The sequence below is a fragment of the Nonomuraea sp. NPDC047897 genome, assembly GCF_043204415.1.
Lineage (GTDB): Bacteria > Actinomycetota > Actinomycetes > Streptosporangiales > Streptosporangiaceae > Nonomuraea.
In genome coordinates, this window is sequence record NZ_JBIDCC010000025.1 from 1 (window position 1) to 53,743 (window position 53,743).

The 53,743-nt window shown below is 70.1% G+C and carries 60 protein-coding genes and 1 pseudogene (1 of these 61 cut by a window edge); 22 read left to right on the forward strand and 39 right to left on the reverse strand.

The annotated features are described in order from the left end of the window. Window positions 1-58: 58 nt before the first annotated feature. From ACGF0J_RS36175 to ACGF0J_RS36190, 4 genes are all read right to left on the reverse strand, one after another. Window positions 59-622, reverse strand: coding sequence for a hypothetical protein (locus ACGF0J_RS36175; RefSeq protein ID WP_393153480.1), 564 nt, complete (start codon window positions 620-622; stop codon window positions 59-61). Continuing rightward, a complete protein-coding gene (locus ACGF0J_RS36180; protein WP_393153482.1) occupies window positions 622-963 on the reverse strand; it encodes a WhiB family transcriptional regulator in 342 nt (113 codons plus the stop codon). The genes ACGF0J_RS36175 and ACGF0J_RS36180 overlap by 1 nt, the downstream gene beginning before the upstream one ends. Before the next feature lie 83 nt (window positions 964-1,046). After that, window positions 1,047-1,223 (reverse strand): hypothetical protein, encoded by a 177-nt coding sequence (locus ACGF0J_RS36185; RefSeq protein ID WP_393153484.1) that lies wholly within the window; start codon window positions 1,221-1,223, stop codon window positions 1,047-1,049. A gap of 120 nt (window positions 1,224-1,343) precedes the next feature. After that, window positions 1,344-1,499: a hypothetical protein gene (locus ACGF0J_RS36190; protein WP_162795808.1), complete on the reverse strand. Its 156-nt coding sequence runs from the start codon at window positions 1,497-1,499 to the stop codon at window positions 1,344-1,346. A 341-nt stretch (window positions 1,500-1,840) separates the two neighbouring features. Here ACGF0J_RS36190 and ACGF0J_RS36195 point away from each other — a divergent pair, with 341 nt between their 5' ends. From ACGF0J_RS36195 to ACGF0J_RS36210, 4 genes are all read left to right on the forward strand, one after another. Then, on the forward strand, window positions 1,841-2,188 hold the full coding sequence (locus ACGF0J_RS36195; RefSeq protein WP_393153486.1) for a GntR family transcriptional regulator: 348 nt from the start codon (window positions 1,841-1,843) through the stop codon (window positions 2,186-2,188). 234 nt (window positions 2,189-2,422) lie between these two features. Continuing rightward, window positions 2,423-4,060 carry a hypothetical protein gene (locus tag ACGF0J_RS36200; protein ID WP_393153488.1) on the forward strand — a complete coding sequence of 546 codons (1,638 nt, stop codon included), beginning with the start codon at window positions 2,423-2,425 and terminating at the stop codon, window positions 4,058-4,060. 60 nt (window positions 4,061-4,120) lie between these two features. Continuing rightward, window positions 4,121-5,128: an asparaginase gene (locus ACGF0J_RS36205; protein ID WP_393153490.1), complete on the forward strand. Its 1,008-nt coding sequence runs from the start codon at window positions 4,121-4,123 to the stop codon at window positions 5,126-5,128. Window positions 5,129-5,150: 22 nt separating this feature from the next. Next, window positions 5,151-5,612 carry a PPC domain-containing DNA-binding protein gene (locus ACGF0J_RS36210; protein ID WP_393153492.1) on the forward strand — a complete coding sequence of 154 codons (462 nt, stop codon included), beginning with the start codon at window positions 5,151-5,153 and terminating at the stop codon, window positions 5,610-5,612. Here the strand turns inward: ACGF0J_RS36210 and ACGF0J_RS36215 are convergent. Then, window positions 5,592-7,109 carry a hypothetical protein gene (locus ACGF0J_RS36215; protein WP_393153622.1) on the reverse strand — a complete coding sequence of 506 codons (1,518 nt, stop codon included), beginning with the start codon at window positions 7,107-7,109 and terminating at the stop codon, window positions 5,592-5,594. The two genes, ACGF0J_RS36210 and ACGF0J_RS36215, sit on opposite strands and share 21 nt — an antisense overlap. Window positions 7,110-7,358: 249 nt before the next feature. Then, window positions 7,359-8,090, reverse strand: a pseudogene (locus ACGF0J_RS36220) (SIR2 family protein); the annotation flags it as partial. Window positions 8,091-9,431: 1,341 nt separating this feature from the next. Between ACGF0J_RS36220 and ACGF0J_RS36225 the strand changes: the two are divergent. Beyond that, entirely contained in the window at window positions 9,432-9,920 is a 489-nt protein-coding gene (locus ACGF0J_RS36225; RefSeq protein ID WP_393153494.1) for a hypothetical protein, read from the forward strand. 4 nt (window positions 9,921-9,924) lie between these two features. Here ACGF0J_RS36225 and ACGF0J_RS36230 read toward each other — a convergent pair whose 3' ends face one another. Continuing rightward, window positions 9,925-10,134 (reverse strand): hypothetical protein, encoded by a 210-nt coding sequence (locus ACGF0J_RS36230; protein WP_393153496.1) that lies wholly within the window; start codon window positions 10,132-10,134, stop codon window positions 9,925-9,927. A gap of 581 nt (window positions 10,135-10,715) precedes the next feature. Between ACGF0J_RS36230 and ACGF0J_RS36235 the strand changes: the two genes are divergently transcribed. Together ACGF0J_RS36235 and ACGF0J_RS36240 are read left to right on the forward strand one after the other, a co-directional pair. Continuing rightward, window positions 10,716-10,868: a hypothetical protein gene (locus ACGF0J_RS36235; RefSeq protein WP_393153498.1), complete on the forward strand. Its 153-nt coding sequence runs from the start codon at window positions 10,716-10,718 to the stop codon at window positions 10,866-10,868. Between the two features lie 52 nt (window positions 10,869-10,920). Then, window positions 10,921-11,157 carry a hypothetical protein gene (locus ACGF0J_RS36240; protein WP_393153500.1) on the forward strand — a complete coding sequence of 79 codons (237 nt, stop codon included), beginning with the start codon at window positions 10,921-10,923 and terminating at the stop codon, window positions 11,155-11,157. A 565-nt stretch (window positions 11,158-11,722) separates the two neighbouring features. On the opposite strand, the gene ACGF0J_RS36245 is transcribed toward ACGF0J_RS36240, so the two are convergent. The 6 genes from ACGF0J_RS36245 to rpmG form a co-directional block, all read right to left on the reverse strand. Then, window positions 11,723-12,649 carry a hypothetical protein gene (locus ACGF0J_RS36245; RefSeq protein ID WP_393153502.1) on the reverse strand — a complete coding sequence of 309 codons (927 nt, stop codon included), beginning with the start codon at window positions 12,647-12,649 and terminating at the stop codon, window positions 11,723-11,725. A 457-nt stretch (window positions 12,650-13,106) separates the two neighbouring features. After that, on the reverse strand, window positions 13,107-13,274 hold the full coding sequence (gene rpmF / locus ACGF0J_RS36250; protein ID WP_393153504.1) for a 50S ribosomal protein L32: 168 nt from the start codon (window positions 13,272-13,274) through the stop codon (window positions 13,107-13,109). Between the two features lie 2 nt (window positions 13,275-13,276). Beyond that, complete coding sequence (gene rpsN, locus ACGF0J_RS36255) at window positions 13,277-13,576, reverse strand: 30S ribosomal protein S14 (RefSeq protein WP_393153506.1); 300 nt, start codon at window positions 13,574-13,576, stop codon at window positions 13,277-13,279. Next, the gene (rpmB, locus tag ACGF0J_RS36260) at window positions 13,576-13,812 is read right to left on the reverse strand and encodes a 50S ribosomal protein L28 (RefSeq protein ID WP_393153508.1); all 237 of its coding nucleotides are present in this window, start codon (window positions 13,810-13,812) and stop codon (window positions 13,576-13,578) included. The genes rpsN and rpmB overlap by 1 nt, the downstream gene beginning before the upstream one ends. Continuing rightward, window positions 13,812-14,057, reverse strand: coding sequence for a type B 50S ribosomal protein L31 (locus ACGF0J_RS36265; RefSeq protein WP_393153510.1), 246 nt, complete (start codon window positions 14,055-14,057; stop codon window positions 13,812-13,814). The genes rpmB and ACGF0J_RS36265 overlap by 1 nt, the downstream gene beginning before the upstream one ends. Then, complete coding sequence (gene rpmG, locus ACGF0J_RS36270) at window positions 14,054-14,218, reverse strand: 50S ribosomal protein L33 (protein ID WP_393153512.1); 165 nt, start codon at window positions 14,216-14,218, stop codon at window positions 14,054-14,056. The genes ACGF0J_RS36265 and rpmG overlap by 4 nt, the downstream gene beginning before the upstream one ends. 73 nt (window positions 14,219-14,291) lie before the next feature. Between rpmG and ACGF0J_RS36275 the strand changes: the two genes are divergently transcribed. The 6 genes from ACGF0J_RS36275 to ACGF0J_RS36300 all read left to right on the forward strand — a co-directional run bounded on the left by ACGF0J_RS36275 (window position 14,292) and on the right by ACGF0J_RS36300 (window position 19,436). Beyond that, on the forward strand, window positions 14,292-15,413 hold the full coding sequence (locus tag ACGF0J_RS36275) for a CobW family GTP-binding protein (protein WP_393153514.1): 1,122 nt from the start codon (window positions 14,292-14,294) through the stop codon (window positions 15,411-15,413). After that, a complete protein-coding gene (rpsR, locus tag ACGF0J_RS36280) occupies window positions 15,410-15,637 on the forward strand; it encodes a 30S ribosomal protein S18 (RefSeq protein WP_393153515.1) in 228 nt (75 codons plus the stop codon). Before ACGF0J_RS36275 ends, rpsR begins: the two co-directional genes overlap by 4 nt. Before the next feature lie 127 nt (window positions 15,638-15,764). After that, window positions 15,765-16,313, forward strand: coding sequence for a hypothetical protein (locus tag ACGF0J_RS36285; protein ID WP_393153517.1), 549 nt, complete (start codon window positions 15,765-15,767; stop codon window positions 16,311-16,313). Between the two features lie 62 nt (window positions 16,314-16,375). Beyond that, on the forward strand, window positions 16,376-17,131 hold the full coding sequence (locus tag ACGF0J_RS36290; protein ID WP_393153519.1) for a YcnI family protein: 756 nt from the start codon (window positions 16,376-16,378) through the stop codon (window positions 17,129-17,131). Then, a complete protein-coding gene (locus ACGF0J_RS36295; RefSeq protein WP_393153521.1) occupies window positions 17,128-18,822 on the forward strand; it encodes a copper resistance protein CopC in 1,695 nt (564 codons plus the stop codon). The genes ACGF0J_RS36290 and ACGF0J_RS36295 overlap by 4 nt, the downstream gene beginning before the upstream one ends. Next, window positions 18,819-19,436 (forward strand): DUF1775 domain-containing protein, encoded by a 618-nt coding sequence (locus tag ACGF0J_RS36300; protein ID WP_393153522.1) that lies wholly within the window; start codon window positions 18,819-18,821, stop codon window positions 19,434-19,436. The genes ACGF0J_RS36295 and ACGF0J_RS36300 overlap by 4 nt, the downstream gene beginning before the upstream one ends. Here ACGF0J_RS36300 and ACGF0J_RS36305 read toward each other — a convergent pair. From ACGF0J_RS36305 to ACGF0J_RS36315, 3 genes are all read right to left on the reverse strand, one after another. Beyond that, on the reverse strand, window positions 19,378-19,884 hold the full coding sequence (locus ACGF0J_RS36305) for a hypothetical protein (RefSeq protein WP_393153524.1): 507 nt from the start codon (window positions 19,882-19,884) through the stop codon (window positions 19,378-19,380). The genes ACGF0J_RS36300 and ACGF0J_RS36305 overlap by 59 nt on opposite strands. A 145-nt stretch (window positions 19,885-20,029) precedes the next feature. Further along, on the reverse strand, window positions 20,030-20,893 hold the full coding sequence (locus tag ACGF0J_RS36310; RefSeq protein ID WP_393153526.1) for an exodeoxyribonuclease III: 864 nt from the start codon (window positions 20,891-20,893) through the stop codon (window positions 20,030-20,032). A gap of 55 nt (window positions 20,894-20,948) precedes the next feature. Further along, complete coding sequence (locus ACGF0J_RS36315; protein WP_393153528.1) at window positions 20,949-21,335, reverse strand: VOC family protein; 387 nt, start codon at window positions 21,333-21,335, stop codon at window positions 20,949-20,951. Between the two features lie 128 nt (window positions 21,336-21,463). Between ACGF0J_RS36315 and ACGF0J_RS36320 the strand changes: the two genes are divergently transcribed. Further along, window positions 21,464-23,059, forward strand: a complete 1,596-nt coding sequence (locus ACGF0J_RS36320; protein ID WP_393153530.1) for an AAA family ATPase — start codon at window positions 21,464-21,466, stop codon at window positions 23,057-23,059. An 18-nt stretch (window positions 23,060-23,077) separates the two neighbouring features. Here the strand turns inward: ACGF0J_RS36320 and ACGF0J_RS36325 are convergent, their stop codons facing one another. Then, window positions 23,078-23,953 (reverse strand): LLM class flavin-dependent oxidoreductase, encoded by an 876-nt coding sequence (locus ACGF0J_RS36325; protein ID WP_393153532.1) that lies wholly within the window; start codon window positions 23,951-23,953, stop codon window positions 23,078-23,080. Window positions 23,954-24,038: 85 nt separating this feature from the next. On the opposite strand from ACGF0J_RS36325, the gene ACGF0J_RS36330 reads away from it, so the two are divergent. Continuing rightward, window positions 24,039-24,515, forward strand: a complete 477-nt coding sequence (locus ACGF0J_RS36330; RefSeq protein ID WP_393153534.1) for an SRPBCC domain-containing protein — start codon at window positions 24,039-24,041, stop codon at window positions 24,513-24,515. Between the two features lie 5 nt (window positions 24,516-24,520). Here ACGF0J_RS36330 and ACGF0J_RS36335 read toward each other — a convergent pair whose 3' ends face one another. The 7 genes from ACGF0J_RS36335 to ACGF0J_RS36365 all read right to left on the reverse strand — a co-directional run bounded on the left by ACGF0J_RS36335 (window position 24,521) and on the right by ACGF0J_RS36365 (window position 30,303). After that, on the reverse strand, window positions 24,521-24,892 hold the full coding sequence (locus ACGF0J_RS36335) for an ArsR/SmtB family transcription factor (RefSeq protein ID WP_393153536.1): 372 nt from the start codon (window positions 24,890-24,892) through the stop codon (window positions 24,521-24,523). A gap of 129 nt (window positions 24,893-25,021) precedes the next feature. Beyond that, window positions 25,022-26,221: a cytochrome P450 gene (locus ACGF0J_RS36340; protein WP_393153538.1), complete on the reverse strand. Its 1,200-nt coding sequence runs from the start codon at window positions 26,219-26,221 to the stop codon at window positions 25,022-25,024. Beyond that, window positions 26,221-27,285: a methyltransferase gene (locus ACGF0J_RS36345; protein WP_393153540.1), complete on the reverse strand. Its 1,065-nt coding sequence runs from the start codon at window positions 27,283-27,285 to the stop codon at window positions 26,221-26,223. Before ACGF0J_RS36345 ends, ACGF0J_RS36340 begins: the two co-directional genes overlap by 1 nt. A gap of 38 nt (window positions 27,286-27,323) precedes the next feature. Continuing rightward, window positions 27,324-28,340 (reverse strand): aromatic ring-hydroxylating dioxygenase subunit alpha, encoded by a 1,017-nt coding sequence (locus ACGF0J_RS36350; RefSeq protein WP_393153542.1) that lies wholly within the window; start codon window positions 28,338-28,340, stop codon window positions 27,324-27,326. 46 nt (window positions 28,341-28,386) lie between these two features. Continuing rightward, the gene (locus tag ACGF0J_RS36355) at window positions 28,387-29,283 is read right to left on the reverse strand and encodes a helix-turn-helix domain-containing protein (RefSeq protein WP_393153544.1); all 897 of its coding nucleotides are present in this window, start codon (window positions 29,281-29,283) and stop codon (window positions 28,387-28,389) included. A 70-nt stretch (window positions 29,284-29,353) separates the two neighbouring features. Then, entirely contained in the window at window positions 29,354-29,842 is a 489-nt protein-coding gene (locus ACGF0J_RS36360) for an ester cyclase (protein ID WP_393153546.1), read from the reverse strand. 17 nt (window positions 29,843-29,859) lie between these two features. Next, window positions 29,860-30,303: an ester cyclase gene (locus ACGF0J_RS36365; protein ID WP_393153548.1), complete on the reverse strand. Its 444-nt coding sequence runs from the start codon at window positions 30,301-30,303 to the stop codon at window positions 29,860-29,862. 240 nt (window positions 30,304-30,543) lie between these two features. On the opposite strand from ACGF0J_RS36365, the gene ACGF0J_RS36370 reads away from it, so the two are divergent. Beyond that, window positions 30,544-31,479 (forward strand): aromatic ring-hydroxylating dioxygenase subunit alpha, encoded by a 936-nt coding sequence (locus ACGF0J_RS36370; protein WP_393153550.1) that lies wholly within the window; start codon window positions 30,544-30,546, stop codon window positions 31,477-31,479. A gap of 91 nt (window positions 31,480-31,570) precedes the next feature. On the opposite strand, the gene ACGF0J_RS36375 is transcribed toward ACGF0J_RS36370, so the two are convergent. From ACGF0J_RS36375 to ACGF0J_RS36385, 3 genes are all read right to left on the reverse strand, one after another. Further along, window positions 31,571-32,140 (reverse strand): DUF5655 domain-containing protein, encoded by a 570-nt coding sequence (locus ACGF0J_RS36375; RefSeq protein WP_393153552.1) that lies wholly within the window; start codon window positions 32,138-32,140, stop codon window positions 31,571-31,573. 37 nt (window positions 32,141-32,177) lie between these two features. Further along, complete coding sequence (locus ACGF0J_RS36380) at window positions 32,178-33,767, reverse strand: MFS transporter (RefSeq protein WP_393153554.1); 1,590 nt, start codon at window positions 33,765-33,767, stop codon at window positions 32,178-32,180. Between the two features lie 115 nt (window positions 33,768-33,882). Further along, window positions 33,883-34,251, reverse strand: a complete 369-nt coding sequence (locus tag ACGF0J_RS36385) for a VOC family protein (RefSeq protein ID WP_393153556.1) — start codon at window positions 34,249-34,251, stop codon at window positions 33,883-33,885. 137 nt (window positions 34,252-34,388) lie between these two features. On the opposite strand from ACGF0J_RS36385, the gene ACGF0J_RS36390 reads away from it, so the two are divergent. Further along, window positions 34,389-35,669, forward strand: a complete 1,281-nt coding sequence (locus ACGF0J_RS36390; protein WP_393153558.1) for an FAD-dependent monooxygenase — start codon at window positions 34,389-34,391, stop codon at window positions 35,667-35,669. Window positions 35,670-35,730: 61 nt separating this feature from the next. Here the strand turns inward: ACGF0J_RS36390 and ACGF0J_RS36395 are convergent, their stop codons facing one another. The 8 genes from ACGF0J_RS36395 to ACGF0J_RS36430 form a co-directional block, all read right to left on the reverse strand. Next, window positions 35,731-36,321: a hypothetical protein gene (locus tag ACGF0J_RS36395; RefSeq protein WP_393153560.1), complete on the reverse strand. Its 591-nt coding sequence runs from the start codon at window positions 36,319-36,321 to the stop codon at window positions 35,731-35,733. 27 nt (window positions 36,322-36,348) lie between these two features. Continuing rightward, window positions 36,349-37,800: an alpha/beta fold hydrolase gene (locus tag ACGF0J_RS36400; protein WP_393153562.1), complete on the reverse strand. Its 1,452-nt coding sequence runs from the start codon at window positions 37,798-37,800 to the stop codon at window positions 36,349-36,351. An 11-nt stretch (window positions 37,801-37,811) separates the two neighbouring features. Next, complete coding sequence (locus ACGF0J_RS36405) at window positions 37,812-39,269, reverse strand: alpha/beta fold hydrolase (RefSeq protein WP_393153564.1); 1,458 nt, start codon at window positions 39,267-39,269, stop codon at window positions 37,812-37,814. Next, window positions 39,266-40,357, reverse strand: a complete 1,092-nt coding sequence (locus tag ACGF0J_RS36410) for a class I SAM-dependent methyltransferase (RefSeq protein WP_393153566.1) — start codon at window positions 40,355-40,357, stop codon at window positions 39,266-39,268. Before ACGF0J_RS36410 ends, ACGF0J_RS36405 begins: the two co-directional genes overlap by 4 nt. A 192-nt stretch (window positions 40,358-40,549) precedes the next feature. Continuing rightward, window positions 40,550-41,809 carry a cytochrome P450 gene (locus tag ACGF0J_RS36415; protein WP_393153568.1) on the reverse strand — a complete coding sequence of 420 codons (1,260 nt, stop codon included), beginning with the start codon at window positions 41,807-41,809 and terminating at the stop codon, window positions 40,550-40,552. A gap of 52 nt (window positions 41,810-41,861) precedes the next feature. After that, on the reverse strand, window positions 41,862-42,878 hold the full coding sequence (locus tag ACGF0J_RS36420) for an SRPBCC domain-containing protein (protein WP_393153570.1): 1,017 nt from the start codon (window positions 42,876-42,878) through the stop codon (window positions 41,862-41,864). A gap of 48 nt (window positions 42,879-42,926) precedes the next feature. Next, complete coding sequence (locus tag ACGF0J_RS36425) at window positions 42,927-43,571, reverse strand: DUF6073 family protein (protein WP_393153572.1); 645 nt, start codon at window positions 43,569-43,571, stop codon at window positions 42,927-42,929. Between the two features lie 49 nt (window positions 43,572-43,620). Further along, the gene (locus ACGF0J_RS36430) at window positions 43,621-44,928 is read right to left on the reverse strand and encodes a HEAT repeat domain-containing protein (RefSeq protein ID WP_393153574.1); all 1,308 of its coding nucleotides are present in this window, start codon (window positions 44,926-44,928) and stop codon (window positions 43,621-43,623) included. 268 nt (window positions 44,929-45,196) lie between these two features. Here ACGF0J_RS36430 and ACGF0J_RS36435 point away from each other — a divergent pair, with 268 nt between their 5' ends. Beyond that, window positions 45,197-46,408, forward strand: coding sequence for a KR domain-containing protein (locus ACGF0J_RS36435; protein WP_393153576.1), 1,212 nt, complete (start codon window positions 45,197-45,199; stop codon window positions 46,406-46,408). Continuing rightward, the gene (locus tag ACGF0J_RS36440) at window positions 46,405-47,265 is read left to right on the forward strand and encodes a hypothetical protein (protein WP_393153578.1); all 861 of its coding nucleotides are present in this window, start codon (window positions 46,405-46,407) and stop codon (window positions 47,263-47,265) included. The genes ACGF0J_RS36435 and ACGF0J_RS36440 overlap by 4 nt, the downstream gene beginning before the upstream one ends. A gap of 20 nt (window positions 47,266-47,285) precedes the next feature. On the opposite strand, the gene ACGF0J_RS36445 is transcribed toward ACGF0J_RS36440, so the two are convergent. Further along, entirely contained in the window at window positions 47,286-49,691 is a 2,406-nt protein-coding gene (locus ACGF0J_RS36445) for an AarF/UbiB family protein (RefSeq protein ID WP_393153580.1), read from the reverse strand. 232 nt (window positions 49,692-49,923) lie between these two features. Here ACGF0J_RS36445 and ACGF0J_RS36450 point away from each other — a divergent pair, with 232 nt between their 5' ends. The 3 genes from ACGF0J_RS36450 (at window position 49,924) to ACGF0J_RS36460 (ending at window position 52,285) form a co-directional block, all read left to right on the forward strand. Continuing rightward, the gene (locus ACGF0J_RS36450) at window positions 49,924-50,286 is read left to right on the forward strand and encodes an SRPBCC domain-containing protein (protein WP_393153582.1); all 363 of its coding nucleotides are present in this window, start codon (window positions 49,924-49,926) and stop codon (window positions 50,284-50,286) included. Beyond that, entirely contained in the window at window positions 50,283-51,515 is a 1,233-nt protein-coding gene (locus ACGF0J_RS36455) for an AarF/UbiB family protein (protein WP_393153584.1), read from the forward strand. Before ACGF0J_RS36450 ends, ACGF0J_RS36455 begins: the two co-directional genes overlap by 4 nt. A gap of 74 nt (window positions 51,516-51,589) precedes the next feature. Further along, complete coding sequence (locus tag ACGF0J_RS36460; protein WP_393153586.1) at window positions 51,590-52,285, forward strand: winged helix-turn-helix transcriptional regulator; 696 nt, start codon at window positions 51,590-51,592, stop codon at window positions 52,283-52,285. A gap of 41 nt (window positions 52,286-52,326) precedes the next feature. On the opposite strand, the gene ACGF0J_RS36465 is transcribed toward ACGF0J_RS36460, so the two are convergent. The 3 genes in view from ACGF0J_RS36465 to ACGF0J_RS36475 are tightly spaced (at most 36 nt apart) and all read right to left on the reverse strand, a layout consistent with a single transcriptional unit that may run on beyond the window. After that, window positions 52,327-53,259, reverse strand: coding sequence for a hypothetical protein (locus ACGF0J_RS36465; protein WP_393153588.1), 933 nt, complete (start codon window positions 53,257-53,259; stop codon window positions 52,327-52,329). Window positions 53,260-53,293: 34 nt separating this feature from the next. Next, window positions 53,294-53,674, reverse strand: a complete 381-nt coding sequence (locus ACGF0J_RS36470) for a VOC family protein (protein WP_393153590.1) — start codon at window positions 53,672-53,674, stop codon at window positions 53,294-53,296. Window positions 53,675-53,710: 36 nt separating this feature from the next. Then, a protein-coding gene (locus tag ACGF0J_RS36475) for a cytochrome P450 (protein WP_393153592.1) crosses the window boundary here: on the reverse strand, window positions 53,711-53,743 show its 3' end. Its footprint extends 1,182 nt past the window's final position; the window shows 33 of its 1,215 coding nt (coding positions 1,183-1,215); its start codon lies off the right edge, out of view; it ends in the stop codon at window positions 53,711-53,713.

Sequence of the window (53,743 nt, forward strand, 5' to 3'; positions counted from 1 at the left end):
ACGAGCGCCGCGCCGACCACTTCGCGTCCTTCGTCGCCATCGCCGCAGCGCTCATTTGCTACCGCCGACTCGCCAAATGAGACGACGTCTTAAGCTCGTACCGGCTGAGCAGGTGGGTGGCGAAGTAGCGGACCGTGTCGGCAAGGATGGGCGCGCCGAGGGTGCCCAACCACCAGTCGGGTTCGGTGTCCTCAGGCATGTTCATGGCCTGCCGCAGGTCAGCGAACGTGCCCATGCGGATCCGAGTCGGCACGCCGTAGGCGGCTTCTAGGTCGGCGGTCAAGCCGTCGCGATCGTGGTATCCCCGGATGTCCAGGAAAGTGCCGGCGGGGGTGATGACGCCCACGTGCGTCCATTCCCAGGTACCCTCACGCCACCGTTCGACCAGGCCGTATGACCAACCGGTGGCCTCCTTCTGGGCGGCGGCCAGCAGCCAGCAGTAGCCCCACGCGAAGAACTCGTCAGCGTCATCGTTGATCACGCCCGGGTGTAGCACTAGGCGGGTGAGACCGTGCCGCATGGTCGGGTGGGACGGTAAGAACTCCACTCCCACCTGATCGAACGGGCGGCCGGCGGCGACCTCTTCGAGATGCGGGAAGCGAGTGGCGCACCGAATGCTCATCACGCCACCGCCGACGTGCCGATGAGCATCGCGTCCAGGCGGACGCTCAACAGCGCCAGCTCGCGCGCCGTGCGGCCAGCCCACACGCCGTAGGTGGGGCGGACCTGCATGCTGTACAGCTCGCACCACGCGCGTACCGGGCAGGTCGCGCACACCTCGCGCGCCACGTCCTCACGGGCGGCGCGCTGGTCGGCGGGCTCAATCCCGCCGGCTGGGCCGGTGTGCAGCTCGGGGTCGTAGACACACTCGGCGGGCGGCGGCTCCTGGTCGATGCGCCAGGCTGCCGCCCACTGGTCGGACGACATGCGCGATGGGTGGATCGGGCGGTTTCGCAGAAGCATGATGGTGCTACTCCTTCGGGAGTCGAGAGGGGGGCGGCTCCTTGTCTTGGCCGATCAGGGCCGCCCCCGGCGGGGCGAGGTGGTCACTTGCTCACAGAGCGAATGAACTCGGCGAACTGTTGCGCCCCGTCCGTGATCGTCTGGAAGGCCCATTTGAAGGCCACGGCCGCGCCGTGCGGATCGGTGAAGATGTAGATGACGGTGCCGATCACGAACAGCGTCGGAAGGAACCGAGTGATGCTCTTGGCGGGCTGAATCATGGGGAAACTCCCTGGTCGTGTGGTGGAACCGGCAGAGCGGCCGGGAGAGCCCCGACAGGGAGTCGAACCCTGCCTACGACCATCGGGGCGGAAGAGGTAAGCCGGGCAGGCCGAGCCTGGTCAGCCGGGGGCCACCTCGACATAGACACGGACACTGGGTTGAGCAGGGGCCGAAGGGCATAGCCCTTTGATCGCGGTAATGCTGAACGTCTCGCGCAGGGTCAGCACGGCGTCGGCGACTTCGGCAGGCGTTCCGGTCAGGCGGATGGACAGCATGAAGCACTCCTTTGGGTGGCGACAGAGGCAAGAGTTGAGGGGTGGAAGTGCCCCGGCCGGGAGTCGAACCCCGCCTACGACCATCAGGGCGAACCAAGCAATGAGATGGGCGTGCAAGGCCGAACGCCCTGCACAGGCCGCCTTTTCGCGGGAGGCGGTGGCCCTTCGTCGTCACTATTGAGTTCTCAAACGATCAAGCGCTCCAGCCCGTCGGCGCGCGGCCTATGGCCGCCTTCCCATGTCTTCCAGCTGTGCTGATACGTGCCAACTTAGCTAGTACTGTGCTAGCACGCAATAGGGCGCTACAGGACACTTACGCTTTCGGCGGGTACGCTGGTCAGGTGACGATTAGCGACAACGACCCCCGCCCCCCGTACCTCCAGCTAGCGGACGCTCTGCGGCAAAGCATCGAGTCGGGCGACCGTGTGCCAGGCAGTCGCTTGCCGTCGATCCGTGACCTTGCGCGGGACTACGGCATTTCAGCTCAGACCGTCCAGAACGCTCTCCGCGAGTTGCGGACTGAGGGACTGGTGGTCTCCCAGCAAGGTCGGGCTTTCTTCGTTCGGGATCCGAGCAAGGAAGGTGGTCCCGAGCCCGCCCTCTCGGCGCGCGTGTCGATCCTGGAGGCGACCGTGAAAGATCTCGCCAACAGGCTCGCGAAGCTTGAGCAACAGCCTCAGGATCAGTGAGGACGCTCCTGCGGCTACATTGAGCAGCGTGTCAGTGTCATCTCCACCTCCCTTCCTCCTGCGGTGGTGCGGCGTGTCCTGCGCCACATCAAGGAGACCGCCGAAGGCCAAGGCATATCGATGGCGTCTCGCACGGCACTGAAATGGCAAACCGTCTAGCGACGGCGGCAGCGAACAGTTACGGTTGCCGTACTCCGTGCAAAGTCCATAAAGGCGCTGGCGGAAGGCGTGGCGGTGACCACCAAGACCAGGGTCAAGACGCCCAACCACGTGCTTCGCCGCATCCGCGAAGAGGAGCGGCGCGAATCGCGTGAGGAGTTCGCACGTGCACTGGTTGCCATTGCTGACACGATCGGTGAGCATGGCCTTGCCTGTGATGCGCGCCTGGTCGCGCGCTGGGAGGATGGCGAAGTCGGGAGACCACGTCCCGCGTATCAGCGCGCTTTGGAGGCGGTGACCGGCAGGAGCTTCGATCAGTTGGGATTCCGGTCCCGAAATGCCATCGAAGTGCCATCGCAAGATGCGCTTGCCCCCGAGAGACTGTCGTTCTATGCGGACGAGGAGGGGCAAGTGTGGGCAAGCGTTGACCGGAGGACGTTTCTCGTGGGGGGCAGTGCAAGCGCATTGCTCGCACAACTAGGAACGGACTTGCCCCTCATCGGCGGGTTGAATGATCTGTACGGCTTCGCCGGCCACGCCAAGGTGAGATGGCCTGATCTGAAACTCTCGCGACCGACGCCGGACTTCGGTGTCGATCTCACGGCACTACTTCCTGACGGCCGCGCCATGGAGGGCGCAGTTTTGCGCATGCAGTTCCATGCGGGCAGCACATCAGAGGGGCGCGTCATGGCGAGACTGACGAATGCCCCCCGGTGGGCGGAGTTCTCGCGTGCGACAAGTCGCGGGCTCCTGGTTGCGGCCGTCCAATCGGCCGACGAGTCGCGGTTCTTCGCGATGGATGCTCGGGAGGCGCGACGGCGGCTCGCACAATCTCCTGACAGCGACACTATCGCCATCCCCGGCGCCTACGAGCTGGACGACTTTACGTACGGCCTGCTGTGGGCGGCGGCCAGCCTTGACGATGGTCTCCAGGCAGACGATCAGGAGCTTGCTATCTCCCGGGAGGAGCTTGCGCAGTACGAGGCGCTCACCTCATCAGCAGTAAGCCGTGAGGCGGCTCCGGATCTCGGACGGGTTTCCCACGCTTGGCTCGGGTCCGACTTCTGTGCTCGGCATATCCTGCGCAACCTGACCAACCTGCCCGAAATCCCCATCTTCTGGACTCGTGAGCAGCGTGGTGAGGAGGCATGCACATGGTTGCTGTTCGACCACAAGTACGCCTATCTGCGTGGGGTTCGTTCTGCTACCGGAGATCAGGCATCGGTGCGGATGTTCTGCATCCCACACAGGGCCGTCCAGGATTCGCCACGCCATGAGCGCGTTTTGCTCTTCGTGTCCATCGCGTTGATGGAAGCCACGGGGATTCATATCAAGGTCTGCGATGATCCCGCATACTCCAGTGTCGAGGGTTTCGTCCTCGGTGGCGAGCAAGCGATCATTGCTAACTGGGTCCGCGGCGCGGGCATGTGGCACGTGGACACTACCCAACGTGTCTCCATCCTCCGTGAGTTCCGTGAGGCCACCGGCCAGGTTGGCGCGCATTCCGTCATCGAAGCTAACAGCCCTGCGGAGCGGCTTCGCGCTCTGGCCGCGTATCTCGAACTGGACTGGGCGTGGCTCGTTACCCGATGCCGGTCGCTCGCTCACGTTGGTACGGCCGGGCTGCTGCGTCCTCGTAGCCGATTGATCTCGGTTGCCGGCATCGACGCGGCATGCGCTTTTGTCAACGACATGGGCCAGAGCGTCGCGTGACTGGACCTGGCCACGTACTCCAACCTGTAGAAAGGCGCTCTTATGACTGCCCCTGCCCGCGTGGCCGTGTTCTCCCTGGGCGGCACCATCGCCATGGTTCCCGGAGCCAACGGGGTTGTGCCCACATTGACCGCCAAGGAGTTGCTTACGGCTGTTCCTGGGCTCGACAACATCGCCGTTGAGCTTGACGTGCGCACCTTCCGGCAACTCCCTGGCGCATCGCTCTCCTTTGCCGACCTCACCGAGCTTGCCGAAGCGATGGAGGGCGCGGTGCGCAACGGCGTGGATGGCGTTGTGGTCACTCAGGGGACCGACACCATCGAGGAGACCGCCTACGTGCTGGACCTCTTGTGGAGGAATGAGGCTCCGGTGGTGGTTACGGGAGCGATGCGGAACCCGTCCATGGCTGGCGCAGATGGCCCCGCCAACCTGCTGGCCGCGATTCGCACAGCAGCAAGTCGTACGGCGCGTGACTTGGGTTGCTTGGTCGTTTTCAATGACCAGATTCACGCAGCGCGCTGGCTCCGAAAGACCCACACCAGCAGTCCGGCGGCGTTCGTTTCGCCGAATCACGGGCCGATTGGCCACGTGGTCGAGGGCCACGTGGACATTCCGTTGCGTATGGAGAGAGGGCCAGTCCTGACGTCTGAGACGTGGCGCACGGTCAAGGTCGGTCTGTTCACCGTCGCGCTCGGCGACGATGGAGAGCTTGTATCAGCCATGGGCAAAGAGGTTGATGGTCTGGTTGTCGGCGCTTTCGGTGTCGGGCATGTTCCCGCGGGCATGGTGCCGGCACTGGCCAAGCTCGCGTCGGTCAAGCCCGTCGTGTTGGCCTCGCGGACGGGCGCCGGCCCTGTTCACGAGCGAACGTATGGCTTCGAGGGGTCCGAGTCCGATCTGCTGGCGCGCGGATTGATTCCGGCGGGTTACCTTGACCCCCTGAAGGCGCGCGTTCTTCTCCACCTGCTTCTCGCGTCAGGGGTGGGCGCCGGGTCAGTCAGGAAGACGTTTGCGGCGGTCGGGGGCCGTGGATGGGTTCCTGGCAATTCGATGGATGAGCACATTTGACCTTTAAAAGAATCGAGAGCGCATGCAAGCCCGTGAGCTGACGACCGGACGTACTTTCGGAGTCACCTTCAACCACGGTGACGACTTCATGACGGCACTGGCGAAGTTCTGCCGTGAACACGGCATTCGCCAGGGCTATATCCCCATGTTCATCGCGGGCTTTGCCGAAGCTGAGATCGTGGGCACTTGCGAGAAACTTGAAAACCCCGAAGCTCCAGTGTGGACTAAGGTCCACCTGACCAACGCGGAAGCCATGGGATGCGGCACCATAGCGGCAGCTCCCGAGAAAGGCGGCGTCCTGCCTCACATCCATGTCGCCCTCGGGCTCAAGGAGCGGTCGGCGGTTGGCCACACGAGTCACCTACTGTCAGCTCGGGTGCAATTCCTAACTGAGATGCTCGTGGTCGAAGTCCTCTCACCGTCCATGACGCGGCCTCGGAATCCGGAACTGTACGACGTGCCGCTATTGACCTTCGAGGAATGACGTATCGGGGGTAGGATTAGTGGGTTGGTCAACAGTGGGGGCAGAGGGAGCGGGAGCAAGCTCCAGCCAGCGGCGCTGAAAATCCGCGAGCGCCTGATGCCCCTTGGCATGCTGGAACGACTCAGACGACTGTGCGGCCGTCCACCATGCTTGCCACTCCACCCTCAAGGCATTGGGCAGATCAGCGCCGGAGTGCCGCCAACGGCGCCCATAGCCGATTGCACCGTCAAAGAACGTGACGTAGGGATGCTCCGAATCAGGGGCTGCACGTTCGCGCGCCCTTTCCAGATCCTTTACCGCTTCCCAGAATTCTACGTTTTCCGTGGACTTGAGAGGACCCCTACCCCTCTTGATCGGACGTAGCCGCACGGTAGCCAAAGTATTTAGCGTATATGCGTCTTCGTACCGGTCAACCGCAATCAATGCATATTGCATCGCCCGGTCGTCCACTTGCTCCTCGCTGGCGGCAAGAGCGCGCTGTTCCCAAAATCGAGCGTTCCAGCCGTAGATACCTTCCAGTTCAGCATACCAACCCTCAATTCGTTCCCTACCAATCAAACCAGCCAGCACATTATGGTCCATCAGATGTCGAACAATGCGATGGTAAATCGAACGACGCCTTATCGCTTCCCTAGTGACGAACGGCGCAAGTGCAGTTGCTAGCGCGATAGTCGGCCCATAGAGCTCCCGATGGGCAAGGACCCCGCCCAGCAGAAGCTCACCGTAAAGTCGGTGGCGGGGCCGCAGGAATCCTCTCCGAATGTAGCAAATGGAATAGAGCGATTGGTCTACTTCCATTCGCTTCTCAAGGGCCCTGCCGGACAAGTGTACCGCTTCCGCAGCCACACCCAGAGGCAAACTGTTCCCACCAGCAGCGACAATGGCAGCAAGCACAAAGGCACTCTTAACAGCGGGATCCGCTAGCGCTCTATAGTCATGAGAGACTCGCTCCTGAAACCCCGTTCCCAAGACGAGGTTCGCCAATGTTTGCGATAGCACGCGATTATAGGCTCGGCTGACATGAGACAGGAGAGCTGGCAATGACTTTCCACGGCTAGCAGACCTCAAAAGACGGCCTTTGTCTCTGAGCTTCGCCAAAAGGTCCATCATTTCGTCTTCCGCGACAACGGCGGGCACGCGTATGGCGTGGAATAGTCCCGACTGCAGTAGTCGATCAGCCGCTCCCTTCCGTTCAATCATGAGAAGCCTCAATGCGAGCTTGCGCTCTTTGGCGGATATTGCCAGATTCTTCAGGTCGGACTCAAAATCGCGTGCACCCTCGACCACAAGTACCGTCTTTGGTACATCCTCAACCCGCTGGAGAACGGCTGAGTTGTCCGGCCGGGACCTGCGATTAAACTCATAGACCAACCAACCTTCCTTTTCAAGGTCGAAGACTGCCCGTAGTACCATGGTCGATTTTCCAGAGAAGGGCTCGCCGTAGACGAGAATAGGCTGTTCGCCCGACTTGGCCCACTCGATCAACGTCGAAGTCATGGCCCTTTTCGCAGGCAAATCTCTAGCAATGTCGACTATACTTGGTTCGTCTCCTCCGTAAAAATCATGCCAGCGGTGGGGGCGCCTGTCCTCACGCGTGATTCGACTCCACTGGTGCAAAAAGCTCAGGTGAGAGGGTGGCACGTGTCTTTCCACTTGATCAGTTGGCGAGAGGCGAAGCGCCGTCGAGTCCCAGTCCCTCTCGATGGCACGTAGGAACTCCTCAGCTGTCGCATCGATAAGTTCTATGTTCCACCTCTCGAAGTCGGACCTATCCAATTCGTTTGGCTTAGGCATCACAGCGATAGATGGAAACTCGTCACTGGCAGAAGCGGCTCGCTGTTCCAGGGATCGGGCCAGATCGATTTCGTGGACAAGTGCCGCCCCAAGCACGATCACAGGATCCGTGGAAAGAGATTCATGGAAACGGATGGGCCATGATCGAGGCGTAGTTACGTATTCGGCGTACTCTTGCAAGTCAAAGACCAAACCAGAGTCAGGGCGGCTGGCCATCCCATGGAGATGGACAGCCAATACCTTACCGGGTCGCGGGTCCACAGGCAGGTCCGCGAAGTGTACGGGAATAAGTGAATCTCCGTAGCTATTTTCGAGTGCGTCGTCAATGTTCAGGGACCATATGCAGCGCCAGGTAGGACGTTGGAGTAGCGCATACCAGCCTGGCGGAGTGCAATCGGTGAAGCGCCGAGCGAGCCATTCGGTCCTATTCAAACCTTCCTTCGATGACCGATCACGCGCGTTCTTGTATACACGATCCAAACCAGGCTTTTCGTCTGGGCGCGTGGGCGCGGGTATCGAAAACGCTTCTAGGAGTTCATCTCGTAGCTGGTGACCGGTGGGGAGGCGTCGACCGAGGCTGTCTGTGGCATCACGCGAAGCACCCGAGCCGAGAAGCAACTGGTACTTCCCTTCGACCAACCCTTCCATGAGCCTTTGCCACTCATCGTCTTGCAACAGGGACATCTCTGCCTCCTGTGGACTGCACTAGCAGCATCTTGACTGTATATCTGCCGACGTACTCATGTCCGCTAGAATTGCGGATTTGCCGCGAGCTACCGAAAGAGGGCCTTCCGCTGGAGAAACCACTCCTTGTTGCCTGCCGCAGGCTCGTTGTCTCTGAAACAGGAAATCGAAGTTACTTTTATGCTACTGCCGGGTAGGCACCCACGGAAGTCGCGCATGGGCGATTACTGCCCATTTTGGCAAATCTTGGCTGTATGTGCAGGTTCTGATGAACCGAGACGCCGTTCCGATCAGGCTGAGGGAACGACCGCGGTGGCTGAATGGCTTCTTGTTGTTCTGGTCTCAGTGGTCATCGATCACCTTGCGTCCACACCTGGGCGGCTCGCTGCGCGCGGGCGGCGCCGGCAGTCGATCTTCCCGGACCCGGGTTTATCCAGTCGGTCGGTACCTCCCAGGCGGAGCATGGCCGGTAGTAGCCCACCGCCGCCCCCAAGGCGGGCGATCGTGGCCAGCCACGGTGCCGCCGCCTCCTCCGGCCCGCAGGGCCACGACGCAATCGCAAGCCAGATAGGGACCGTTGCTGCACTCCGTAGCTGTACGCGGCCCGCAGAGGCCTTGTACATGGGCTATGGATTGCTCTCGACCTGCACCGAAGCATCAGACAGCCAGACAACTGGAAGGGGACTGGAAGGGGAAACGACACGGGTGGCCCCGCGCTCACCATCGTTGCGGCAAGCCCCCGCCGCAGCGGTGGCGTGGGCTCTCCCTCTGCTGTGGCGGCACAGGAAAGCTGATCGGCGGGAGAGGGAGCATCCGAACACCGACTGAGCGATCACTACGGCTCTAGCGGAGTGCTGAGAAGCCCATAGGCGGCCGTTCCCACATCGCCGCGGTACAAGAGATGGATCCGTTAATCGATCTCGCCAGAAGCCGCTACATCCATGGTCATGCCAAATACGTGCGCAAACACGGGTTCATGCTCCGCTAAAACCCTGCCCTACCAGCGCAAACACGCTTCATGCAATCCTGACTCATAATCCGTGGGTCGTGGGTTCAAGTCCCACCCGCCCTACCATCGCGTGAGCCGGGAAAACGCGGCCATATGCGATCTTCGCCAACGGGTCGCGACAGGGGAATTGACAGGGCGAGCGCCCCGGATCGCACTACGTCGACCCGTCCGCCTTACGGAATGTCAACACGCCACCACGCAACGTCCCTGGCAAGGCATCGTGCGCAGCCGTACCCGCCGCCGGCTCACCTGGGCGACCGCCCTCGCCGCATGGGCTACAGCTGCACCGGCCGCCCCGCCGCCCCGCCGCCCCGCCGTCGGCGACCATCGTCATGCCGACGCCCCACCCGGCCGCCTCCGGGGAGCTCCCGGCCGCGGATGCATGCGGCCGGCCCGCGCTGCGACGGTTCCTCGACGGCGTCGAGCAGCACGCCCGCCGTCGGCCCTTCACCCCCGGCCGTGACACGGCCGCGTGGCAGGTCAGCCTCGACGCCGTGAGCGGCGTCGGCGGCCCGCTGATCGAGCCCTACCTGCAGACGGCCCGCGGCGCGGTGCACGCCTACGTGCAGGCGGCCGGCACCTCGACCTCGCGGGCGTTCCAGGCGCGGCAGGTTCGGGCGGCGGCGGTCGAGCTTGTGGAGATGTGCGGGTTGGCCGGGCGCTACCGGTTCGACGATCCCTGGCACCGCGCCCGGCCCGAGCGGTCGAGGACCCCGAAAACGAAGGAGACCCGGACGTCCGACGCGAGGTCGGGGTCCGGGTCGCGCTCGGATGGGCATGGGTCCTGGCGCCGGCCGAGGTCGTGGTTCGATGGCTGCTAGCCGATCACGACTTGCGTCCGAGGACTCGCGCTCCCCACCTCACATGGTGGCCGACCCCGTTGCAGGTCCGGCATTTGCCGAACGCCCCCTTGAAGGTGGTCGAGTGGGATTCCTTGGAGCGGTTGCACTGCTTGCACTTCATGTAGGGGTGGAAGGCGCACGACGTCAGATAGACGGCGGTGGCGACGAGGGTGACTATCAGTAGTGGATGCATGTCGCCAGGTTCACAGATAGTGAGGCTCCCGTCACAGGAATGCCGTGACGGGAGCCTCACTCCATGCATCCGGAAGGCCACACTACGCTCACCCGGTGCGGCTTGGGGTCCCGTCTACGCCAGGTGCCCGTCGAGGCATTCCTGGACGGGGCGGCACAGGTTCGCCGATTGATCAAGTTCCTCCCGCCTGGCATCGCCGCTAGCGAACCATCGCCCACCATCCGTCTAGGCGGCCTCCCGGTGAGTTCATACGGTCCAGGTATGGCGCACAAGAAGAAGAGCCATGTCAAAGGGCACTACCGAAAGCGGCCGGGCGGTGGACGTACATGGGTCACTCCGCACGTCCGATCTACACGACGCAAGACGGTGATCACGGCCGCCGCTGTGGTCGTCGCGGCAGCGGCCGGATGGGCGATGTTCGCCAAGAACGAGACGCATACGCCTCCCGCGAATCCGTCACCCGTCCCCGCCTCTGTCACTCCGCCGCGCTAGCCCAGACGGACGGGGCTTGCAGTGGCGGGCTGGTCCCCTTCCGCTTACGTTCCAGTGCCGAACATCGTTCACGCGGGTACGTTGCGGCCATGGCCAAGGACGACGAGAAGCCGAAGAAGGTCAAGTGCGGCGCCTGCTTCGGTGAGGGTGGCAACTGGGAAGAGGTCAACGGCAAGAAGGACAAGGAGCGGCGCTGGAACACGTGCCGCGCGTGCGGCGGGGGCGGAACCGTTGACGCCTGACCCGATCACCTGCCCGGAGTGCGGCGGCACACTCGTCGAGTGGGTGGCTGGCATGGCCCTTGCCTGCGAGTTCTGCAACGGCAAGGGCCACGACGGCGGCCCCCGGTGGACGCCCGAGAACCCGCCGCCGATGCCGCCGCTGTGGGCTGACCCGCGCTGGCGAGAGCCTCAGTTCGCCAGCCTCACGTTGTGCCGCTACTGCTTGGGTGCTCGCGAGGTGTCCCACCTGGACGAGGAGAGGGGCACGCTCATGATGGTGGCGTGCCCTGGGTGCGTGGGCTCCATCTGAAGGAGTTGTGGGCTGACTGCTGTCAAGGACTCGCACGCGTGCGGCGAGCGGCGGCACCGGTTTTATGCCCGCCGAATCCCGCCGACTGCCCGAAGGCCGCCCGTCGGGCTGGCCGCCGGCATGTGTGCGTGCGGCCGTGCCCTTCCAAGTGCTCGGAGCACGGCGACTGCCAGTGCCCGCGGTTCTGTGACGAGGAATGGGCGCGGCATGCGTCGATCTGCCCGGACCGGTGGGGCGGCGGGGTGATGATGGCGGAGCCGAAGTCGGCCAAGTCGAAGCGGGTGGTGCCTCTCCCTCGACCCGTGGCCGGGCTGCTGGTGGAGCACCGGACGTGGCAGGAGGCGCAGCGGGTCGGCAACGCGGCGTGGGAGGGCTGGGGGCACGACAGCGCGACATGCGATCGTCGGCCGCGCGGAACCTCGGTCACGCATGATGCCCTGCCGCTCGATGGGCGACACGTCTCCGTGCATGACGCCGTAGGTGAAGTGCTCACTGGCCTGTCTTCCAGGTAGGCAGGGTCGTGGCCCGCTGCATGCGGATGAGCTGCATCTCGGCTGGAACCCGTTCACCGGGGCGACGTCATGAGGTCGGCGATCGCGGCGTGGACCAAGGCCTTCTCCTCGCCGGTCAGATCCATGGGACGATGCGTGAAGGTGTTGTCCGTGTGGACATGGGCCTGGAGCCCCGAAGCCCTGGCACCGGCGAGCAGGAGGGCGGCCGACTCGGTGGCGGAGTCCACGTCCTGATGCTTGTCGAACTCCGCGGCGAGAGCACGCAGCCCTTCCGCGAGGTTCGGCTCCGGCACGGTGAGGGTTCCGGCGACCCGGCGCGCCTGCTCGGCTGACCTGTCCTCCCAGTTCGACCAGTGCCAGCCGGGCCACCCCTGCTCCACGGTTCGCAGAGCACCTCGCAACGTGGCGGAGGTCCAGACGCCGGCGGTCTGGTCGTCCAGATCGAGGTGGACACCGGCGACGACCTTGCCGGGGCAGGATGTGATCGTCGGCCAGGCAGAGCGGTGGTCGTCCAGGCTCCTCGCCCCGCTGCGGATGACCGCTCCGGCCGAGTCCACGAGGTGGGCCCGTGTCTGACCTTGGTCGATCACGGTGACCAGCACGTCGCACCATTCTTCGCCCGCCTGTGGATCTCCAGCGCTTCTCGCGGCGATGTCCGTGGCGTGGCCGGCTGTCACCTCAAGCTGCTGAAGGCCGTCATAGGCCCACTCCACCCGCCAGCCGGGCCAGGTACGGGCCAGCGTCGCCAAGGTCGCGAGCCGGTAGCTTCGATCGGCGCCGCAGTGGCAGAACAGCAGCAGTCGCCGTTCGTCATGGTCGATCAGACATGCACCGTCGCACTCGACCTCCCACATCCATGAGCTCTCCTCGCGCTGGCGGCGGGCGAACCGGGTCGCGGGTTCAGGGCCGGGCAGGAGGTCCAGTTCGAGTTGGTAGGCGCCCCACTGCGAGTAGTGGAGGCTGAAGGTGCCGTCCTGCATGACGGCATATTGTGCGCGGCTACCCATGGACATAGCGTAATTGATACGTAACTTACTGTGAGGCTTTCTCGGCAATCCGGCACGGAGGACTCTCACCCTCGGCCAGGGCGAGATCCTGGGCAGCCCCGGCTCCACCTCCCGCACGGCCTCGTCGACCCGGGTCGCGTCTGCGGACGGGAAGGCCTCCGATGTCGACGACCACGCCGAAGCTGTCGGCGTGCAGGGGTAACGGGCCCGCGCCCCAGGACGGCCTGCCGCGGTAGAGGAATACGCGCCGCCTTGGGGCGCCTCCTGCGCGAACGGGAGATGACCGAGCTGGACGCCGCGCCCCTCATCAGAGCCGGAACGCGCCCATGATCGCCGGCACCACCGGATCGCACCCGGGCCACCGGGCGCCGGCAGTGCCGCCGCGCCCGGCTGTCTCTGGCACTGCGGGCCGCCCGGTGGCCTGGCGGCCTCAGTCGATGACGATCAACCCGCGCTGGTAGCCGCGGACGAGCCCGCGCGGGACGAGCAGTTCCCGGCCGTTGACGGTGATCGGGACAAGGTCCGGGGCGGCGGCCTTCCACTGGCTGCGGCGGTGCCGGGTGTTGCTGCGCGAGGTCTTCCGCTTGGGTACGGCCATGGCTACCAGCTCGCCTTCGTGATGCCGGGCAGCTCGCCGCGGTGCGCCATCTCGCGGAAGCGCACCCGGGAGAGCCCGAACTTGGTCAGGTGGCCGCGCGGGCGGCCGTCGACGGAGTCGCGGTTGCGCACCCGGGTGGCGCTGGCGTCGCGCGGCTGGCGGGCCAGCTCGCGTACGGCGGCCGCCCGCTCCTTCGACGGGCCCGTGCGGATGACCTCCTTCAGCTCGGCGCGCCGGGCGGCGTAGCGGGCGACGACGGACTTGCGCCGCTCGTTGGCGGCGATCTTGCTCTTCTTGGCCATCAGACCTTCTCTCCTCTGGCGCGGATCCGTGCGACGGCCGCTTCGACGCCGATCTTGTCGATGGTCTTGATCGCGCGGGCGCTGACGGTGAGCCGGACGAAACGGTCCTCGCTGGGCAGCCAGTAGCGGCGCTGCTGGATGTTGGGGTTCCAGCGGCGGCGGGTGCGGCGGTGGGAGTGGGAGACGTTGTTGCCGAAGACCGGCTTGACGCCGGTGAGCTGGCAGTGCGCGGACATCAGGCCCTTCCGTAACGCTGGTTGAACCGCTCGACGCGGCCCGCGGTGTCGAGGACGCGGCTGCGGCCGGTGTAGAACGGGTGACTCGCCGACGACACGTCGACGTCCACCACCGGGTACGTCCTGCCGTCGGTCCACTCGATCGTCTTGTCGCTGGTGATCGTCGAGCGGGTGAGGAACGCGAAGTCCGCGCCGGGGTCGCGGAAGACGACCGGCCGGTAGTCGGGGTGAATGCCCTTCTTCATCGCTCCTCCCGGAACAGGACGTGCCGGCGGATGGTCGGGTCGTACTTGCGCAGGGTGAGCCGGTCGGGGTCGTTACGCCGGTTCTTGGTCGTCACGTAGGTGTAGCCGGTGCCTGCCGTGGATCGCAGTTTGATCACGGGTCGCACCTCATTTCTTGCCAAAGCGGTTCCTTTCGGCGTGCGATACTGTGCCAGGATAACGATAACGGTTTTCGTTTCGCTACTTGGAGGTTCGGTGTCAACCCCCGTCGTCCTCGCCGCAGGCCTGCATGGCGCGGCTCGCACCGCCGCCGTCGACGAGCTGCTGGCCCGGCATCCCGGCTCCGTCGCCATCCACCACGACCTCGGCGAGGTCACCCGAGGCCGTGTCCGGCGCAGCGTCCGCGACACCGGCCGAGTGCTGGAAACGGCCGACGTGCGCCTCGCGCACGGCTGCGTCACCTGCACCGTGCGGGAGGACCTCCTCCCCCAGCTCGTCAGGTTGGCGTCCGGCGCGACGCTGCTGATCGTGGACCTGTGGGACGCGGTCGAGCCGCGATCGGTCGCCGAGGCCATCGACTGCGACGAGGCACGGGACCTCTTGCGGCTCACCGCCGTGCTCACCGCTCTGGACGCCGAGTCCCTGCCGGACGACATCACCCGCGGCGAACGCCTCCATGAGGTCGGCAAAATCGCGGCCAAGGGCGACCAGCGCTTTGTGGCCGAAGTCCTGGCCCGGCAACTCGAATACGCCACCGGGCTGATGCTGCACGGCGGGGACGAAGACGACCACGAGCTGTCGCTGCGGGTGCTCGCGCACCTCGCCCCTGTCACCCCGATCCACACCGTTCATGACCTGCCACCGATCACCGGCCCGGCCTTGTGCACGACTGAGCTGGCCGAACGCGTGGACCCCAGCACCGCCCGGCTCCCTGCCGACGCCCGGACCGAGGAGATCGTCACCACGGTCTGGCGCAGCCGCCGCCCGCTGCATCCGGGCCGCCTCTTCGAGGCCGTGGACGAGCTGGTGATGGAGTCCGTGCGCTCACGCGGTCGCTTCTGGCTCGCCACCCGACCCAGCCGGCTGCTGGACTGGGACGCCGTCGCCGGCATCGTCTCGGTCGAGGACGCCGGCCCCTGGCTGGCCGCCCTGCCCGAAGCCGCCTGGGATCTCGTCTCCCCCGCCCGCCGGGCGGCGGCCGCTCTCGACTGGGACCCCGAGCACGGCGACCGCGTCCAGCACCTGGTCTTCACCGGCCCCGACCTCGACGTCGAGCGACTGCACGGCCTGCTCGACTCCTGCCTGCTGGCCGAAGGCGAACACCCAGGCCACGACGACCCGTTCGCCCCCATCCTCGACATCAAGGAGATCGCGTGAAGCCCCGCCGCGCCCCGCGCAGGAAGCCCAACCCGCTGCTGAACGCCGACCGCATCGACTACAAGGACACCGCCCTGCTGCGCAAGTTCGTCTCCGACCGCGGCAAGATCCGCAGCCGCCGCGTCACCGGCGTCACCGTCCAGCAGCAACGCCGGATCGCCCGGGCCATCAAGACCGCCCGCGAGATGGCCCTGCTCCCCTACGCCTCCCGCCCCAGCGCATGACCGAGCCACCACGGACATCGCCACGAGCAGCCGTGGCCGTCCCGGACCGCTGATGCCGGGGACCGCGCCCGTGACAGACCCGTAACTTCGGAGGGCGGCTGGCCGGAGCCGTTGCTAGGCTCCGGCCATGAAGTCCACCGAGCGGACGATGCGCGGCCTGCGCTCGGCCCTGGTGGCACTCAGCACTACCGTGATCGCGGTCGCCGCCCACCGCGCCGGCCACGGGACGACCCCGCCCTTGCTGGCCCTGGTCCCCGTGGTCTTGGCGGCATGGGGGGTCGCCTACGCGCTGGCGAGCCGCAGGGTCACCCGGCGGGAGTTGCTGGCCCTGCTCGGCGCCGCCCAGGGCGGCATCCACGGCCTCAGCGTCTACCTGGCGGACCCCGTCCACCACGGTCCCGGCCACCACGGCACCGGTGACGCCTCGTCGCCGCGGATGATCCTCACGCACGCCGCGGCCACCGTGCTCACCGCGCTGCTGCTGGAGCACGGCGAGCGGATGTGGTGGGGTCTGCTCCGTCTGCTCCGCGCCCGGTACCGCACCGTCCGTGCCCGCGGCCTCGCGCCGCAGGTCCGGCGTCCGGGCCCGGTCGTCTCCCGCGCCGTCCCCGCGCTGACCCGGCTGTGCGCCGGGCCGGTCGGGACGCGCGCCCCGCCCCTCCTCACCCGGATCTGACCCCTGCGGGGACAAGGGCCCCGCTTCCCCCCGATCATGATCTGTATAGAGGAGAACCCCCCATGAGCTCTGCCCTGCGTACCACCCTGCGCGCAGCCGGCCGCACCGTCGCCGTCGGCACGGCCGCAGTCGGGCTGGTCCTGCTCGGCGCCGGCGCGGCGTCGGCCCACGTCACCGTCACCCCCTCCACCACCGCGGCAGGCAGCTACACCGTGCTGACCTTCTCCATCCCGCACGGCTGTGACGGGTCGGCCACCACCTCGGTCGCCATCTCGATGCCCGAGGAGATCATCGCGGTCACCCCGACGGTCAACCAGGGCTGGGATGTCGACAAGAAGATGGAGAAGCTCGACACGCCGGTCGACAACGGCCACGGCGGCCAGTACACCGAGCGGGTCGACCAGATCGTCTACACCGCCAAGACCCCGTTGCCGGACGGCCTGCGCGACACGTTCGAGCTGTCGCTGAAGCTCCCGGAGAAGGAGGGCGCGAAGCTCGCCTTCCCGGCGATCCAGAAGTGCGAGAAGGGCGAGACGCCCTGGACCGAGGTCGCCGCGGACGGCGCGGAGGAGCCGGAGCACCCTGCCCCGTACATCGTGCTGACCGCCGCCGAGGACGCCGGCGCCGCCGCGTCCACGCCGGCCGGGACCGCGGCGTCGGCTGCTCCGGCGGCCGACGCCTCGGCCGCGCCCTCCGGCTCGGCCACGTCCTCCGGCTCGGGCGACCCGGGCGTCGTCGGCTGGGCCGGCCTGGCACTGGGCGCGATCGGCGCGGCCGCGGGTGTGACGGCACTGGTGCGCGGCAGGAAGACCTCTTGACCCGTCCGGTCCGCCGCAGGAGGTCCCGGTGGGCGCGGCCGACGGCCGCGCCCACCGGGGCGGTCCTGCTCCTGGCCGCCCTCCTGGTCCTCCTCCTGCCGGGCACGGCCGCCGCCCACGCCGTGCTGAAGAGCACCGATCCCAAGGACGGCCAGGTTCTGGCCCAGGCACCGCGTACCGTCACGGCCACCTTCAACGAGGCGATCACCCTTGCTCCGAAGGGGAACCAACTGCTGGACTCGGCCGGTCGCCCCGTCCCCGCCGACATCCGCTCCGTGAACGACACCGTCGTCTACACCCCGGCGTCCACTCTCGCGGAGGGCACCTACATCGTCAGCTGGCGGGTCGTCTCGGCCGACACCCACCCCGTCGCCGGGGGGATCAGCTTCTCCGTCGGCAGGCCGAGCGCGAGCTCCGTCGCCGTCCCCGGCCAGGTCGCCGACCGCGAGGTGAACGTGCTCCGGATCAGCGCCGAGGTGTTGCGGTACGGAGGGGTGCTCGGGTTCGCGGGCCTGACCGCCTTCGGCCTGTTCATCGCCGAGCCGAGCGTGCGCAGGTCCGCGGCGTTCGCCCGGCGGGTCCGGCGCACCCGCGACGCGCTGGCCGCGGCGGCGGTTCTCGGCGCCGCCGCACTGGTCCCGCTGGTCAAGCTCTGGCAGGACGGCGCGGGCGTCGGCGAGCTGTTCTCCGCCTCGCTGTGGCCCGCCGCGCTGTCGGCGGCGCCCGCGGTCGCTGCGGCGCTGCTGGCCGCCGGCACCGTGATCGCCCTGGTCGCGGTGCGCCGCGGGCTGCCAGTCGTCGCCGCGGCCGGGACGGCGCTGGCGCTGGGTTCCCTCGCCGCCGTCGGTCACACCAGGGTGTACGGGCCGGGCTGGCTGGTGCTCGCCGCCGACCTGCTGCATCTGGCCACCGCGGCGCTGTGGGCGGGCGGGCTGATCGGGCTGTGCCTGCTGTTCGTCCCCGACCGCCACCACCGGGTGACCGAGGTCGCCTCGGCGGTCGGCCGTTTCTCGGGCGCGGCGCTGTGGCTGGTGGCCGGGCTCGGCGCGAGCGCGGTCCTGCTGTGGTGGCGGATCGCCGACAGCGTGGAGGGTCTGTGGACGACCGGCTACGGCCGTCTCGTCCTGGTCAAGCTCGTCCTGGTGCTCGCCGTCGTCGGCGTCGCCGCCTGGAACCGGTACCGGTTCGTCCCCTCGGTGCTCTCCGGCGCGCGCCGGGAAGCCACCCTGGGCGCGCTGCGCCGCGCGGTCGGGATCGAGGCGGCGGGCCTGGCCGTGGTGGTGGCCGTCACCGGCGTGCTGGTCTCGCAGACGCCGCGTGAGGAACCCGCCGCCGCACCTGCGGCGGCGTCGCCGTCCCCCTCCGCCGGGCCCAAGACGCTCACCGCGGCCGTCGGCGACGGCAAGGCCACCATGGTGATCAGCCCTGGCAGGCGGGGGGTCAACGCGCTCCAGCTGTCCCTGGTGGACGGCAAGGGCGTGCCGCTGGTGCCGCATGAGACGCCGGAGCTGTCGATACGGCTGCCCGCCTACGAGCTGGGGCCGTTCAAGAAGCCGCTTTCCACCACGGGCAAGGGCACCTACGAGGCGGCAGTCGACTTCCCGCTGGACGGGACGTGGACGGTGACGCTGGTCGTGCGGCTGTCGGAGTTCGACAGCCCGGTCGTCTCCCAGAAGGTGGTGATCCCGTGAGATCCGGTGTCTCCCATGCGATCCGGGCCGCCGGGGTGGCGCTGGCAGCGGCCGTGCTGGTGCTGCTGCCGGCCGCCCCGGCGCTGGCTCACGTGCTGCTGGAGTCCGCTCAGCCCAACGGGGACGGATCGGTCACGCTCACCTTCTCCTTCGACCACGGATGCGACGGCGCGCCGACCGAGGCGCTCCTCGTCCGGATGCCGGCCGGGTCCTCGGTGCTGTCGGCCGGCCAGCCGGGCGGCTGGCGCAGCGCGGTGAAGGGGAACGCGGTCGAGTGGACCGGCCCGGGGATCGCTCACGGCACCAAGGCGTCCTTCATCGTGCGGGCGCGCCTGTCGGGCAAGACCGGCGCGCCGCTGCTCTTCCCCACCACGCAGCGGTGCACCGGCGGCAAAGGGTACGAGTGGATCGGCGCCGACGACGCCTCCGAGGAGCCCGCACCCCGGCTGATCGCCACCGCGGCCGTCCTCGACCCGGGCCTCAGCCCGGCTCCGCCCCCGGCCGTGGGCACGGACGGCGCCGACGACGTTCAGGTGGCTGTGGCGCTGGGCGCCTTCACCACCCTGGCAGCCCTGACCGCTCACCTGACCCGCCGGCGCCTCCGCCGCCGATAGGTGGGCGTGCAGCGGCGTGTATCCCTTGGTTCACAGCATGCCTTCCTCCGCTTCGGCGGCGGCTCGGGCGATCGATGCGACGGTGGGCCCGGCGAAAAGCTCCCGGAGAGTTTCCTCGCGGTGCCTCGACCGGCTCGACCGGTGCGGCCGATGCGGAGAGCTTGGCGACGGCCGCCCTGTCCACCTTCACGTTGGCGCTCAGGGGCAGCAGCGGCAGGGCGGCGAGCGGGTCGGGGCGCATGTGCTCCGGCAGGTGGGTCGCGGCGTGTGCCCGGACCGCGTCGAGGTCGACGGACTCGGGCACCACTTCGGCCATCAGCCGGCCTTCCGACACGACGGCCACCGCGCGGGCGACTCCGGGAGCGTCCCCGAGTGCCGCCTCGATCTCGCCCAGCTCGACACGGTGTCCGCGGATCTTCACCTGCTGGTCGGCGCGGCCCAGGATCATGAGCGGTTAGCAGCCGTCGAACCACCACTGCGGCCCGCACCCCCTCCAGCTCCCAGCACGATCCCGAGCCCGCCTCCGGCGCTCCCTGACGGCGGCTGCTGTTCGCATCGGGTTCCTTTGACCGCGTGGGCAGCGCCCGTGGAGGTCAGGGTGACTGGGGCAGCTTGGCCGTGCCCGGCCTGACGGCCGGGGCGGAGGGGGGCGGCACGACCGGCCCGATGTCCCCGTCGGGTGCCTCGTCCAGGTCGACGATCACAGGCGCGTGGTCGCTCGGGCCCGTGCCCTTGCGCGCGTGCCGGTCGACCCAGGCTGCCCGCACCCGGCCGGCCACCGGGGCGGAGGCCAGCGCCAGGTCGATCCGCATGCCCAGGTCCTTGTGGAACATCCCGGCCCGGTAGTCCCAGTAGGTGAACACCCGCTCGCCCGGCCAGCGGTCCCGCACGACGTCCCGCAGCCCGAGAGCCTGCAGTTCCGCCAGCGCCGCCCGCTCCGGCGGCGTGACGTGCGTGTGACCGGCGTAGGCGAGAGGATCGAAGACGTCCGCGTCGGTCGGCGCGATGTTCATGTCGCCGCACACGATCACGGCGTCGGGACCGGCGCCGACCACGTCACGCAGGGCCGCCAGCCAGGTCAGCTTGTAGCGGTAGTGGTCGGAGCCGGGGGTCCGGCCGTTCGGCACGTACACCGAGTGCACCCGGACCCCGCCGCAGGTCGCGGCGATGGTCCGCGCCTCCGGATGCGGGAATCCCGGCCCGTCCGGGAGGCCGGCCACCACGTCGTCGAGCCCCGCCCTGGACAGGATCGCGACCCCGTTCCACCGTGCCTCGCCGTACACTGCGATCTGGTAGCCGCGGGCGCCGAGCGGCTCGCCGAGCAGTTCGGTGAAGGCGCCGTCGGCCAGTTTGGTCTCCTGGAGGCAGACGACGTCGGGCTGCCGCTGGTCCAGCCACGGCAGCAGCCGCGGCAGCCGCTGTTTGACCGAGTTGACGTTCCAGGTGGCTATCCGCACCCTGCTCACGATAGCCGCGCCACTCGCCGGTCCGGCGGGCACCGGACGGTCCGGGTCAGCGCGGGTCTCGACGCAGGGGATGGTCGGGCGGGACCTGCACCAGGACGATGCGATGACCGTCGGGATCGGCGATCCACAGCTCGGTGAGACCCCACGGCTCCAGCCGGGCCTCGCGCACGATGGTGACGCCCAGCCCGCGCAGACGTTCCTCCTCGCGCGCCACGTCGCGCACCTGCAACCAGAGGGACATCGTCGAGCCGGCCTCGCCGCTCGCGTGCCCGGAGAGCTCCAGAAACCCCTGTCCGAGGAAGAAGACCGTCCCGAGTCCACCGGCTGGGCCGAACTCGCGGTAGACGGCCAGGCCGAGCGTCTCGGCGTAGAAGTGCCGGCTGCGCGCGAGGTCTCCTGGACGCAGCAGCACGCGGCTGCTCAACACCTCCATGCCGCCTCTGTTTCCCCGTACGGCGACGAAGACACCCGTGCGCGACGACCGGGCCGCCGACCGGCCCGAGGCACGCCCGCTGCGTTCGACATCGGGCGCGTGGAGTCGTTCGGTGCCAGAATGTGGTCATGCGGTCACCCCGAGCGAGATATTTCAACACCACCGGCCCCTGCGATCCGCAGCGCCACTACATGCTGCCTCCCACACCACGGCTTCCCGAAGCGCGGGCGCTCATCGAGATGGACCGCTATTTCGTGCTGCACGCCCCCCGGCAGACCGGCAAGACGACGATGCTGCGCACCCTCGCCTCCGACCTGACCGCCGAAGGCGACATCGCCGCCCTGTCGTTCTCCTGCGAGCGCGCCGGGACGGCCGGCGACGACATCGACGCCGCCGAGACGATTCTGCTGAAGTCTCTCCGCAGGGCCGCCGACCTGTCGGGATGGCCCGAGGAACTCCTGCCGCCGGACCCCTGGCCTCAGAACCCGGTGAGAACCCAGTTCGGTGAGGCGCTGAGCGCGTGGTGCCAACGCTGCCCACGCCGGATCGTGCTGTTCCTCGACGAGATCGACGCCCTGCAGGGCGACAGCCTGATCAGCATCCTCAGTCAACTCCGCGACGGCCACAACATCCGGCCAGACGGCTATCCGTTCCCCACGTCGGTGGTGCTGTGCGGGTTGCGCGACCTGCGCGACTACAAGGTCGCCTCCGGCGGCGCCCCCGACCGGTTCAACGCGGCCAGCCCGTTCAACATCCTCGCCGACTCGCTGCGCCTGGGCGACTTCACCTCCGACCAGATCGCCGAACTGTACGACCAGCACACCCAGGCGACGGGCCAGGAGTTCACCAAGGACGCCGTGGATCGGGTCTTCGAGCTCACCCAGGGGCAACCCTGGCTGGTCAACGCCCTGGCCCATGAGATCACCTTCAAGATGAAGGTGACCGGCACCGTCACCGCCGAGCCGGTGGAGAACGCCAAGGAACGGCTGATCCGGGCACGCGCCACCCATCTGGACTCCCTGGCGGCCCGGCTGCACGAGCCCCGGGTCAAGCGGGTGATGGAACCGATCGTGGCCGGCGGCCCCTACACCGACCGCGGCAACTCCGACGACCTGTCCTACGCCCGCGATCTGGGCCTGATCACGCAACAACCTCCGCCGCAGGTGGCCAACCCGATCTACCGAGAGGTCATCCTGCGCGTGCTGGGCGACCTGACGGAACAGAACATCCACGCCGACCCGCACAGCTTCGTGCTCCCCGACGGCCGGTTCGACCTGCCACGCCTGCTGGAGGAGTTCGTCGTCTTCTGGCGCGAACACGGCGAGGTCCTCATCCAGCAGGAGGGCTACCACGAGGCCGCCTGCCAGATCATCCTCATGGCCTTCCTGCACCGCCTGGTCAACGGCGGCGGCTACCTCGACCGCGAATACGCCGCCGGCACCAAACGCCTGGACGTCCTGGTCCGCTGGCCCTACACCGCCCCCGACGGCGACCGGCTCATGCAGCGCGAGGCCATGGAACTCAAGGTCTGGCGCCCAGGCGCAGACGACCCGAAGCCCGACGGCCTCGCACAGCTCGACCGCTACCTCGACCGCCTCACCCTCACCACCGGCGTACTCGTGATCTTCGACCGCCGCCCCGAAGCCCCACCCTGGAAGGAACGCGGCGACTTCGAGCAGGCGACCACACCCTCCGGCCGCCAGGTCACCGTCCTGCGCGTGTGATGCTCGACGCCCGCGCGGCTAGCGGTCGGCCCTGGCGCTGGTGTAGCGGTCGGCGAGGTCGGCGAGCCGGGCGACCTGGCCGAGCTCGGGCGACCAGCAGTAGAGGATGACCTCGTCCGCCCCGAGCTCCTCGAACCCGCGCAGCGCCGTGCGGATCTGCTCCTCGGTGGTGAGCATGCCCTCCACCATCCAGTGGGAGGCGCCGACGATGGCGTAACATTCGCTGATCGCCGCCTTGGCCGTGGCGACCGTCTCGTCCGAACCGAAGGCCACGTTGAGCTGGCCGACGTTGCGCGGGCGGTCGGCGCGGCCGGCCTGCGACCATTCCTTGTCGACGGCGCGGAAGAGGTCGCCGGCCCACGGCGGGGGCGCGGCGCACAGCAGCCCGTTGCCGAACCGGGCGACCCTGGCCAGCGCGGCCGGCGCGAACGCGCCGAACAGGATCTCCGGCCCTCCCGGGGTCACCGGCGCCGGGCCGACCGGCCCGAGTCCGCAGTCGGTACGGCCGCCCGCCCACAGTTGCCGCAGCGCGACGAGTTGGTCGTCGAGCCGGCGGCCACGCCCTTTGAGCGGCATTCCGGCCGCGGCGAAGTCGTCGGTCCGGCTGCCGACGCCCATCCCCAGCGTGAACCTGCCGCCGGCCAGCCGATCGAGGGTGGCCGTCTGCTTGGCCAGCAGGGCGGTGTCGCGCAGCGGGCCGATCAGCACCTCGGTCTGGATCCGGATCCGGCTGGTCGTGGCGGCGACGGCGGCCAGCATCACCAGCGGCTCCGGGTTGCGCCAGATGAAGCGGTCGAGCAGCCCGAGCGTGCTGAACGGCCCGGCGTCGGCCTGCCGCGCCCAGTCCAGCAGGAGGTCAGGTTCGTCACCCGGCAACCCGATCCCGATCTTCATCGGTGTCTCCTTCGCAAGTGCGCCGTCTGGTCTGTGGGGATAGACTCGCTCTGGTTACTCAGTCCCTGATCGAGAGCTGACGGATATGACGGACGACCCCCAGGCGATCAGGCTGGATGAGTATCTGCCGTTTCCGCCGGACCGGGTGTGGCGGGCGTTCGTCGAGCCGCGGCTGGTGACGAAATGGCTCGGGCCGCAGGATTTCCAGCCGGTCGTCGGCCACCGGTTCACCATCGTGGCGCCGGCCGTGCCGGCGACGAGGTTCGACGGGGTCATCCATTGTCAGGTGCTCGCCATCGAGCCGGAGCGGATGCTGCGCATCAGCTGGGACGATCATGGTCCGAGCGGGGCTCGGTGCACGGCGACCTGGCGGCTGGTGGCGGAGGGCCACGGCACCCGCTTGTTCTTCGACCACGAGGGTTTCGATCCGGACAACGAGTTGCAGCAGCGGGCGCGGCGGATCATGGGCGGCGGCTGGCGCTCGTGGCTGTTCAGCCGGCTGGAAGCGGTCCTCGTGGACAGGGCCGCCGGGCAGGACATCGCCCGCGAGGGCCGGCCCTAACGGCCTTAACGGCCTTGACGCTCGTTCTCGGCTTCCACCACGGTGTCGCGCAGGAGCCGGAGTCGCTCCTGCCAGTAGACCTCGTACGGGTGCAGCCAGTTGGAGATCTCCTGCATGGGCGCCCGGCACAGTGAGTAGTGGCGCTCCCTGCCGACCTTCCGCTCCGTCACCAGGCCGGAGTCGCGCAGCACCTTCAGGTGTTCGGACACGCTGGGGCGGGCCATGTCGAAGTGCGCGGCGAGGTTGTTGACCGACTTGGGCCCCTGGAGCAGCAGTTGGAGGATGCGGCGCCGCACCGGGTTGGCCAGCGCCGGGAACACGTCGTCGAGCAGGGTGGGGACACCGTCCGGCGTCGTCGTCTTCCCGCTCCGCGGCATGGTTCGCAGCCCTTGGTCGCACCGTCGTCGGCGGCCCGATACTCGCCGACTTCAGTACATTATCAGTAGGCGCTATCCTACCTGTCAACGCGGGACGCCGGACGGGTGCCGGACCGGGCGCCGGCTCGCTCACCACGTCACCGGAAGCGCCTCAGGCCCTCGCACCAGCCGGTCGGCCTTCCAGGTGATCCGCTCAGGGGCGACGGCGAGCCGCAGGCCGGGGAGCTTGCGCAGCAGTCCTTCGACGACCAGCTCGATCTCCACCTTGGCCAGTGCCGCGCCCATGCACCGGTGCGGCCCGAAGCCGAAGGTCAGGTGCTGCTCCCTGGCCGCCTCGAAATCGATCTCGTCCGGATCGGAGAAGACGCGCGGGTCCCGGTTGGCCGCCGACAACTGGGTGTAGACGGCCTCCCCCTTGGCGATGAGGGTGTCGCCGATGGTGACGTCCTCCGTGGCGACGCGGGCGAATCCACCCGGGCTCTCCAGCGGGATGAGCCGCAGCAACTCCTCGACGACCCGGGGCAGCGGCGCGCCGCCGCCCCGGGCCAGCTCGGCGTAGACGCCGTCGCGGAGCATGACGAACATCATGTCGGCGATCTCGTTGACGGTGGTCTCGTGGCCGACCACGAGCAGGGTGACGCCGAACGTCACCAGTTCCTGCTCGCTCATCACCGCCTCGGTGTCGCGGGCCCGGACCATCGCGCTGAACAGGTCGTCGGCCGGCGCGACCCGGCGCTGTCCGACCAGCCACCGCAGGTATTCGGACAGGCTCTGGAAGGCGGCGAAGATCTCCTCGGGGGTGAACGCCGTCACCGACATGACGATGTCCGACCACACCCGGAACTTCTCCCGGTCGGCGAACGGGACGCCCAGGATCTCGCAGATCACCGAGATCGGAAGGGGCAGCGCCAGATCTTTCATGAGGTCGGCCGGTGGCCCCTGCTCGATCATGCGGTCGAGCAGGCCCTCGACCTGATCGGCGATCCACGGCCGGAGCCGCTCCACCCGGCGGGGCGTGAACGCCCGGGCGGCGACCTGGCGCACCCGCGTGTGGTCGGGCGGATCCATACTCATGATCATTTCGGGGTTCTGGACGATCTGCGGCTGCAACCGGGGCAGGTCCATCGTCAGCGTGACCGCGCGGCTGAACCGGGGGTCCGAGAGCACGAACTTGGTGTCCTCGTACCCGGTGACCAGCCACGCGTCCCCGCCGAACGGCATGCGGATCCGGGCGACCCGCTCGGACTCCTGCAGCTTGCGGTACTTTCCGTCCAGCTCCAGCGCCGTGGTGGGACCGAACGGAAACGGGTGAACGGGCCGCTCGTCCATCACCGGCTCCCGGCCGGACGCAGTTCGAGGATCGCCAGGCCGAAGGAGGTCGGGTACGAGCCGGCGACGGTCAGCCCGGCCCGCGCCGCGAGCTCGTCGTACTGCGGGCGGCTGCGCTCCTTGCCGCCGCAGAACAGCAGCATCATCATGTCCAGCCGGGCCAGGCTCCGCTGGTCCCCGCCGCCGCCGACGACCGTCTCGATCACCAGGAGCCGGCCGGTGGACCCGAGCGCTTCGGCGCCGCGCCGCAGCACTGCCACGGCTTCGTCGTCGGACCAGTTGTGCAGCACGTTCATCAGGACGTAGGTGTCCGCGCCGGCGGGCCACGCGGCGAAGAAGTCCCCTTCGACGAAGTCGGTCCGGCCGGCGACCGGCGAGCCGGCCAGATGCGCCCGCGCGGTCGCGACCCCGGCCGGGGTGTCGAACACGACGCCGCGGGCGTCCGGCGAGGTGCGCAGGATGGCCTCCAGCAGCAGCCCGTGGCCGCCGCCCATGTCGACGACGTCGCCGCGGGCCCGCCAGTCGATGGCCGCGATGAGGCTGTCCAGCGAGATGCGGGTCTTGTGCGCCATCGCCTTCTCGAACGACGCCGCCAGCCGCGGGGTCCGCGCGAGGTCCGTCCAGACGTCCCGGCCGAAGATCTGCTCGTACACCGGCTCGCCGGTCCGTACCGCGTCGAGCATGAGCGTCGGTGTCCGGTCGAGCCGGCACATGGCGCCGTCCAGGTGCCACCAGTCGCGCATGCTGATCGGGCTGTCCTCGCGCATCAGTTCCGACAGCTTCGTCGGGCGGTAGAGGTCGCCGGGCCCGTCGTGGTCGAAGACGCCCAGGGACGCCAGGTAGCGCAGCAGCCGCCGCACCGCTTCGGGATGCACGGTCTCCCCTGCGGCCTCCAGCCCTTTCAGTATGGTGTCGGCGGACGCTCCGTCGGGCATGATCAGATCGGCCAGCCGGAGCGTCGCCGCCACGCGGATGGCCCACGGCGCCACGGTGTCGGTCAGGGCGACCATGGTGCCGAACGCGTTGTCGGCCTGGATGTCGGGGACGGCACGGGCATCGGACACCTTGAACTCCGTTCGAGAGCAGGACGTCGGGGCGGCGTTCAGCTGAGGAACTCCCGCGCCGGATTGGCGCGGGGGTAGGTCCGCATGTAGTCCAGGAACAGCGCCAGGGTCCTGTCACGCGAGGTCAGCAGGCCCGGCTGGAAATGGATGGTGTCGAAGATGTCGGAGTCATCGGAGTAGAACTGCATCTGCGCCTCGAACACCTGCTGCAGCGCCTGCTCCGCAGACTCCTCGGTCTCCGACTCGCCCTTGCGGACGCCGTAGACGAAGAAGGAGTCGGTCCGGCCCGGGGCCGGCAGGCTGGGTGAGGTCATCCAGAAGTACCAGCGGCCGTTGAGCAGGCCCGTCTGCAGGAACAGGTTGGGGCCGTGGATGTCGATCCGGACGTCGTACGTGGTGCCGTCGGGCAGCGAACCGACGAGGTCGTACCCGTGGCGGTGCCCGCCGTGCCGGACCGTGTCGGCGGGCGGCACCTTCAGGTCGAACCCGTGCGGGAGCGACAGGTGCTGCAGGTCGAGGGTGTGCGCCGAGACCATCCAGGGTTCCATGGCCAGGTGGCCGAACCGCCCCCGGCGCGCCCGGATCTCCTCCTCCGGGCAGGGCAGCCCGGGGATCTGGAAGATCGGCTCAGTGCCGTTGAACGCCCACACGACGCCGAACCGCTCCGCGGTGGGGAACCTGAACAGCCGCGCACCGCTCGGCACCGGGTCGCCGCTGCCGGTCCGCCGGCACACCCCCTGCCCGTCGTAGGTCCAGCCGTGGAAACGGCACCTCAGCATGCCCTCGGACACGGTTCCCACGCTGAGGTCGGCGCCGAGGTGCACGCAGTAGGCGCTGACCACCGACGGCTGACCGGATCGGTCGCGGAACGCGACGACGCGGCCGCCGAGGAATTCCGCGCCGACGACCTTGCCGGCTGTCAGGTCGGCGGCCATGCAGATCGGATACCAGCTCTGGGTGTAGAGTCCGTCGTCCCCCTCGTGGGGAAGAGGTTCGCCCGTCGGGCGGGAGACCGGGTCGTCGAGGCCGGTTGCCGGGGCCGGGGTTTCGGTCACGCGTCACCTCCGCTTGTCCGTGTCGCGCGGTGGCCCAAACGCTAGATCAGGCGAAGTCGCGGTACTTCTTCGATCCTGCGGAAGCTCCGGCGGCGCCGACCGGCAGGCGTTTCGGCGTCGCCTCCAGCCGGCTCTCCTGGGCGGCCAGCAGCGGGGATGCGAAGACGATGGGGGGATCGCTGGGCCGGCGCGGCCGCAGGTCGATGACGATGCTGCGCTCGGCGATGTGGCCGTCCTCGACGTGGACGTGCCCGTACGAGCCGACCAGATACTGGTTCGGCACGTCGCTGGTCATCAGGGCCTCGATGTCCGCGTCGGGTGAGAAGCTCATCGCCAGTGCCATGTAGACGCCGTCGGGGCCGGCCACCAGGTCCACCTCGGTGGACTCCCTCGCCATGGCGCAGGCCGCCGGCCAGCCCTGCGGGATGCCGGACTCGAACAGCCCGACCAGCGCGATGTTGCCCGGTTCCAGGCCGTTGAAGCGCACCCGGACCTTCCTGCTCCGCCCGGCGCGCAGCGCGGGCGGAGCGGCGGCGGCCAGCACCGCCTCCCAGGTCTGGTCGGACATGTCGTTGATCAGTCGCCGGAACTTCCGGGGCGAGACCCCGACGTGCCGGGCGAACTGGTGGGAGAAGGTGCCGAGGCTCGTGTATCCCACCTGCATGCAGATCGTGGTGATGTCCAGGTCCGTGGCCGCGAGCAGCCGTTTGGCCTCGGCGATCCGCAAGGCCGCCAGGAACCGCGCCGGCGTGGTGGCGGTGATGAGCCGGAACACGCGCAGGAAGTGGAACGGGCTGAAGCACGCGGTCTGCGCCAGATCGTCGAGCGGGTGCGCGCGGGACAGGTCACGCCGGAGCCTGACGAGCACCTGCTCGACCGCCCGGAGCCGATGATCGTCGCAGACGTCGATCTTCTCCGTTGCGCTGTTGCCGCGGATCCGCACTCCTACCTCCAGGTCCCCGTAGGATCCATCGATGCGTCGTGCATGTCCACCCGCCGCCCGCGACCGCCGATCAGGCGTGGCTGGAGGCCTGCGGGTCCGGCCACATGGACGCCCACCCGCCCTGGGCGCCGTGCGTCTCCCGCAGCAGGTCGGGGATCTTCGCCACGTCGAAGACCCCCCAGTGCTCCACGATCTGCCGGCCGTCGAAGCGGAAGGTGTTCGACCCGCCGATCGCGAAGGTCCGGCCGGTGGCCGGGATGCCCATGAACTCGCCCGTGTGCGCGAAGTGCAGCTCGATGGCCTGCGACAGGTAGGCGCCTTCACACACCGAGACCAGGACCTCCACCTTGGTGGTGGTCAGCGCGTCGGCGGCCTGCCCGAACCGGTGCGCGACGCCGTCGCGGCCGGGGGGATCCCACGGCGGCGCGAAGTGGTCCACGAACTCCGGGGCCAGCACCTCGTGGATCGCCGCGAAGTCCCTGGAGAAGAGCACGGCCCCGCGGAAGCGCCGGACGATCTCCTCCCGTTCGGCCTTGATGGTCGCCAGTTCGTCGTTCACATGCCCTCCCAGGTCTGTCAGGCGGTCGCCGCGAGCAACCCGCTGTCGATCAGTCCGAGCTGTTCCAGCAGATGCACGGTGTCGGCCACCCCCCAGTGCTCGACCACCTTGCCGTCCACGATGCGCAACTGGCCCATCAACGCGCAGCGGACGGCCCGGCCGGTCGGCTGGATGTCCAGGTAGGGGCCCGCGTGGGTCGCCGAGACCGTGAGCCGGGTGCTGACGAGGTCGCGCTCGGCGATCATCTCCTCGACCTCGATCCGGATGTCCGGGAACGCGGCGATGAACCGCTGCATCTCGCTGCCCACCTGACCGGCCGGCATGGTCCCGTCGCGGCCGTGGTGCACCATGTCCGGCGCCCAGTACCGCATCATCGCCGCGACGTCCCGGACGTTCCACGCGTCGACGAGCTTCTGCACGACGGCCTTGTTGGCGGCCAGTCGCTCCGTATCGACGTTCACGGGTCCTCCCCATCGGCGCCGCCCACGAATGACACCCATCCAGAGGAACACATCAGCGGGTGCCGCGGTTTCTTCGAGATTGTCGTTCTCCCGGGCCTGATTGACCGGGCCGTCAGGCGGCGGAGACACTGAACGCGGTCTGGCGCCTGCCCGGAAGGGACGGGATTCACCATGAGTGTCACGGATGACGTACGACCTAGGCCCCGCGCCGAACCGGTCCCGTCCGAGGGCGCGGACGGCTTGTTCACACAGACCTGGTTCCCGGTGTGCCTGAGCAGCGCCCTGCCGGCGAGCGGCGGCATCGTCGGCGTCGAACTGCTCGGCGGCCGGGTGGTGGCCGTCCGCTCGTCCTCCGGCGAGGTGGCCGTGTTCAGCGCCTACTGCGTCCATCTGGGCGCCGACCTGTCGGTGGGCCGCCTCGATCGCGACGCGATCCGCTGCGCCTTCCACGGCTGGCGCTACGGCATGGACGGCCGCTGCCTGTCCGCCAACGGCACGCCGGTCGATCCCCGGGCGCGCCTGTTCCGCTTTCCCACCGTCGAGACGCACGGCATCGTCTGGGCGTTCAACGGTTCGGCTCCGCTGTTCACGCTGCCCCAGCCGGATCCGCCGCTGCCCGGGACCCCCGTCGCGACGAGGACGCTGGCGTTCGACCAGGAGCTGGCGGTGGATCCCTGGGTGGTCGCGGCCCAGACCATGGACCTGCAGCACTTCGCGCTCCCGCATGAGGGGAAGTTCGTCGAGGACCCGAACGAGTCGGTCGCCTGGGACGAGTTCTCGGTCGGATACCGCTACCACGCGCTGATGCCGGGCGGCGAGGAGTACCGAGTCTGGGCGTCGATCCACGGCAGCAACATCTTCTGGCAGCAGGGCACGCTCGACGGCCGCTGGTTCTACTGGATCACCGGCATGGCGGCGCCCCGGGCGCGGACCACCGCCTCGTTCTTCAGCTGGGGCACCCACGTGCTGCCCGGCGAGCCCCCGGAGGCGGCCGAGGAGTTCCTGACCAGGGTGCAGGCGTTCATGTTCAACCTGCTGGCCGAGGACGCGCCCGTGCTGATGACCATCCACTACACCCCGGGGCTGCTGACCAGGGGCGACGCCGCGCTCGCCGACTTCTTCTCGTACCTGCGCCGCTACCCGCGGGCCAACCCGGCGCGGGACTTCCTGCGGTGAACGCGCGTTCCGCCGGCATCGTCGTCGTGACCGGGCTGGTCGTGACGGGGCCGGCGGAACGGGTTCGTGATCCGGAGGGACGGGTGGCGGGTCAGTTCTGCTCGTAGGCCTGCCGCAACAGCGCCTTGATCTCGTCGTCGACCTGCTCGACGGCGGTCAGGCTCGTCTTGTGAGTGGACTGGCCCGGGGCCGTGGCCGGCTTGAGCCGCCCGTCGGACGGCGGGTCGACGAACCGCAGCCCGAGGTCCATCCGGCTCGCGGTGGCCGGTTGCACCGCGGCGAACTGCCGCTTGCGGTTCACCGCGACGAAGTTGGCGCGCACCTCGACGACCACGTCGTCGCCGAGCGCGGTCGCCGCGGCCAGGAGCTCCTCGTAGATCGGCTTCAGGCCCTGCTTGGACCCGGCGTACTGGGCGGCGAGATGGTCGTCGGCGGTGGGCTCGGCCCATCCGGCGTCCTTGGCCGCGGCGATGGCGATCGCCTCCTGCTGCGGCTTGGTCAGCCCGTGTTCGGACTTGAGCCACTGCCGCACCGCGCGCTGGTCGAGCGGGTCGATTCCGGACTTGCCGACCGCGGCCACCCACTCCTCGACCGTCTTGCCGGTCTTTTCGGGAAGGGATGCCGAGACGCGGACGAGCATCTCCGCTCCGGAGAGCGCCATGCCATGTTCCTTTCGTCGTTGCGGGAGGGGGAGCTGCTCAGCCCCAGGACGCGGCCGACTCCGGCGGCGCCTTGACCCGGCTCGCGATCACCGCGGCCACGACCATCAGCACGGCGCCGACGATCATCGCGGTGTTGAGGCCGCTGGTGAAGCTCTGGCCGACCGCGGCCCTGATCTGCGCGCCGGCCTCCGGAGCCACGCCGCTGACCTGCGGCAGGAACCCCTGGGCCGCCACGGACGCCTGGTCGGCGACCCGGTCGACGACGTCCTCCGGTACGCCGGCGACCCGGAGGCGCCCGGGAAGCTCGGCGGCGACGCGCACGCTGATGATCGTGCCGAGGATCGCCGTGCCGAGCACGGCGCCCAGCATCAGGCCGGTCTGCTGCATGCCCGACGCCGTCCCGGCGAGGTTGGCGGGGCTGTGTCCCAGGATCACCCCGACGGCCACCGGGACGATCGCCCCGATTCCGACGCCCATCAGTCCCAGTGACGGACCGAGCAGGACGTACGACGAATCGGCCTGCAGCAGCGTGATGCCCACCGAACCCAGGGCGACCAGGACCGCGCCGAGCATCATCGGCACGTGCGGGCCCCGGTCGTTGCCGAGCTTGCCGCCGACCGCGGCGCCGAGACCGAACAGGACGGTCTGCGGGAGCAGCAGCACCCCGGCGAGCAGCGGTGAGGCCCCCTGCACCTGTTCGAGGTAGAGGCCGAAGTAGAAGTAGCTGCCGAACGCCACGAACGCGGCCATCGTGAGGACCACGACGGCGGCCGACAGGGAGGTGGACCGGAACAGGCTCAGCGGCAGGACCGCGTTCGCCGACGCCTGCTGCCGCCAGAGGAACAGCGCCCCCAGCAGCGCGAACGCCAGGAAGAGCAGCCCGGTGACCAGGTCGAGGCCGTCGACGGGGATGCGGACGATGCCCCACACCAGCGCCAGCAGCGCGGCCGACAGCAGGATCACGCCCGGGATGTCGATCGACGCGGCGAGCCGCTGCTCGCGGCCCTTGTCGATCAGCAGCAGCCCGGCGATCACCACGGCCGCGCCGATCGGGACGTTGAGGAAGAAGATCCCCCGCCACCCGAACTGGTCGACCACCAGGCCGCCGACGAAGGGCCCCGCCGCCATGGCCAGCGCGCCGAACCCGGCCCAGACGCCGATGGCCGTCTTCATCCGGTCGAACGGGAACAGGTTGCGGATGATCGCCAGGGAGTTGGGCGCCAGTACGGCTCCGAACAGGCCCTGCACGACGCGGGCGGCGATCAGCACCTCGACCGAGCCGGCCAGTCCCGCGACCACCGAGCTCGCGACGAACCCGACCATGCCCACCAGGAAGGTGTTGCGGTGGCCGAACCTGTCACCGATCTTCCCCGCTGTGATCAGGAAGACGACCACCGCGAACATGTAGCCGTTGCTGACCCACTGGAGCTGGGTGAGCTGCGTGCCGAGCTCCACGGCGATCTGCGGGTTCCCGAGCGCCATCACGGTGGAGTCGAGCGCCTCCATCATGGCTCCGAGAGAGACGAGCACCAGGGTGATCCACATCCGGGTCGAGACGGCCCCGGCGGGCGCGGGCTGCTCCGCCCCGGATGGTGACCACGTTTCGTCACGTGGCGGTTGGGTCATGGATTCTCCCACGGAGACACCTCGGTGCCGGTGGCCCTTCTCGGGGTGACGCGGACCGAGTGCGAGGCGAGTGACGGATCACCGCGGGCGTGCCGCGCGGTGGCGAACGAACGGGTCAGGCGGCGCCGTCGGTGAGGATGAACGTATTGCCGTCGGGGTCGGCGAAGGACGCCTGCTTGCCCCACGGCGTCTCGGTGGGATCGTCGACGGAGACGCCGGCGTCGCGCAGGGTCTTGACGGCCTCCTCGGTGTTGCGGGTCTCGAGCATGGCGTTCTGCAGCTTGGGCGTGTCCGGGAGCCAGGTGCAGAGCACCAGCGTCGTCTGCGCGCCCTTGGGCGCCACCTCGATCCAGCGCAGGTTGTCGCCCATCGGCATGGGCGCCTCGCTGCGCAGCTCGAACCCGAGCTTGTCGACGTAGAAGGCCTTGGCGGCGTCCTGGTCGGAGACGGGAATGGTCAACTTCTGCAGATGTGTGATTTCCATGCGGCAATCGTAGGTAGGGAAGATCCTACCCGTCAAGTGTCGGCTACATCCTACGTGTTCCCCGGTGTCGGGCTCCCCGCCGCCGGTGCGGCAATGTCGGAGAAGGTTCCGCCCCCCGCCTGCGGCATGCTCGGACCATGCATCCGAACAGGCGCGGCACAGTGCTCGTGGCGGGCGGGGGCGTCGCCGGGCTGGCGCTGGCGATCGCGTTGCGCCACCGCGGCCTCGCGGCCGTCGTGCTGGAGCGCTCGGCCGGGCCGGACCGGTCCGGTGGCGGGCTGGTGCTGGCGCCCAACGCCGTCAAGGCGCTCGCCGCGATCGCGCCCGGCCTCGCCGACCGGGTCCGCGCGGCCGGCCATGCCGCGGGGGCCCGCGGCGCGGCCCCGCACCGCAGCGCGTTCCTCGACGAGCGCGGCCGCGTGCTCGGGTGGGTGTCGTTCGACGGGTACGAGGACCGCTGGGGCATGCCGGCGGTCACCATCCTGCGCGCCGACCTGCACGCCTTGCTGCGGGAGGAGGCGGAGGAGGCCGGGGTGGAGCTCGTCGGCGGATTCGCCGCCGACCGGTATCGCGACAGCGGCGCGCACGTCGATCTGGTCGCCCGGACCGGCGCGGTCCGGCGCGGCGACGTCCTGGTCGGGGCCGACGGCATCAACTCGGCCGTCCGCGCGCAACTGCTGGGCGACGGCGACCCCCCGTACCGCGGGTTCACCGCGGTACGGGGGATCGGGCCGGCCCCCGCCGCGTACCCCGACGGCTTCATCGCCTACGGGCGGGGCCTGGTCCTGTTCGCCGCCGCCCTCGGCGGCGGCGACCTCTACTGGGTGGCGTCGATGACCGCGCCGCGCGGCGTCGCGCCGCGCCGGCCGGTCGCCGAGGTGCTGGCCCGGGTGATCGACCGCACCAGCACCTGGCATCCCGACCTGCGCAAGGTGCCGGCCTCGGCCGACCCGGCCGGATGCGTCGTGCACGACGTCCACGACCGGCCGCCGCCGCGCACGTGGAGCCGGGGCCGCGTCGCGCTCGCCGGCGACGCCGCGCACCCGATGGTGTACACCCTCGGACAAGGGGCCGGGATGGCCCTGGAGGACGCGGCCGTCCTCGCCACCGCGCTGGCCGGGACCACGCTGACGGAGACCGCGCTGACCGGGCACGGGCAGGCCGGGCCCGGGCAGGCCGGGCACGGGCAGGCCGGGCCCGTCGCCGGAGTGGAGCAGGCCCTGCGCCGCTACGCGGCCGAACGGGGCCCGCGGGTGCGCGGGATCGTGCGCCAGTCACGGATGCTGGGACGGATCGCGCACGTGCGCTCGCCGCTGCTGGTCGCCATCCGCAGGGCCATCCTGATCGCCGCGACCCGCGGAACCGATGGCGGCGGGCAGAGCGCGGACGTGTTCGGGTGGACGCCCCCCGCGGACTGACACCGGCCCGCTCCCGGCTCCGCGGCTCGCACTCCCGCCTCCACCGCTCGCGGGTCCGGCCTCACCGCTCGGGGGCGCGGCTCGCCAGGTAGGCCGCGCCTCGGGTGGAGATGCGGTAGCCGGTGCCGAGGCTGACGGTCAGCCCGAGGTTCTTGAGCTTGCGGACGTCCAGCTTGAACTGCGCGGGGTCGCGCCCCAGCTCACCGGCCAGGTCGCCGGCCCGTACCGCGGGCCGGCGACTGATGATCTCCAGCGTCGCCTCGGTCCACGGCCCGGTCCTGCTCGCCCGGTCCAGCCGGGCGAGCCTGGCCGCGATGGACTCCAGCTCCCCCGCCGGCAGGTCGCCGGAGGCCGCCAGCTCGTCGCGTGGATCCGGCTCCTCGACGAACCTGACGCGGAGCCGGTAGACGGGATCTTCGGGACGCCCGCGCAGATCCTCGACGACCGCGGCGGCCGACGGATAGCCGGCCGCCGCCGCGTCGGCTTCGGTGATCCGCTCGGCGGCCACGACGTCGATCGCGTCGACCGCCACCCGGCCCAGCGCGGTGCGGTACACGTTGCCCGCCGTCGCCTGCCGCTGCCGCCAGCGGCGGAACAACACGGTGATGACGCCGCTGCGAATGCCGTCGTGCCGTTCCTTCTCGATCAGCATGAGGGGAAGGCTACCTCTCGGCGCCCGTCATGCCGGGCCGGACACGACCGGCTCCAGCAGCCGGTCCGGGTTGGCGCAGACGTGGTCGGGGCCCGGCGTCCGGCCGGTCAGCAGGAAGTCGGTGACCAGCTCGTTCAGGCGGGCGTTGCCGTAGAACGGGAAGACCCGATGATGGGCCGTGTCCGCGACGGTCACGAAGGTCGAGCGGTCCCCCAGCACCTCGTGCATACGGCGGGCGGCCACCCACGGGGTGGACATGTCCTCGTCGGCGGCCACCAGGAGGTAGCTGCCGCCCCCCGCCTCCGTGCCGAGCCGGGTGGCCGGTTCGGCCGGCGGGACGGGCCAGAACGCCGGCGCCTTGATGCCGTTGAGTGCCGCGCCGGTCCAGGGGAACTCCTCGGCCGCCTTCAGCATGTCCTGCTCGTACAGGGCCGGGCTGCGGGGCCACGGCGCGTCGCCGGCCAGGATCGCGAGCTGGGCGACCGTGCCGCTCTCCTCCTTCGGCTGCCCGAACATCCGGGCGAGGAAGTCCATGCTGTCCGCGTCGAGGTCGGCGCCGGTGCGCAGGTGCCGGACGATGTCGGCGAGGACGGGGTAGGCCTTCTCGCTGTTGAGTATCCCCACGGGGATCAGCCTGGCCAGGGTGCGGTCGAGCGGGAAGCCCATCAGCGTGACCTCCTCCCCCCGGTCGACAGCGGCGAGCACCTCGTCGTAACCGGCCCGCACGTCGGGGCCGGTGGAGCCGAGCCGGTAGGTGGCGTGCCGGGTGGCGGCCCACCGGCACCACCGGTTGAGCGCGCGTTCGCCGTTCGGGGGGAAGTCGGTGAACAGCCCGCGCCACACCCAGTCGGGGCTGCAGATCGCGTCCAGCACCGCGCGGTTCAGGTGGGCGCCGAACATCTCGCCGTAGACGGCGCCCAGGTAGGTCCCGTACGAGTAGCCCAGGTAGTCGATCCGGTCGGCGGCGAGCACGCCGCGGATCACGTCCATGTCCCGGCAGATGTTGCGGGAGTTGGCGTGGGCGAGCAGGTCGAGCGAGCCGGCCGAGCACTTGGCGGCCACGGTCGCCTGGTAGCGCACCTCGGCGTCGAACGACTCGGGATGGTGGAAGACCCAGAAGCGTTCGGCCGGTTCGAGGTCGCAGAAGATCGGGGTGCTCGCCCCCATGAACCGGTGGTCGAAGCCGACGACGTCGAACGCCTCGATCAGCTCGCGGGGCAGGCTGCCGAGCAGCGCCGCCAGGAGGGCGAGGCCGCTGTTGCCCAGGTCGTCGCCCGGGCCGATCATGAGCACCCCGTGGCGGCGGCCGGTCGCCTCATGCCGGGCGATGCCGAGCTCGATGTCCCGTTCGCCGGGGCGCCGGTAGTCCAGGGGGACCCGCAGCGCGGCGCGGCGGGCACCGCCCAGCGCGGGGTCCGGGGCGCTCCATTCGACCTGCTGGCGGTGGTAGGCCGCCACGTCTGGGCTGGGCTGGTTCATCGTCGGCCCCCTCAAGGCTCTCGCGTCCGCTCGGCGTCCACGGCGGTGTCGGCGTCCACGGCGGTGTCGGCATCCATGGCGATGTCGGCGTCCGGCAGCCGCCCCGTCGTCAGGAACTCCTCGGCCACCGCGTTCACCCCGGCGTGGCCGACGAAGGGGAAGACCCGGTGCTCGGTCATGCCGCGCACCCTGACCAGCCGGGCCCGCTCGCCCAGCAGGTTTCGCAGCTGCGTCGCGCCGACGGCGGCGGTGAACATGTCCTGCTCCGCCTGGACCAGCAGCACCCCGGCCGCCGTGGCCGGGCCGAACGCCGTCGGCGGTTCGAGCGGCTGGACCGGCCAGAACGCGCCCGCCTTGACGCCGAGCAACGCCCGGCCCATGAACTCCGACGCGTCCTCGCTCGCCGACTCGTACTCCTCCAGCGCCCGCGGCCAGGCCGCGTCGCCGCACAGGATCGCCATCTGGGCGGCGGCGGTGGAGGCGTCGCGCGGGACCGCGAACATCGAGCCGATGAGCTGCTGGGTGGCCGCCCGCAGGGGCTCGCCGGTCCTGGCCGACCGCACGACGTCCTCCAGCGCCGCGTGCGAGCGTTGCGAGCTCAGCAGCATCATCGCCAGCACCCGGAGGAACTGGTCGTCCAGCGGCACCGGCACCCCGGGGAGGGTGATCCCGCCGGCGCCCGCCTTGCTCAGCACCTCCTCGAAGGCGTCGCGCACCTGCTCCGGTGTGTCGCCGAGCGGGCCGGCGGGCCGGGCGGCGCGCGCGCACCAGCGCCGCAGGGTGGCCTCGCAGTTGCGCGCGAAGTTGCCGAACAGGCCGCGCCACACCCAGTCGGGGCTGAGCACGCTGTCGAGGATCACCCGGTCGGCGCGGGCGCCGAACAGCTGGCAGTACACCGCGGCGACGTAGGAGCCGTAGTTGTGCCCGAGCAGGCAGATGCGCTCCTCGCCGAGGGCGCGCCGGATGACGTCGATGTCCCGGGCGATGTTGCGGGTGGTGATGTGCGGCAGGACGGCCAGGGAGCGCTCGGCCGCCTTGGCCGCGATCTCGGCCTGGAAGCGGACCTCGGCGGCGAACGACTCCGACTGGTGGAACACCCAGAAGATCTCCCGCTGGTCCAGCCCCCACTGCAGCGGCGCGCTCTCGCCGCTGAAGCGATGGTCGAACCCGATCACGTCGAAGCGGGCGGTGACCGCCGGAGGCAACGCCTTCACCAGCGCGCCGGCCAGCGCGATGCCGGAGCTGCCGGGGTCGTCGGGTGCGACGAGCAGCGCGCCCAGCCGGGCGTCGCGATCGCCGGCCGGGTGACGGACCACGGCGAGGTCGATGGCCGGCCCGTCGGGATCGCGGTGGTCCACCGGTACGGGGACCCGCGCCCGCTGCGAGCCGTCGGGTGCCTGCGCCCAGCGGATCGATGCGGCCGGTGACGGGGCGTCGGTGACCGGACGGGCACCCGGGGCTGCGCTCATGAGGCCTTCCTGATCTGGTAGAGGACGTTGAAGGGGGTGGGAGCGGCGATGCGCCGGGGAGCCGTCAGCCCGGCGTCGGCGCACAGACCGGCGAGCACCTGGTGAGGGAGCCCCATCATGCCCGCCACCGCCGGGCCCGTCCGCGACAGCGGCACCGAGTACAGGGTGCTGGTGCCGTAGAGGAAGGCGGCGACGTCGCCCACGTTCTCGTGCGGGTCGGTGGAGCAGTGGGTCTCCAGCAGCAGCAGGACGCCGGACGCGGCCAGCGTCCTCGCGACCCTGCGCAGGACGTCGGCGGGGTCGGCGGCCAGGTGCAGCGCGTCGAACGCCATGACCAGCTCGTAGGGTCCGGACAGCCCGTCGGCGAACTCCGTCACCCTGGAGACCGTCACCCGGTCGGCGACGCCGTACTCGGCGATCTCCCGGCGGGCCCGCTCGACGTTGAGCTCGTGCCGGTCGACCCCCTCGAACCGCGACGCCGGGAACCGCTGGGCGAGCAGGGCCAGCGCGGTGCCCGACCCGCAGGCCAGGTGGGCCACCCGGGCGCCGGCCGCCAGCTTGTCGGCCAGGCCGGGGACGAGCGGCAGCCACTGGTCGAGCAGCATCGCCTTCAGCCACTTGGCGCTCATCTGCCAGGTGGCCTCGTACATCGCCGGCGGGTAGTCGGCCGGGCTCAGCCCGGCGCCGCTGCGGAAGCAGTCCGCCACCCGGTCGGCCATCGCGGCCAGCGGCGGGACGAGCCGGGCGATGCCGCCGACGTAGAAGGGCGAGCCGGGGTCGGCCAGCAGCGCGGCGTGGGCCGGGGACAGCCGGAACTCCTGTCCCGAAGGGTCCAGCTCCAGGTAGCCGCCCGCGGCCAGCGTCCGCGCCCACTCGCGCACGTAGCGGGGGTCGACGCCGGCCCGCGCGGCGATGTCGTCGGCGCTGCGGGCGGTGCCGTCGGCCAGCGCCGCGAACAGGCCCAGCCGGTCGCCGAGGGCGCACGACAGGGTCACCATGGCCCGGCTCAGATCCGCCATGAACCGCGCCCCGGCCGCCAGCGTCTCGTCGATGTCGGCTCCACGGTCGGAAACGATGGGGTTGCCCATATGCGCCGCCTGTCGTCGGTTGCCTGTCCGGTTCCGCCAGCGTAGGCATCGCCTCAGCCGGGCGGCTTCTTCGAGATTGCGCCCGCTCCGCGCCGCGAACCCGGAGGGGAGAACCCGCCCGGACATGGAGACCGGCACGCCGGTCCGCGTCAGTTCGCAGGGACCGGCGTGCCGGCGGGATCTCGGGAGGTGCTAGGCGGCGTCGCGCCGGGTGAACCAGACCGGCAGCTCGCCGAGGCCGCGCAGGACGCCTGTCTCGCGGTACTCCAGCTTCTCGACGGGGACGGCCAGCGTCATCTCGGAGAACTCGTTGAGCAGCGAGGTGAACGCGATCTCGGTCTCCAGCCGGGACAGGGGCGCCCCGATGCAGTAGTGGATGCCGTAGCCGAACGCCAGGTGGTGGCGGTCGCCGCGGCCCACGTCGAGCCGCTCGCCGCCGTCGAACCTGCGTTCGTCGCGGTTCGCCGACGCGTTGGCGATCGTCACCAGCGCACCGGCGGGGATCGTGACGTCGCCGATCGTGACGGGCTCGGTGGCCACCCGCAGCATCGCGCGCTCCACGGGGCCGTCGTAGCGGGCCAGTTCCTCCACGGCCGACGCCATCAGCGACGGGTCCTGGCGCAGGCGGGCGATCTCGCCCGGGTGCTGCAGCAGCGCCAGCATCCCGTTGCCGATCAGGTTGACGGTGGTCTTGTAGCCGGCGATGAGCAGCAGGTTGGCCGTGGAGACGACCTCCTTCTCGGTGAACGTGCTGCCCGAGTCGGACGCCACGATCAGCGCGCTGAGCAGGTCGGGCTGCTGCTCCTCACGCCCCGAGCCCGGCTTGAGCTCGGCGCGCTTGCGGGCGACCAGGTCGACGAAGTACTCGCGCAGCATCCGGTTCGCCTCGTACGGGCGGATCCGCTCGCCCTTGACGTAGGTCGGGGTCAGGGCCGCGAGCACCCAGTTGGTGAAGCTCACGGCGTCCTGGTACGGAACGCCCAGCAGCTCGCAGATGACCTTGATCGGCATCGGCGCGGCGAACGTGCTCATGAAGTCGACCTGCTTGCCGGTGTCGATCCCGGCGAGCAGTTCGTCGGTGATCTGCTGGATGCGCGGGCGCAGCCGCTCCACCCGCTCGGCGGTGAACGCCTTGTTCGCCAGCTGCCGGAGCCGGGTGTGCTCGGGCGGGTCGGCGTTGAGCATGTGCGGCTCGGAGTCCTCTTCGCCCTCGTCGTACAGCTCCGTCTGCCGCATGACGTCCCACATGTTGCGGGGGTCGCGGGAGAGCCGGCGGTCCGCGAGCGCCGCGCGCGCCTCCTCGTAGCGGGTGATCACCCAGTGCTCGATGCCGCGCGGCTCCTTGACGAGCTGGACCGGTCCCTCCTCCCGCATCTGCGCGTAGATCGGGAAGGGATCGTTGCGGAGGTGCTTCTGGTAGAGCGGGTGAACCTCGTCCTCGGCGTGTGCCATGTCGCCGATCCTTCCGTTGTGTCTTGGTGGGGGTAGGTGCGCGGCCCGGCCGTCATCCGGGGATGCCGCCCGGCATGTCCGGCGGCGGGGACATCCGCCGGACGAGGCTGCCGAGACGGTCGAAGGCGCCGGCCCAGAACTGGGTGAGCAGGATGCGGTCGTGCGGTGCGGTCTCCGTCGAGCCGAACATCTCCCACCCCTGGTGGAAGACCTGCAGCAGGCTGCCGCCGAGGTGTGTCGGCTCGATCCACAGGTGGCCGGACAGGTGGCCCGGCCACCCTCCGCGGTCGAGCCTGAAGTTCAGGCTCGGCAGGTACGACGGGAAACGCTGGCCGGCCTCCAGGTGCTCGGTGACCGTCAGGACGCAGCTTCCGCTGGCGTCGCCGATCACGAACGACATCGGATCGTCGACGTTCAGCGAGCCCGCCGTGCGGCCCGTCCAGTACTGCAGGGCGGGCACGGCGGTCAGCGCCGCCCATGCCTCGTAGGCCGGCAGGGGCAGCTCGGCCTGCACGTACGGCCCCATGCGCCGCCAGGTCCAGCGCATGTCGCGCCCGGTCTGGACGTGGTCGGAGAACTGGTCGAGGATGCCCGGCCAGCCCGTGCCGTTCCAGCTCCGCCAGTCCGACGGCCCGTTCGAGCTGATCTCCGTGGTGGTCACCGTGGTGGCGGCGCCCATGGCGGTGAGCTGCCACGTCACACGGGTGGCCGGCCCCACGCCCACCCACCGCCACCGGTAGCTCAGTCTGGCCGAGTGACCGTCCGTGCCGGGCGGTTCCACGGCGTCGGTGTGACACCAGAAGAACTCGCCGTCACGGAAGTCGAGCATGCTGCGCTCGTTCTCGCGCGCCCAGGTCGTGCCGGTCCTCGCCAGCCACTGCCCGACCCGGTCGGGGTCGGTCAGCGCCGTCCACACACTCTCCAGATCGGCCGGGACGGTCACCGTCGTGATCACCCGTTCCCAGCGCTCGTGCGCGACCGGCTGGGCCGTCGACCGGAACGGCGGGAAGGGCGACGGCTCCATCAGCGGAACGGTGAAATCAGCGGGCAGTGGCGTGACGCTGGTCATGGCATCCTCGGCTCGATCGGTGGGGGCTGGGAACCGGTCGCGCCCCGGTCAGGCGATCTTCTCCGGGGCCAGGTAGCCGCCCATGTTGAAGCGCAGGCTGGTCAGGTAGCCGACCGGGTCGCCGTCGGGGTTGCTGAGGTCGTGCAGCGGCAGCATCCGGTAGATCTGCCCCTTGCCGGGGGCTCCCGCCGGCGGGATCGAACGGACGTCGTCGATCGTCAGGATGACCGGTTCCCGGTTGAAGAGCGTCTTGCCCAGCTTGGGCATGTCGAACAGGCAGCCGACGGCCATCCGGCACGCCTTGGCCGCGGGGCCCTCGCCCGCGTACGGGTCGAACGGGGTGCGGATCTGACCGGCGGACAGGCAGGTCGGGTTGAGGGTGACGGTGATGGTCCCCAGTTCCGCCGACTCGCCGACCATCTTCATCTCGATGAGGTTGGTGTAGACCTCGGCGTCGGCCCATTCGTTCTCGGTCGGCTCGGACCGGACCACCCGAACGTACCCGTCGAACTCGACGTCGAATTCGCCGACGCCGGGAATGGCGAACGTGTCCCAGGAGTGGAGCCCGAGATTGTCGATTCCGGCCTCCGGCGGCGTCCATTTGACGACCGGCGTGCCCTCGTACAGGTTGGGCACCCCGTCCACCGATACCGGCCGGCCGAAGACCGTGGTCTTTTCGGGATTGGTTATCATGGCTCTTCCTTTCGGGGAGTGCGTGATCGAGGCGGGTGGTGGCGGCGGATCAGATGCCCACGGCGCGGTAGTCGCAGCAGGTGCGGCCGGGCTCGTCGGCGACACCGTCCTGGTTGCTGTCGATCTCGCCGTCGACCGTGCTGTAGACGTCCCGGGAGTTGAGGTCGATGCGGCCGTCGCCGTCCCAGTCGTTCAGCTTCCCCTTGAAGGTGCCGAGGATGAAGACGTTGGTCAGGTCCCTGACCTCGGGGTCGTGCATGGTCGACAGGATTCCGTTGCCGGGCTGCAGGATCTCTTCGAGGGACTTGCCCGCCACGCCGGCGACATTCGTGTAGCCCCAGCCCTGGAACCGGCCCCGGACGTACCTGATGGCGTCCTCGCCGCGGATCTTCAGCGTCGGGTCCAGGTGCCAGGTGCCGTAGCGGGCGAACCCGATCCGCGTGTCGTGGGTGCCCATCGAGGGGTCGTCCGCCCGGCCGGACTTGAAGAACGTCCGCGGGACCTGCGACTCGAAGAAGAAGTTCCCGCGGTCCCGCCGGGAGCGCTCGGTGAAGCCGCGGAACAGGTAGTTGTCCATGTGCGGCGAGCCGTCGGTGTGCAGGCCGCTGATGGTCTTGGCCATCAGCAGTTGCTTCTCGCGGGTGGCCACGTTCGGGCAGGCGTGGGCCTGCCCGTAGATCCGGGCCAGGCCGAGGGGGCCGAGCGAGATCTTCCCCCAGTGCCGGTTGGTGTCGTCCAGCCGGACGTACAGGTCGCAGTGGATGAGCAGGTAGATCGTCTCGTCGAAGGTCCGGCCCTCGGTGAAGACGCCGCTGCGACCGTCGAACGCCGGGTCACCGGTGGTGAGTTCGCTGGCGAACAGCCGCGACCATTCGGCGATCTCGGGGTCGGAGTCCTTCGCGAAGCGGCGCAGCGCCGCGATCGCGTGCGGGCCGCCGAGTTTCTCCATGGCCCACAGCGTGTCCCAGCGGACCTCGCGGTGCTTCTCGTGCCTGATGACCTCGGTGAGCAGTTCGAACGCGTCGGGCAGGTCGCGGTCGGCGTACTCGAAGACGGCCTGCTCGCGCATGACCGGGTCGGGGTGGTGCAGCGCGTCGTGCTGTAGTTCCTCGTCGGTGCGGTTGTCGACGCGGACGGCGGCCCGGTTCAGCGCGTAGCCGAAGTCGCTGCACCAGGCGGCGGGGTCGCCGGCCACGAAGCGCGGGTCCATGCTCAGCGTCGTGCGGTAGGCGAAGTTGAGCGCGTCCCGCTGCTCGTCGCGCAGCGACTCAAGCGGCGGAGCCTCGACCGGAAGCGATGACTGAGGACCGGGATTGCCCACCGATTCCGGGGACTTATTACAGAGATCGATTGCCATCTGTTGCCTCCGAAGGGCGAAGTTGTGGCTGCACGATTCACGTTAGGAGGGGCCGGTTGACAAAACTTCTCCCACCTTGCCCACCCCGTCGCCGGCGGCATCCGCACTGGCGGACGCGCACGTCATCGGATACCGTCGGCGTGACTCGGACAATTCGATTAGCCGATCAAAGGGAGTCCACGGAAGGGCCGCGATGGGCAACCTAATCGCACCGAGCACGGATTTGACGTTCGTTCCCCGACCGTGGCCGTCGCGACGTTGCGCCCCCATGGCGACGCCTCATTTCGATTCACGCATTCATTCGGGTGACGAGGGCGTCGTCGTCGAGCTGGGCAGCCGCTGGCGGGCCGGCGACGCCACCCTCCTGCTCGACGGGATCAGGCGGGCCCTGGCGGGTGACGTCCCGCTCACGCTGTCCCACTGTGGCGCCGGCGGCGGCAGCCTGCTTCAGGCGGCGTCGGGCGAATGGCCCGGGTTACGCTGCCGCGAGGTCGTGCGGGGCCGGCACGCGTCCTTCCGGCCACGCGCCCCCCGGTGGACGCAGTACCGCCTGCCCGCCCCCGCCCCCGGCCGCGAGCCGGTCGGGGTGGCGATCAGCGGCGGGCTCGGCGGCATCGGCCTGGTGCTGGCCGCGCGGCTCGCCGCCGCGGGACACCGGCTCTGGCTGCTGGACAGGCGCCCCGCCGCCGGGCTGTCCGCGGCGGCCCGGCGGCGGCTGGCGTCCGTCGTCACGCGCACCCGCGTGGTCGTCGATCAGGCGGACGTCACCGCGGCCGTCCCCACCCCCCCGTTCCCGATCACGTGGCTCGTGCACGCCGCGGGCGAGCTGGACCTGACGCCGGTGCGCGAACTGGCCGGCGACGACCTCGAACGGCTGGCCGAAGGCAAGGCCGCGGCGCTGCGGACGCTGGTGCGGGCGCTGGCCCCGGCCGGGCTGCGCTCGGTGGTGGCGTTCGGCTCGACCGAGTCCCGGCGGCCGCACCGGCTGTTCGGCGGCTACGCGCTGGCCAACGAGCTGCTACGGCGCGAGGCGGCCCGGCTGCGTCACGACCATCCCGGGACGCGCGTCGTCACCGCCGAGTGGTCGCTCTGGTCGGCGGTCGGGATGGGCGCGGCAGCCGCCGCCATGGCCGGCCGGGCGGGGTTCGCGGTCGTGCCGCCGGACTGGGGCGCGCAGGTCACCGAGCGGCTCCTCGACGAACGGCAGCCGGTCCCCGAGGAGATCGCGCTCGGCGGGCCGCAACCCACGCCGGAGCGCCCGCTGGCGGCGGTCGCCGGGATCGGCGGAACCTCCCTGGCCCTGGACGACGCGTCCGTGCGACGGCTGGTGGAGCTCTGCCGGCCGAGCCGGACCGCGCCGCATCGGCCGGTCGGCCGGCCGGACCGCGTCGTCCGCGCCCAGGTGGCCGGGCATACCGTCTACACCTGGGGCTCCGGCTGCCGTGACTGGAACACGGGGACGCCGTGGAGGGCCGCGTGAAGGGCTTCGCCGTCGAGCACGAGGTGCGGTTGCCGTCGGACGCCGCGACCGTGTGGCGGATGCTGGTGGAGGCCGGGCGCGCCCGGATGTGGTGGGGGCGGCTGGAGACGGACGTCACCCACGTCGCCCAGGAGCTGACCGTCTCCACGGGCTCGTCGTCGGTGTACCGCGTCTGGATCGAGTCGATCCTCCCGGGCCGGACCCTCGAACTCGCCTCCGCCTACCTCGGGGTGAGTCCCGTCAGCTCCGTCCGGTTCGACGTGCTCGGCTCCGGACCGGTGCGGCTGCGCGTCACCGAGACGCTGGAGTCGGCGGACCCCGCGACCGTCTACCAGGTCAGGCGACTGTGGCAGCATCGGTTCGATCGCCTGGCGGCGGCGCTGACGGCCGCGCCCGAGCGGCCGGAGGACGGGGCAGTGGCGGACGTGGCGGACGCGGCGGACGCGGCGGTCGGCGGCCCGGGCCCGATCCCCGACATCAGCGTGCGCTGCGCGCTCGACCGGCCGGGATGGCGGCCGCTGCACCGTTCGGTGCTGAGCGAGTGGCTGCCGCTGTCCGGTCCGGCATGGCCGCCGCGGTGGTTCTACGTCGTCGACTCCGCGGGGCCGCGGCCGTTCCCCATCATCCGCTGGCGCACCCACTTCGACGACCTGGTCGCCCTCGGGATCGAGGCCGTCCCCGGGTGCCCGCCCACCGAGGCCGAGGTCGCCGTCATGGCGACCTCGACGTCACTGGAGCTCCGGGTGCGGCACACGGGCTGGTCGGCCCTCGATCTGGACGCCGAGACGCGGGAGGTGCTGCGGGACCGGTTCCTGGCCACCTGGCAGCACACGCTCCAGCGGGCGGCGCGCGGCTGACCGGGCGGACCGGCCGCCGCTCACCGCATCCCAGCGGCTGCGGGGATCTCCAGGTCGGGCCACCATCGCCGGAGCGTCCCCTCCACGATCATCAGGGACATCAGCGGGAAGGCGAAGTCGGCCGGCGGGTGCACCCCGAAGGTGTTCTGGATGTCGAAGACGCGGGGGCCGAAGTCGGTCAGGTCGAACCGTCCGCCCGGCTCCGTCGTCGTCCGGACGAGCTCGGCGATCTCGCCGGCGAACGCGCGCCGGTCGGCCGCGGTGTGCCGGGCGGGCGGCCCGCCGGGGAACGCCGAGTCGTACATGATCTCTCCGCACCGGACCCCGTTGCGCAGCGTCAGGTTGATGAAGAAGTCGCGGAGGCCGTGCTGGACCGTCCGGGGCAGCTCCACGCAGTAGCCGGCGTCCAGGATGACCGCCGTGCCGTCGGCCCGGATGTAGAGGTTGCCCGGGTGCAGGTCGCAGTGGACGAAACCATCCTTGAAGATCATGGAGCCGACGGCGTCGAGCACCCGCGACGCGACGCGGTCGCGTGTCACGGGGTCCACCCCGGCCGGAGGGTCGTTGGTGAGTCCCGGGACCAGGTCGGTCACCAGGGCGGCGGCGCAGGTGTACGCGTCGTGCACCGCCGGCACGGTGATCTCGTCGTAGCGGGCGAGCTGGGCGGCCAGGCGGCGCAGGTACGCCGCTTCGCGGAAGAAGTCGATCTGCCCGTAGAGGGCCCGCGACATGTAGCCGACGAGGTCGGCCATGGGCGCGCCGCCCGCGGCGGGCAGCCGCTCGGCCACCCGGGTGAGCGCGGTCAGCAGCGCGAGGTCGATCGACATCGACTCGGCCACGCCTTCGCGCTGCAGCTTCACGGCGAGCAGGCGGCCGTCCGCGTCCAGGGCCTCGTAGACGCAGGCGATGCTGCCGCTGCCGATGCAGCGGTCCAGCACCTTGAGCCGGCCGAGGCGCGGCTCCTGCCGCACCGCGCGGGCCAGTTGGCGGGCGAACTCCTCGGCGCCCATGGGGGTGACGTCGTCGTGCAGGGCGGCCAGCCGCTCGGTGACATGGGCGGGGAACAGGTCGGCACGGCTGGCCAGCATCTGGCCGAACTTCACGTAGGTCGGCCCCATGCGTTCCAGGTGCCGGACGAGGCGACGGGTCGCGCGCGCCTGCGCCTTCACCTTGCCCGAGCGCAGCCGGTCGAGGACCCACATCGCGCCGATGTGCGCGGACGCGCGGGTCACCCGGGCGGCGAGCATGGCCGCCCGGCCGGCCAGGCGGAGCCGCCCGACTCGTGGGAGGCGCTCCGGGGCGGCCTGTTCGGCGGCGACCGACTCGCCCGGCGCCGCCGCGCCGGCCGCCTGCTCGTCTGCCTGCTCGTCCGCCCTGCCGAACGCGTACGCCGACACCAGCGGGTGCACGACGGGAAGGGTCGTGACCGGCGCCAGACCCGCTTCGGCCGCCACGGACCCCAGCGCGTCGGGGGTGAGCCCCAGGGTGCCCAGCGCCTGGCCGCCCCGGGCGGCGGTGGCCGGGACGCAGTACAGCACGCTGGTCGCCAGCAGCATCGCCGCGGCCGGACCGGTCAGCGGCGGAGACTCGACGACCAGCAGGGTGCCGCCGGGACGCAGCGCGTCGGCCGCCGCGCGCAGCAGTCGCGCGGGATCGGCGGCGTCGTGCAGCACGCTGAGGGCGAGGATCAGGTCGTACGGGCCGTCCAGGGCGGTCGTGGCGTCCAGCGGGCTGAGCGAGACGCGGCCGGCCAGGCCCCGGGCGGCCAGCCGGGTCACGCCCGCGCTGGTCAGCCGCTCGTCGAGGTCGAATCCGTCCGCCGTGATCTGGGGGAACGCCGCGGCCAGCGTCTCCAGCGTCTCACCGGACGCGCAGCCGATCTCGGCGACCCGCCCGCCGGCCCGCAGGGCCTCGACGAGCCCGGGAACGGCGGGCAACCAGACGTCCGGCAGGAGGACCTTGGTCCATTGGGCGCTCATCCGCTGCATGGCGTCGGCGAGCTCGCGCGGGTAGCGCGCGTCCGCAAGGGACCCTCCGGCGTGGTACGCCTCCGCGACGGCGGGGACGCACCGGGTCAGCGCGCCGAACAGCGCCACACCCGGCTGGACGTCCATCATGCCGCCGATGAACGGCCGGACCTCGGGCAGCCACGCGTGACGCGGCCCGTCCCGGCCGACCAGCCCGGCGGCGACCATCGCGCGCAGCCATTCCTCGGCGATCCGTACGTCGCCGCCGGTGGCCCGGGCGAGCTCGTCCGCCTGTGACGGGCGTTCGGCCAGCGCGGCGCTCAACCCCGTCCGCGACCCGAATTCGAGCATGGCGGCGACCATGGCTGTGGCGACAATGGCCATCGGCCGCGGTAATTCCACGCCGTCGGAAGTCTCGTCGTCATCCGTCCCGCCGGTCGGCGCGCTTTTCCCGCTCATTGGCCGCCCCTTGTTCGGCAGTAAATGAACAGATTTTAGCCGGACCCGCCGCGCCCGGCTTCTCCGAAATTGCTGCGTCCCGGCGTGAATGCGCGGGAGCCGGTCGGTTCCGTCCCCGAAAACGCCGTGTTACGGTGACCCCATGTCCGCGGACGCAGATTCGGCAGCAGATTCCGCCACCGTTTCCATCCGTCGCCGTTTCGACTGTTCGTTTTCGGACCTGTGGGTGGCGGTGACCGTGCCCGAGTCCGTCTCCGCCTGGTTCACGCCGTGCCGCCTCGCGCCGGACGGCCGCTATTCGCTGCGATTCACGGAGGACTCCGGGGAGTCGTATGTCAAATACGCGACGGTGCTCGGTTGCCACCGGAGCGCGGGCGCCGGCGAATACCGTTTCCTGCTGCAGGACGAGGGATATCGCGACAGCACGGTCGAGGTGCGGGCCGGCGCCGACGGGGAGGCGGGCTCCGCTCTGCTGCTGCGGCACCTGCACCCGCCGCCGGAGCTGATCGACGGCTACGCGACCGGCTGGGCCGACTACCTCGACGCCCTGCGGCGGCATCTGGCCGCGGCCGGGCGGGCGGGGAGCCGGGTGTGAGGTCCGCCGGCCGGCGTCCGGTGCGCCACCTCGCCCGGTCGGCGGTGCGGTCGGGCCGGATCGCCGTCGTCCTGTGCGCGGTGGCCGCGTCGATGGCCCGGAGCCTGGTCCGGCACGCCGGACGGGGCCGGCGCGACCGGATCGTCCGCGACGCGGGGACGGTCGTGAGCGCGGCCCTGTGGCGGCTGGGCCCGGCGTTCATCAAGGTCGGCCAGATGCTGTCCAGCCGCAGGGATCTCTTCGCCGCCGCGTTCTGCGAGGAGCTGGAGGCGGGTCTGGCCCGGGGCCGGGCCGGCGGCGTCCGGGCGGGCGTGGAGATCGGGTCCGTGGCCGCGGTGGAGCGACGCCGTGTCGGCGGCGTCGACGCCGCCGTGAAGACGATCCACCCGACCGCGGCCGAGCTGCTGCGCGTCGATCTCGGCCTCATCACGGCGATGACCCGGCTGGCCGGGGTGCCGCTCCGGCGGTCGGGGCCGACGCTGCGGCGTGTCGTGCACGAGATGTGCGAGTCGGTCCGCCGGCAGACCGACCTGGTGGCCGAGGCGGAGATCCTGCGCCGGTTCGAGGACCTCGAACAGAGCCTGCCCGTCGTCTTCCCGCGGGTCCTGGCCGGCGACAGCGGGCCCGAGGTGCTGACGATGACCTGGATACCCGGGCAGGCCGGCGGGCGGCGGTTCGCCCATCCCCGGCGCACGGCCAAGCGGCTGGTCCTGACGGTGTACGAGATGCTCTTCATCACGGGCGTCGTCCACTGCGACCTCCACCCCGGCAACTGGTGGGAGCTGCCCGACGGGCGGCTGGCGATCGTCGACGCCGGGTTCACCTACGAGCTCGACGACGACATGCGCACACACTTCGCCGAGTTCTTCCTCGGGATGTCCAGCGGCAACGCGGAGGTGTGCGCCACGCACGCGCTGGCCGCCGCGGCCGAACCCGTCTCGCCGGAGAATGAGAAGGCGTTCCGCCGCGACATGGAGGGCCTGATCGGCTCCACCACGGGGCTGACCGCGGGCGATTTCTCGCTGGCCGGGTTCGCCGCCCGCTTCTTCGCCATCCAGCGGCGGCACCGGGCCTACTCGCGCGCCGAGTTCGTCTTCCCGCTGATGGCGCTGCTGGCCATCGAGGGGCAGGTCAAGCAACTGGACCCGAAGATCAATTTTCAGTCGCTGGCGGGCCCTGTGGTGCTCCGGTCCATCGTCGCCCGGGCCCGCGCGGGGCGCGCGCGCTGAGACCGCGGCCCGGCGGGTTCCGGTTGGGGCGTATCACCGCATCGGGCCAGCTCATCGCTATACACTTTGTCAGTATGGCAAGAGAGCCGGTGGCCCGCGCCGGCGAACGCAGACGCTACGGTCAATACTGCGGCCTCGCCGCGAGCCTCGACGTGATCGGTGAGCGGTGGACGCTGCTGATCGTCCGAGAGCTGCTGATCGGCCCCCAGCGCTACAACGAACTGCTGCACAATCTTCCCGGCATCGGGACCAACCTGCTCGCCGAGCGGCTCCGGTGGCTCACCCGTCAGGGCGTGATCCGGCAGCATGCCCGGTCGAACGGCAAGGGACACCGCTACGAGCTGACCGCGTTCGGCGAGGGACTGCGCGAACCGATTCTCGGCCTGGCGCGCTGGGGCCTGAACGCCTCGCACCCCTTCAACGCCGAGGACGAGGTGCGGCCCCAGTGGGGCGTGCTGGCCGTCGAAGCGCTGATCAGGAAGGACCAGATCCCCGCGGTCGACGAGTCCTACGAGTTCCTCGTCGACGACCAGGTCTTCCACATCGCCGTGAAGGACCGGCAGATCACGGTCAGCCAGCACGGCGCCGAACATGCGGCCCTGCGGGTCTCGACCGACGCCAAGACGTTCGTGGACATCGGCTCCGGCCGGGTGTCACCGTTCGAGGCGGTGGTGACCAGGCGGTTGAGCCTGGAGGGTGACCAGGAGGCGCTGACCCGCTGTTCGCGCCTGCTGGGTCTGCTTCCGGGCGACGGCCTCGTGGGCGCCTGATGCCGTGACGCCCACAAGACGGCACGCCGTCGCTCACCCGCTCACCAGGGGATGATCGGGTACCAGGGGATGATCTCGCGCCGGGCGAGCAGCCGTACGTCCCAGTACAGGAAGGTGAAGACGCCGACGACGATGAAGGCGGATCCGGTGATCAGGGCCAGGCGGCCGGGGCGGGCGGTGAGCCAGCGCTGCACCCGGGTGCCCATGACCACGGCCAGCAGCACGAACAGCACGGCCAGGATCACAATGTTGCCGACCGACTGCAGCATGAAGGCCAGCGCCCCGTAGATCGGGTTGTGGCTCTCGGCGGCGTCCCGGAAGAGCTGCCGGAACAGCCCGTACGGCCGGCCGATGAGGAATCCGCCGATCAGCGCGCCCATGACGACCAGGGGCGCGTTGGGGAAGCGCCGGGTCAGCGGGGCGAGCGGGTCGCGCACGACGCCGAGCGAGGCCAGCCCGAGCCAGACGAAGGTCAGCCCGATCAGCCCGAAGGCCACCATGGACTGGACGCTCCTGGCCGACAGCTCACCGGGGGCCGACGGGGCGGTCGAGAACTGCGGCATGGCGGTCCCGACGAATCCGACGACGGCCCCGTACAGGCCGGAGACGGCGAGCATGCCCACCGTCAGCCAGCCGAGCGGTTTGAAGACGGCCCCCACCCGGGTGGCGAGCGAGCGGGGCTGCCCGACGACCGGGCAGAGCGCGCCGAGGGCGGCGATGTTGCAGGCGGTGAAGGTGCCGCCCAGCCCGGTGGCGAAGGCGTAGGCCATGCCGGGCAGCACGCCGCCGATGACGGTGTCCTTCGCCTCGTGGCCGAGCAGCGCGCCGGCGACGTTCTCCCCGATGACCGAGTCGACGAACTCGGCCGACCAGACGACGGTGAGCAGGAATCCGATCAGCGAACTGACCAGGACAGCCGCCCAGGGACGGCTGACCCCCGTCCGGTCGGCGGGCGGTTGCTGGATGAGCGTCATGGAGTCTCCTGTCCGCGCGGGCGCGACGCCCGCGTCAGTGGTCGGCCCAGAGGCCCACGTGGTTGCCCTCCGGGTCCTGGAAGATGGCGCAGTATCCGTGCTCCCCGCCGATGTTCATCTTCGGCCGGTGCACCGTGCCGCCTGCTGCCGCGGCGGCGTCGAGGGTGCCGTCGATGTCGTCCACGAGGAGGTAGACGACGGTCGACTCGCCGGCGGGAGGCGGGCGGCGCGCCGACTGGGCGAGCCCGCCGAGGGGCGGGTCACCGTCGCCGGCGACGATCATCGAGTACTCGCCCAGCGGGAAGCCGGGCAGCTCCGCGTACGTCCAGCCGAACACCTGCGCGTAGAACGCGCGCATCCGCGCGATGTCGTTGACGTGGATCTCGAACCAGGCGACCGCGTCCGAGGACGACACGGCTCCCTCCTCCGCTGGCTAGGGGGTGTCGGCCGGCTAGGCGGTGTCGGCCGCGTACGCGATCGGCAG

What these genes read in the sequence shown, in the direction of transcription:
- ACGF0J_RS36190 (WP_162795808.1), bottom strand. Translation starts at nt 1,499, where the DNA reads ATGCTGTCCATCCGCCTGACCGGAACGCCTGCCGAAGTCGCCGACGCC.
- ACGF0J_RS36305 (WP_393153524.1), bottom strand. Translation starts at nt 19,884, where the DNA reads ATGATCCTGGGCCGCGCCGACCAGCAGGTGAAGATCCGCGGACACCGT.
- ACGF0J_RS36265 (WP_393153510.1), bottom strand. Translation starts at nt 14,057, where the DNA reads ATGAAGAAGGGCATTCACCCCGACTACCGGCCGGTCGTCTTCCGCGAC.
- ACGF0J_RS36430 (WP_393153574.1), bottom strand. Translation starts at nt 44,928, where the DNA reads ATGGCAATCGATCTCTGTAATAAGTCCCCGGAATCGGTGGGCAATCCC.
- ACGF0J_RS36180 (WP_393153482.1), bottom strand. Translation starts at nt 963, where the DNA reads ATGCTTCTGCGAAACCGCCCGATCCACCCATCGCGCATGTCGTCCGAC.
- ACGF0J_RS36425 (WP_393153572.1), bottom strand. Translation starts at nt 43,571, where the DNA reads ATGATAACCAATCCCGAAAAGACCACGGTCTTCGGCCGGCCGGTATCG.
- rpmF (WP_393153504.1), bottom strand. Translation starts at nt 13,274, where the DNA reads ATGGCCGTACCCAAGCGGAAGACCTCGCGCAGCAACACCCGGCACCGC.
- ACGF0J_RS36390 (WP_393153558.1), top strand. Translation starts at nt 34,389, where the DNA reads ATGCATCCGAACAGGCGCGGCACAGTGCTCGTGGCGGGCGGGGGCGTC.
- ACGF0J_RS36335 (WP_393153536.1), bottom strand. Translation starts at nt 24,892, where the DNA reads ATGCCGCGGAGCGGGAAGACGACGACGCCGGACGGTGTCCCCACCCTG.
- ACGF0J_RS36410 (WP_393153566.1), bottom strand. Translation starts at nt 40,357, where the DNA reads ATGGGCAACCCCATCGTTTCCGACCGTGGAGCCGACATCGACGAGACG.
- ACGF0J_RS36400 (WP_393153562.1), bottom strand. Translation starts at nt 37,800, where the DNA reads ATGAACCAGCCCAGCCCAGACGTGGCGGCCTACCACCGCCAGCAGGTC.
- ACGF0J_RS36420 (WP_393153570.1), bottom strand. Translation starts at nt 42,878, where the DNA reads ATGACCAGCGTCACGCCACTGCCCGCTGATTTCACCGTTCCGCTGATG.
- ACGF0J_RS36320 (WP_393153530.1), top strand. Translation starts at nt 21,464, where the DNA reads ATGCGGTCACCCCGAGCGAGATATTTCAACACCACCGGCCCCTGCGAT.
- ACGF0J_RS36175 (WP_393153480.1), bottom strand. Translation starts at nt 622, where the DNA reads ATGAGCATTCGGTGCGCCACTCGCTTCCCGCATCTCGAAGAGGTCGCC.
- ACGF0J_RS36245 (WP_393153502.1), bottom strand. Translation starts at nt 12,649, where the DNA reads ATGCAGGACGGCACCTTCAGCCTCCACTACTCGCAGTGGGGCGCCTAC.
- ACGF0J_RS36215 (WP_393153622.1), bottom strand. Translation starts at nt 7,109, where the DNA reads ATGACTTCGACGTTGATCGAGTGGGCCAAGTCGGGCGAACAGCCTATT.
- ACGF0J_RS36285 (WP_393153517.1), top strand. Translation starts at nt 15,765, where the DNA reads ATGAAGTCCACCGAGCGGACGATGCGCGGCCTGCGCTCGGCCCTGGTG.
- rpsN (WP_393153506.1), bottom strand. Translation starts at nt 13,576, where the DNA reads ATGGCCAAGAAGAGCAAGATCGCCGCCAACGAGCGGCGCAAGTCCGTC.
- ACGF0J_RS36225 (WP_393153494.1), top strand. Translation starts at nt 9,432, where the DNA reads ATGCCGACGCCCCACCCGGCCGCCTCCGGGGAGCTCCCGGCCGCGGAT.
- ACGF0J_RS36465 (WP_393153588.1), bottom strand. Translation starts at nt 53,259, where the DNA reads ATGACGCTCATCCAGCAACCGCCCGCCGACCGGACGGGGGTCAGCCGT.
- ACGF0J_RS36185 (WP_393153484.1), bottom strand. Translation starts at nt 1,223, where the DNA reads ATGATTCAGCCCGCCAAGAGCATCACTCGGTTCCTTCCGACGCTGTTC.
- ACGF0J_RS36385 (WP_393153556.1), bottom strand. Translation starts at nt 34,251, where the DNA reads ATGGAAATCACACATCTGCAGAAGTTGACCATTCCCGTCTCCGACCAG.
- ACGF0J_RS36230 (WP_393153496.1), bottom strand. Translation starts at nt 10,134, where the DNA reads ATGCATCCACTACTGATAGTCACCCTCGTCGCCACCGCCGTCTATCTG.
- ACGF0J_RS36330 (WP_393153534.1), top strand. Translation starts at nt 24,039, where the DNA reads ATGACGGACGACCCCCAGGCGATCAGGCTGGATGAGTATCTGCCGTTT.
- ACGF0J_RS36235 (WP_393153498.1), top strand. Translation starts at nt 10,716, where the DNA reads ATGGCCAAGGACGACGAGAAGCCGAAGAAGGTCAAGTGCGGCGCCTGC.
- ACGF0J_RS36210 (WP_393153492.1), top strand. Translation starts at nt 5,151, where the DNA reads ATGCAAGCCCGTGAGCTGACGACCGGACGTACTTTCGGAGTCACCTTC.
- ACGF0J_RS36340 (WP_393153538.1), bottom strand. Translation starts at nt 26,221, where the DNA reads ATGGACGAGCGGCCCGTTCACCCGTTTCCGTTCGGTCCCACCACGGCG.
- ACGF0J_RS36395 (WP_393153560.1), bottom strand. Translation starts at nt 36,321, where the DNA reads ATGCTGATCGAGAAGGAACGGCACGACGGCATTCGCAGCGGCGTCATC.
- ACGF0J_RS36315 (WP_393153528.1), bottom strand. Translation starts at nt 21,335, where the DNA reads ATGGAGGTGTTGAGCAGCCGCGTGCTGCTGCGTCCAGGAGACCTCGCG.
- ACGF0J_RS36380 (WP_393153554.1), bottom strand. Translation starts at nt 33,767, where the DNA reads ATGACCCAACCGCCACGTGACGAAACGTGGTCACCATCCGGGGCGGAG.
- ACGF0J_RS36435 (WP_393153576.1), top strand. Translation starts at nt 45,197, where the DNA reads ATGGCGACGCCTCATTTCGATTCACGCATTCATTCGGGTGACGAGGGC.
- ACGF0J_RS36240 (WP_393153500.1), top strand. Translation starts at nt 10,921, where the DNA reads ATGGCCCTTGCCTGCGAGTTCTGCAACGGCAAGGGCCACGACGGCGGC.
- ACGF0J_RS36405 (WP_393153564.1), bottom strand. Translation starts at nt 39,269, where the DNA reads ATGAGCGCAGCCCCGGGTGCCCGTCCGGTCACCGACGCCCCGTCACCG.
- ACGF0J_RS36290 (WP_393153519.1), top strand. Translation starts at nt 16,376, where the DNA reads ATGAGCTCTGCCCTGCGTACCACCCTGCGCGCAGCCGGCCGCACCGTC.
- ACGF0J_RS36445 (WP_393153580.1), bottom strand. Translation starts at nt 49,691, where the DNA reads ATGAGCGGGAAAAGCGCGCCGACCGGCGGGACGGATGACGACGAGACT.
- ACGF0J_RS36375 (WP_393153552.1), bottom strand. Translation starts at nt 32,140, where the DNA reads ATGGCGCTCTCCGGAGCGGAGATGCTCGTCCGCGTCTCGGCATCCCTT.
- ACGF0J_RS36415 (WP_393153568.1), bottom strand. Translation starts at nt 41,809, where the DNA reads ATGGCACACGCCGAGGACGAGGTTCACCCGCTCTACCAGAAGCACCTC.
- rpmB (WP_393153508.1), bottom strand. Translation starts at nt 13,812, where the DNA reads ATGTCCGCGCACTGCCAGCTCACCGGCGTCAAGCCGGTCTTCGGCAAC.
- ACGF0J_RS36460 (WP_393153586.1), top strand. Translation starts at nt 51,590, where the DNA reads ATGGCAAGAGAGCCGGTGGCCCGCGCCGGCGAACGCAGACGCTACGGT.
- ACGF0J_RS36325 (WP_393153532.1), bottom strand. Translation starts at nt 23,953, where the DNA reads ATGAAGATCGGGATCGGGTTGCCGGGTGACGAACCTGACCTCCTGCTG.